32 protein-coding genes, 1 tRNA gene and 2 pseudogenes are annotated in these 42,710 nt (G+C 71.5%); 19 read left to right on the top strand and 16 right to left on the bottom strand.

Annotated features, from left to right (window positions below; all coding sequences use genetic code 11):
- Positions 1–172, top strand: a pseudogene (locus O3W51_RS38265) (acyl-CoA thioesterase domain-containing protein); the annotation flags it as partial.
- 171 nt (positions 173–343) lie between these two features.
- On the opposite strand, the gene O3W51_RS38260 reads toward O3W51_RS38265, so the two are convergent.
- The 4 genes from O3W51_RS38260 to O3W51_RS38245 form a co-directional block, all read right to left on the bottom strand.
- A complete protein-coding gene (locus tag O3W51_RS38260; protein WP_138355057.1) occupies positions 344–1,522 on the bottom strand; it encodes a sensor histidine kinase in 1,179 nt (392 codons plus the stop codon).
- Entirely contained in the window at positions 1,519–2,196 is a 678-nt protein-coding gene (locus O3W51_RS38255; RefSeq protein WP_269288593.1) for a response regulator, read from the bottom strand. The genes O3W51_RS38260 and O3W51_RS38255 overlap by 4 nt, the downstream gene beginning before the upstream one ends.
- A 104-nt stretch (positions 2,197–2,300) precedes the next feature.
- On the bottom strand, positions 2,301–3,092 hold the full coding sequence (locus O3W51_RS38250; RefSeq protein ID WP_269288591.1) for a phosphatase: 792 nt from the start codon (positions 3,090–3,092) through the stop codon (positions 2,301–2,303).
- 214 nt (positions 3,093–3,306) lie between these two features.
- Complete coding sequence (locus O3W51_RS38245) at positions 3,307–4,956, bottom strand: PucR family transcriptional regulator (protein ID WP_138355060.1); 1,650 nt, start codon at positions 4,954–4,956, stop codon at positions 3,307–3,309.
- Between the two features lie 133 nt (positions 4,957–5,089).
- Here O3W51_RS38245 and O3W51_RS38240 point away from each other — a divergent pair.
- The 5 genes and pseudogenes from O3W51_RS38240 to O3W51_RS38220 all read left to right on the top strand — a co-directional run.
- Positions 5,090–5,248: pseudogene (locus tag O3W51_RS38240) on the top strand (sodium:solute symporter); the annotation flags it as partial.
- 141 nt (positions 5,249–5,389) lie between these two features.
- Positions 5,390–6,361, top strand: coding sequence for an agmatinase (gene speB, locus O3W51_RS38235; protein ID WP_138355061.1), 972 nt, complete (start codon positions 5,390–5,392; stop codon positions 6,359–6,361).
- On the top strand, positions 6,358–7,983 hold the full coding sequence (locus O3W51_RS38230; RefSeq protein WP_269288590.1) for a thiamine pyrophosphate-binding protein: 1,626 nt from the start codon (positions 6,358–6,360) through the stop codon (positions 7,981–7,983). Before speB ends, O3W51_RS38230 begins: the two co-directional genes overlap by 4 nt.
- A 174-nt stretch (positions 7,984–8,157) precedes the next feature.
- Entirely contained in the window at positions 8,158–12,054 is a 3,897-nt protein-coding gene (locus tag O3W51_RS38225) for an ABC transporter ATP-binding protein (protein WP_138355063.1), read from the top strand.
- Between the two features lie 85 nt (positions 12,055–12,139).
- On the top strand, positions 12,140–13,564 hold the full coding sequence (locus O3W51_RS38220) for a S28 family serine protease (RefSeq protein WP_198357340.1): 1,425 nt from the start codon (positions 12,140–12,142) through the stop codon (positions 13,562–13,564).
- 62 nt (positions 13,565–13,626) lie between these two features.
- On the opposite strand, the gene O3W51_RS38215 is transcribed toward O3W51_RS38220, so the two are convergent.
- The 6 genes from O3W51_RS38215 to O3W51_RS38190 form a co-directional block, all read right to left on the bottom strand.
- Positions 13,627–14,322 (bottom strand): hypothetical protein, encoded by a 696-nt coding sequence (locus tag O3W51_RS38215; protein WP_138355065.1) that lies wholly within the window; start codon positions 14,320–14,322, stop codon positions 13,627–13,629.
- 154 nt (positions 14,323–14,476) lie between these two features.
- Positions 14,477–16,297 carry a glycoside hydrolase family 3 protein gene (locus O3W51_RS38210; RefSeq protein ID WP_138355066.1) on the bottom strand — a complete coding sequence of 607 codons (1,821 nt, stop codon included), beginning with the start codon at positions 16,295–16,297 and terminating at the stop codon, positions 14,477–14,479.
- A 78-nt stretch (positions 16,298–16,375) separates the two neighbouring features.
- Positions 16,376–17,431 carry a hypothetical protein gene (locus O3W51_RS38205; protein ID WP_269288587.1) on the bottom strand — a complete coding sequence of 352 codons (1,056 nt, stop codon included), beginning with the start codon at positions 17,429–17,431 and terminating at the stop codon, positions 16,376–16,378.
- 187 nt (positions 17,432–17,618) lie between these two features.
- Complete coding sequence (locus tag O3W51_RS38200; protein WP_138355068.1) at positions 17,619–18,416, bottom strand: sugar phosphate isomerase/epimerase family protein; 798 nt, start codon at positions 18,414–18,416, stop codon at positions 17,619–17,621.
- 76 nt (positions 18,417–18,492) lie between these two features.
- The gene (locus O3W51_RS38195) at positions 18,493–19,410 is read right to left on the bottom strand and encodes a bifunctional helix-turn-helix transcriptional regulator/GNAT family N-acetyltransferase (protein WP_138355069.1); all 918 of its coding nucleotides are present in this window, start codon (positions 19,408–19,410) and stop codon (positions 18,493–18,495) included.
- Positions 19,411–19,589: 179 nt separating this feature from the next.
- A complete protein-coding gene (locus O3W51_RS38190; protein ID WP_269288585.1) occupies positions 19,590–20,666 on the bottom strand; it encodes a LacI family DNA-binding transcriptional regulator in 1,077 nt (358 codons plus the stop codon).
- Between the two features lie 158 nt (positions 20,667–20,824).
- Here O3W51_RS38190 and O3W51_RS38185 point away from each other — a divergent pair, with 158 nt between their 5' ends.
- The 3 genes from O3W51_RS38185 to O3W51_RS38175 all read left to right on the top strand — a co-directional run bounded on the left by O3W51_RS38185 (position 20,825) and on the right by O3W51_RS38175 (position 24,095).
- On the top strand, positions 20,825–21,976 hold the full coding sequence (locus O3W51_RS38185; RefSeq protein ID WP_269288584.1) for a Gfo/Idh/MocA family protein: 1,152 nt from the start codon (positions 20,825–20,827) through the stop codon (positions 21,974–21,976).
- Positions 21,973–23,139, top strand: a complete 1,167-nt coding sequence (locus O3W51_RS38180) for a dihydrodipicolinate synthase family protein (protein ID WP_244809179.1) — start codon at positions 21,973–21,975, stop codon at positions 23,137–23,139. The genes O3W51_RS38185 and O3W51_RS38180 overlap by 4 nt, the downstream gene beginning before the upstream one ends.
- A 104-nt stretch (positions 23,140–23,243) precedes the next feature.
- Positions 23,244–24,095: a sugar phosphate isomerase/epimerase family protein gene (locus O3W51_RS38175; protein WP_138355119.1), complete on the top strand. Its 852-nt coding sequence runs from the start codon at positions 23,244–23,246 to the stop codon at positions 24,093–24,095.
- Positions 24,096–24,315: 220 nt separating this feature from the next.
- Here O3W51_RS38175 and O3W51_RS38170 read toward each other — a convergent pair whose 3' ends face one another.
- Positions 24,316–24,753, bottom strand: a complete 438-nt coding sequence (locus O3W51_RS38170; RefSeq protein ID WP_138355072.1) for a DUF937 domain-containing protein — start codon at positions 24,751–24,753, stop codon at positions 24,316–24,318.
- 84 nt (positions 24,754–24,837) lie between these two features.
- Complete coding sequence (locus O3W51_RS38165) at positions 24,838–25,086, bottom strand: class F sortase (RefSeq protein ID WP_138355073.1); 249 nt, start codon at positions 25,084–25,086, stop codon at positions 24,838–24,840.
- Between the two features lie 197 nt (positions 25,087–25,283).
- On the opposite strand from O3W51_RS38165, the gene recD2 reads away from it, so the two are divergent.
- The 4 genes from recD2 to O3W51_RS38145 all read left to right on the top strand — a co-directional run bounded on the left by recD2 (position 25,284) and on the right by O3W51_RS38145 (position 31,089).
- Positions 25,284–27,500, top strand: coding sequence for an SF1B family DNA helicase RecD2 (gene recD2, locus O3W51_RS38160; RefSeq protein WP_138355074.1), 2,217 nt, complete (start codon positions 25,284–25,286; stop codon positions 27,498–27,500).
- A gap of 124 nt (positions 27,501–27,624) precedes the next feature.
- Positions 27,625–28,914 carry a citrate synthase gene (locus O3W51_RS38155; protein WP_138355075.1) on the top strand — a complete coding sequence of 430 codons (1,290 nt, stop codon included), beginning with the start codon at positions 27,625–27,627 and terminating at the stop codon, positions 28,912–28,914.
- Between the two features lie 451 nt (positions 28,915–29,365).
- Complete coding sequence (locus O3W51_RS38150) at positions 29,366–30,115, top strand: SDR family NAD(P)-dependent oxidoreductase (RefSeq protein ID WP_138355076.1); 750 nt, start codon at positions 29,366–29,368, stop codon at positions 30,113–30,115.
- Positions 30,116–30,333: 218 nt separating this feature from the next.
- Entirely contained in the window at positions 30,334–31,089 is a 756-nt protein-coding gene (locus O3W51_RS38145) for a DedA family protein (protein WP_198357345.1), read from the top strand.
- A gap of 28 nt (positions 31,090–31,117) precedes the next feature.
- On the opposite strand, the gene O3W51_RS38140 is transcribed toward O3W51_RS38145, so the two are convergent.
- Positions 31,118–31,762 (bottom strand): TetR/AcrR family transcriptional regulator, encoded by a 645-nt coding sequence (locus tag O3W51_RS38140; RefSeq protein ID WP_269288581.1) that lies wholly within the window; start codon positions 31,760–31,762, stop codon positions 31,118–31,120.
- Positions 31,763–31,879: 117 nt separating this feature from the next.
- On the opposite strand from O3W51_RS38140, the gene O3W51_RS38135 reads away from it, so the two are divergent.
- Positions 31,880–34,111: an MMPL family transporter gene (locus tag O3W51_RS38135; protein ID WP_138355079.1), complete on the top strand. Its 2,232-nt coding sequence runs from the start codon at positions 31,880–31,882 to the stop codon at positions 34,109–34,111.
- A 68-nt stretch (positions 34,112–34,179) separates the two neighbouring features.
- Here the strand turns inward: O3W51_RS38135 and O3W51_RS38130 are convergent, their stop codons facing one another.
- Positions 34,180–34,383, bottom strand: coding sequence for a helix-turn-helix transcriptional regulator (locus O3W51_RS38130; RefSeq protein WP_138355080.1), 204 nt, complete (start codon positions 34,381–34,383; stop codon positions 34,180–34,182).
- 230 nt (positions 34,384–34,613) lie between these two features.
- Between O3W51_RS38130 and O3W51_RS38125 the strand changes: the two genes are divergently transcribed.
- From O3W51_RS38125 to O3W51_RS38110, 4 genes are all read left to right on the top strand, one after another.
- Positions 34,614–35,327 (top strand): ArsR/SmtB family transcription factor, encoded by a 714-nt coding sequence (locus O3W51_RS38125; RefSeq protein WP_138355081.1) that lies wholly within the window; start codon positions 34,614–34,616, stop codon positions 35,325–35,327.
- Positions 35,324–36,091 carry an ABC transporter ATP-binding protein gene (locus O3W51_RS38120; protein ID WP_138355082.1) on the top strand — a complete coding sequence of 256 codons (768 nt, stop codon included), beginning with the start codon at positions 35,324–35,326 and terminating at the stop codon, positions 36,089–36,091. The genes O3W51_RS38125 and O3W51_RS38120 overlap by 4 nt, the downstream gene beginning before the upstream one ends.
- Positions 36,091–38,637, top strand: coding sequence for an ABC transporter permease (locus tag O3W51_RS38115; RefSeq protein ID WP_198357346.1), 2,547 nt, complete (start codon positions 36,091–36,093; stop codon positions 38,635–38,637). The genes O3W51_RS38120 and O3W51_RS38115 overlap by 1 nt, the downstream gene beginning before the upstream one ends.
- A gap of 107 nt (positions 38,638–38,744) precedes the next feature.
- Positions 38,745–40,265: a cellulase family glycosylhydrolase gene (locus tag O3W51_RS38110; RefSeq protein WP_198357347.1), complete on the top strand. Its 1,521-nt coding sequence runs from the start codon at positions 38,745–38,747 to the stop codon at positions 40,263–40,265.
- A gap of 24 nt (positions 40,266–40,289) precedes the next feature.
- Here O3W51_RS38110 and O3W51_RS38105 read toward each other — a convergent pair whose 3' ends face one another.
- Together O3W51_RS38105 and O3W51_RS38100 are read right to left on the bottom strand one after the other, a co-directional pair.
- Positions 40,290–40,706: a CBS domain-containing protein gene (locus tag O3W51_RS38105; protein ID WP_138355085.1), complete on the bottom strand. Its 417-nt coding sequence runs from the start codon at positions 40,704–40,706 to the stop codon at positions 40,290–40,292.
- Positions 40,707–41,060: 354 nt separating this feature from the next.
- Positions 41,061–41,136, bottom strand: a tRNA-Arg gene (locus tag O3W51_RS38100).
- 318 nt (positions 41,137–41,454) lie between these two features.
- Between O3W51_RS38100 and O3W51_RS38095 the strand changes: the two genes are divergently transcribed.
- Positions 41,455–42,710: dynamin family protein (locus O3W51_RS38095; RefSeq protein WP_269288578.1), on the top strand; the 1,256-nt coding region annotated here is incomplete at its 3' end.

Below are 42,710 nucleotides of genomic sequence, written 5' to 3'. Positions count from 1 at the left end.
CCACGCCATGTGGTTCCACCGGCCCTACCGCGCCGACGACTGGCTGCTGTACGACCAGCAGAGCCCGTCGGCGTCCGGCGGCCGGGGACTGGGCACCGCCCGGATCTACACCCAGGACGGGCGCCTCGTGGTGTCCGTGATCCAGGAGGGCGTGGTCCGCGTCCCGGTCTAGGGCGTGTGTCGAAAGTAGCGCTGTTCGCCCGGAGGGCGTGGCCCACGGCGTCTGGTGCGTGCGCTCGCAAGGCGGAGGGTCGTCCTCGTACTGGTCGTACGTGGACGAGCCCGACAACGCGGCGAGGGCGCGTGCCAGGCGGGGCTTTCGAAACACGCCCTAGCTGCAGCCTTACGCGGCGGGGAGGACGGCCCGCACCAGGAAGCCGCCGTCGGGTTGCGCGCCCGCGTCGAGGGTGCCGCCCAGCTGGGCGGCACGTTCGCGCAGGCCGGCGAGGCCGTGGCCGCCGGAGGGCAGCAGCGGACCGGGCCGCTCACCTGGCGGGCCGTTGCGGACGCTGACCAGGAGCCGCCCCCCGGTCAGCCGTACGTCGACTTCCGTCTCCGCGCCCGTCGCGTGCTTGCGCACGTTGGTCAGCGACTCCTGCACGATCCGGTAGGCGGCGTGCCCGACGGGCGCCGGGCAGCCTCCCGCGTCGACCCGGCCCCGCACCGTGGGGCCCGCCGTCGCCAGCAGCGCCGGCAACTCGGCCAGTCCGGGTCCGGCCGGCGCCGCCCGGCCCGCCGTGTCCGCCGGGTCCGACGAGCCGGACGCGTTCGTCACGGGAAGCCGCAGCAGGCCGACCATGCGACGCAGTTCGTCCAGCGCGTCCCGGCTCAGCTCGCGCACCGCTCCGGCCGCGTCGCGGGCCTCCTGGCTCCGCGCGGTGACCTCCAGCGCGCCGGACTGCACCGCGATGAGGCTGATGTGGTGCGCGACCGTGTCGTGCATCTCGCGGGCGAGCCGGGCGCGCTCCTGGACGACGGCCTGCTCGGCGGCGAGCCGCGCTTCGCGTTCCCGGCTCGCGGCCAGCTCGGCGAGCCGGGCCGCCAGCTCCCGCCGGGAGGAGCTGAGCAGCCCGAGGGCCGTGGGGGCGGTGGCCAGCAGGGCGGAGAGCAGCAGCGCCAGGATCGTGGGCGCCGGCTCCCAGTCGATCGTGCCGAGCCACGGCCAGGGGACGAAGGAGACCACGGCCACGGCCGCGGCGCAGCCGCCGATGACCCACATGCGGGGCGTGACACGGGGGCGGGACCTGGTGCTGCCGTTTGCGTCCGGCGCCGTGCGGCCCGTCCCGCCGGAGGCGACCTGGTAGAGCGCGGCCATCGGCGCCAGCCACACGTACCCGAGCGAGAGCGCGGGCAGTGTCGCCGCGAAGGCGAGCAGCGGAAACCGCCGGCGCACCAGGAGAGCGGCCGTCGCGGTGCACGCGACGGCGAGCGAGAGGGAGCCGCCCATCGACCGCGTCGCCCACACCTCGGTCGCGGAGAGGGCGATCAGGGCGGCATCGAGGACGGCCGGCCGCAGTCTCACGTCCGCTCCACGGCCGGGGCGAGTCCCGCGCGGTGGGCGAGCACGGCCGCGGCGACCCGGTTGGGCGCGTCCAGCTTCCGCAGCACCGCGCGCACATGGTCCTTGACGGTGGCGACCGTGATCCCCAGCCGTGCGGCGATGTCGGAGTTCGGCAGACCCGCCGCCACGAGGACGAGGACTTCGCGCTCGCGGGTGGTGAGCAGGCCCAGGGCGACGGCGTCCGCACCGCCGGGGTTGTCGAGGCCCGTCCCGGCCCCTGCCCCGAGGTAGCCGTGCACGACCGTACGGCTGACGGTCGGCGTGAAGACCGTCCCGCCGGAGGCGAGCACCCGCACGGCGTCGATCAGCGTGCCCACGGCCGTGTCCTTGAGGAGGAAGCCGGTGGCGCCCTCCCGCATCGCGGCACTGATGTACGCGCTGGTGTCGAACGCCGTGAGCATCGCGACGGCGGGCGGCCGCGGCAGGGCGCGCAGCTCCCGCAGGACCGTGAGCCCGTCCGGTGCCGGCATCACGGCGTCCAGCAGCACGAGGTCGGGTCCGGCCGCCTCGATGGTGGCCACCGCGTCCCAGCCGTCGCAGTCGACGACCACCGCGATGTCTCCCGCGGTCTCCAGAATCCGCCGCAGGGCGACCCTGACCAGCGCCTCGTCGTCGACGATCGCTACATGGATCAACTTGCGCCTGCCTTCTGAAGCCCCTCTGCGATCGTAACCAGAGACTCCGGATCCGCAGAGTCCGGATCCGCTGCGCGGAGGTAGGCCGCGTGCCCGCGCCGGGCTCAGATCCGTGCTTCGAGGCCTGCGGCGGCCAGCAGGTAGGCGGTGAGCGGGTCGTACAGGTGGGGCGGCACGTTGTCGTCCAGGGGGACCGTCACCGTCAGGTCGCCCTCGGCCTCACCGACGAACAGCGCGGGATCGTTGCAGTCCGCGAACCCGACCGTGTCGATGCCCTGGCCGCCCGCGAAGCCCGCCCACCCGTGGTCGGCGACGACGAGATCGGGCTCCTGGCCCTCGTGCTCCATGGCGTCCAGCACCTCCCGCATGGGGTCGGGGGAGTGGGTGTGCATGAGGTTTCCGCCGCGGTGCAGGACGGACACGCCACCGATGTGCCGGATCTCGCCGTTGTCGGCGTACAGCCGGTCCGCGGGCAGCAGGATCTCGCAGCCCGCGTCGCGCAGCGCGGCGGCGAGCGCCTGGTGGACGGCGAACATGCCGGCCGGGTGACCGGTGGCGAACAGCACGCGGGCTCGGGATTCCGCCGCCTTGCGCAGCTCGACGGCCATCCGGTCCAGCGCGTCGATCGTCAGTTCCGCGTCGATGGTGTCCTGGCCCCTGCGGTGCTTCGGGTTGGCGACGACCCCGCAGCGTTCCACCATCAGCTCCAGCACGGCCCGCGGATCCGTCCAGCGCTCGCCGAGCTCCAGGCCCAACCAGTAGTAGCGGTTCCCCTCGGCGAGCTCACGGTAGTGATCCAGGTTGTTCTCGCGGCTCGTGGCCACGTCACCCGCGATGCGGGTGCGTATGAGGTGCTCGGCGAGGGACTGGCGGGACGGCGTCGTGTCATGGGGCATGTGTCTCATTGTCGCGCCTGGCCGCACGGGCGTAGGGGGCGAGGGTGATCGACACCGATGTGTGACCCTCGGAGGGATCCTGGACCGGCTTTCCGCCGGCTGTCGACGACGCTCCTCCGGGCACCGGTTCCAGCCTCGGCACGGGCCCGGCCGTGTGTCGGTCCCGGCGTGGGCCCGATGCCGCTGACAGCGTCGCCGCCGACGTCGTCGCTGCTCAGAGCCAGCGCAGGGCGAACCAGAGGTCCATGCGGGTGTCGGGGTCGTCCAGGTCCGCGTCGAGCAGCGCGGCGGTCCGCGCGATGCGCTGCCGGACCGTGTTGCGATGCACTTCCAGTGCCACGGCGCTGCGGTCCCAGCTGCCGTGCAGCGCCAGCCAGGCGCGCAGGGTCTCCACGAGGGCGGGGGAGTCCAGCAGCGGTTCCAGCAGGGCGCGGGCCTGGGCGCGCGCCTCCTCGGGCGCCACGAGCGCCGTCATGCCCGCGCCGCCGCCGCGGTGCCGGGCCAGCTCGGAGCGGTTCGCGACGGCCCGGCGCAGCGCACCCGCGGCCTGGGCGTCGGCGGCGGCGAGTTCCGCCGTGGACGCGGGGGCGCTGACCCCGAGCGTCCAGCCCGGCTGCGCGGAGATCCGGCGGTCGGCGGGCAGCAGGGCCCGGACGGCGGCGACCCCGTCCGCGTCGACCAGCGCGGTGCCGAGCGCGGCCGCCAGAGCGGCGGCGGCCAGCGGTGCCGCCTCGCCGCGGGTGGGGCCGGAGCCGCGGTGGTGCCCGTGCACCACGATCCAGCGCGGCCCGGTCGCCGCGACGGCTTCCGCCTCGCCGCCGGTCTCGGCGGCAGGCCGGGTGGGAGCGGTCAGCAGGGGCGCGACGTCCTCGGGGCGCGCGCCGAGCAGCAGCCGCACCAGGGCGGCGGAGCGGTCGGTGTCGGCCGTGCCCTGGTAAGGGCCGGTGAGCAACGAGAGCAGCACGGTGGCGACCCCGGTGAGCGCGTTGTCGGCCGGATCGCGCCGCCCCGCCGCGACCGCCAGCACCAGGCCCTCGCCGGGAGCGCTCCCGGCCAGCGCGTAGGCCGCCAGATGCGCGCCGGCGACGGTGTCGGTGGCCGAGGACGGAGCCTGGACGGTCTGCGCCCGGTCGCCCGGCAGCGGCCTGACCACCTGCGCCAGCCGGCCGAGCGCCGTGCGGACCGGCGGCCCGGGGCGGGTGCCCGCCCCGTACAGCTCCCCGCCGCCGGGGCCGAGGAGGGCCGCCCAGCCGCCCAGATGGTGGGCGAGCTGACGCAGCACGGCGGGCACCGGCTCGGGGCGGGCGGCGGCGGAGGCCAGGGACTGCTGGGCCTCGGTGACCCGGCGCAGCTCGCGATGGCGGGCCTCGGCCATCGCCTGCCAGACAGCCCGGGCGACCGCGGTGAACGGGGTTTGCGGCGGAACCTCCACCAAAGGCAGGCCGTACCGGTCGCACGCCTCCACGAGGGCGCGGGGCGTCTCCTCGTAGACGGGTGCGAGCCCGAAGCCGAGCGCCGCGGCACCTGCCTCCACGGCGCGTGCCACGTAGTGGTCGAGATAGGCGTCGTCGACACCGCCACCGGCCTGGTCGACGCCGAGGTCATCGGTGGGGCCGCCGTCGGCGTCGGCCGGGCGCGTTTCCCGTCGCCTCGTGGTGTCGCCCGCCGATGGGAAGTGCACCCCGGCGGTCAGCAGCAGCTCGCCGCCCAGCAGATACGGAACCGGGTCTTCCATCTCACTGGTGTGCACCCAGTGGACGGGGATGTCCTCGCGCGGACCCGCGACCTGCCGAAGTCCCAGGTCCGCGCGGGCCAGCAGATCGGCGAGCGGTACCGGGGGAGTGGGCGGCGCCAGACTCGGCATGTGCGGTCCATCCACTGGAGTGACGTCGAATGGAGGAAACGTACACTTCAGCGACATCTTTCAGCCACCTAGGGTCATCCCCGGAATCGCCCGCATTCAGTGAAGCGCTTCGGACGGAGGAGAGCCCATGGCTGTCGACTACGGCCTGCTGGCCTCGCTCGCCACGTACGCCGTGGTGAGCCTGGCCACGAAGCCGACCGACGCGGCCGTCCTGGCGGCCTGGCGCGAGCGGCTCGCGGGCCGCGGCGCCACCGTCCCGGCCGTCGCGGAACCGGTGCCCGCACAGGGCTGAACCGGTCCCGGCACAGGGTCGTCCCGGTCCCCGGACCGGGCCGAACCGAAGTTATCCACAGCCCCGGCCCGCTTGTCAGCGAGCCGGGGGACACTCGAATCACACCGAAGCACCACGAGTAACGCGAAAGAAGGCACCCCGATGAGCAGCAACGAACCGCGTGGACCGATCGACTCGTCCCGCATCCCGCGGTACGCCGGCCCCGCCACGTTCGCCCGGCTGCCCCGGCTGGACGAGGTCGGCACCGCGGACGTCGCCGTGGTCGGTGTGCCGTTCGACAGCGGGGTCTCGTACCGTCCCGGCGCCCGCTTCGGCGGCAACGCCATCCGTGAGGCCTCCCGGCTGCTGCGCCCGTACAACCCGGCGCAGGACGCCTCGCCGTTCGCGCTCGCCCAGGTCGCGGACGCGGGCGACATCGCCGCCAACCCGTTCAACATCAACGAGGCCGTCGAAACCATCCAGGCCGCCGCCGACGATCTGCTCGACACCGGCGCCCGCCTGATGACCCTCGGTGGCGACCACACCATCGCGCTGCCGCTGCTGCGCTCGGTCGCCCGCAAGCACGGGCCTGTCGCCCTGCTCCACTTCGACGCGCACCTGGACACGTGGGACACGTACTTCGGCGCCGAGTACACCCACGGCACCCCGTTCCGCCGCGCCGTCGAGGAGGGCATCCTCGACACCGAGGCGCTCTCCCACGTCGGCACCCGCGGCCCGCTGTACGGCAAGAAGGACCTGGACGACGACGAGAAGATGGGCTTCGGCATCGTCACCTCGGCGGACGTCATGCGCCGCGGTGTCGACGAGGTCGCGCAGCAGCTGCGCGAGCGCATCGGCGACCGGCCGCTGTACATCTCCATCGACATCGACGTCCTGGACCCGGCGCACGCCCCGGGCACCGGCACCCCGGAGGCCGGCGGCCTCACCTCCCGTGAACTGCTGGAGATCATCCGCGGGCTCTCCTCCTGCCACCTGGTCTCCGCCGACGTGGTCGAGGTCGCCCCCGCGTACGACCACGCGGAGATCACCTCCGTCGCGGCCTCCCACACGGCGTACGAGCTGACCACGATCATGTCCCGGCAGATCTCCGCGGCCCGCCAGAGCGCCAAGTGACGGCCCGCAACGGCGGCGACCTCGTCGTCGAATCCCTGGCCGCGCTCGGCGCGACCACGGTCTTCGGGCTGCCCGGGCAGCACGCCCTCGGCACCTTCGACGCGCTGCGCCGCTCGACGCTCAGCTACGTGGGGCTGCGCGTCGAGAACAACGCGGGCTTCGCCGCCGACGCGTACGCCCGGGTCACCGGCGGCGTCGCCCCACTGCTGGTCTCCACCGGCCCCGGCGCGCTGATGACGCTCGCCGCGCTCCAGGAGTCCGCCGCCGCCTCCGCGCCCGTGCTGGCCATCAGCAGCCAGGTCCCGACCGCCGGACTCGGCGGCGGACGCCACGGGTACCTGCATGAACTGCGCGACCAGAAGGCGTCGTTCCGCGACGTGGTCAAGTCCGTGCACACGGTCCGCACCGCCTCGCAGATCCCCTCGGCGCTCGCCGAGGCCTGGGAGTCCGCGCTCACCGCGCCGTACGGACCGGTGTGGGTGGAGATCCCGCAGGACGTGCTGCTCGCCGGCACCGGCGTCCCGCTCGTCACCGCGCTGCGTGCGGTGCCCCGCCCGCTGGAGCCGCGCGCCGAACTGATCACCGAGGCGGCCCGGCTGCTGTCCGGGGCACAGCGGCCGGCCATCCTGGCCGGCGGCGGCGTCGTACGGTCCGGCGCGGCCGGGGAGCTTCTCGCGCTGGCCGAGCAGCTCGACGCCCCGGTCGCCTCGACGTTCGGCGGCAAGGGCGCGTTCCCCTGGGAGCACCCGCTGTCGCTGCAGTCCTGGATCGAGGACCGGCACACCACCGACTTCCTCGAAGCTGCCGACGTGCTGCTCGTCGTCGGCTCCGGCCTCGGCGAACTCTCCTCGAACTATCACACGTTCCGCCCCCGCGGCCGGGTGATCCAGATCGAGGCGGACCTCGGGAAGCTGGAGTCCAACCACCCGGCCCTCGGCATTCACGGCGACGCCCGGCTCTCGCTGGCCGCCCTGTGCGACCTGACGGTGCCGCGCCCGGACGAGGAGGCCGCCAAGGCCGTCGCCGAAGTCCTGGCGCTCGTCGGTGACCGGATCGCCGGCCAGGACCTGGGCCTGGAGCAGCAGTTGCTGGCCGCGGTCCGCGACGCCCTGCCCGACACCTCGCCCAGCTGCTGGGACATGACGATCCTCGGTTACTGGGCCTGGTCCGCCTTCGACGCCCGGCACCCGAACACCATGCACTCGGCGCAGGGTGCCGGCGGCCTCGGCTACGGCTTTCCCGCCGCCCTCGGCGCGGCCGCCGCCGATCCCACGCGGCCGGTCCTGGCCGTCTCGGGGGACGGCGGAGCCATGTACTCCATCGCCGAGCTGGCCACCGCGCGGCAGTACGGCCTGCCCGTCACCTGGCTCATCGTGGACGACGGCGGTTACGGCATCCTGCGCGAGTACATGACCGACGCCTTCGGCCAGGCCACCGCCACCGAGCTGGCCCGCCCGGACTTCGTCGCCCTCGCCGAGTCCTTCGGGGTCCCGGCCACCGCCACCACGCCCGACACCCTCCGCGACGACCTCGCGGCGGCGCTGGCCACCCCGGGCCCCTCCGTCGTCGTCCTCCCGGCGCACCTGCGGATGTTCGCCCCCACCCATCTCATAGGGAGCTGACCGGCCGCCCGCTCCGCCGGGAGCGGGCCGCCCGGCTCCGGCAAGGCTTAGGTCCATCGCCCGAGAGGAGTGAGACCTTGGCCCCTCTTTGGCTGCGGTTTGTTGCAGCAGGATGAAATTCGCACGCCAGCGCGTTGCAGCGTCGGGTAGTCGTGGATCAGTGGGAGGACCCGGGTGACATCGGCGAAGGTTGAGCCGGAGCAGGGCTGGTTGCGGCGGTTGGTCGGCTATTGCTGGCGGTACCGCCGCAACGTACTGCTGGCGTTGGGCGCGTCACTGGGCGGGATGGCCGTCACCGCGCTCGTCCCACTGGTGCCGAAGCTGATCATCGACGACGTGGTGCTCGCGCACGACCGTCCGCTGCTGCCCTGGGCGATCGTGCTGGTGGTCGCGGCCGTCGCCGTCTACGTCCTGACGTATGTGCGGCGCTTCTACGGCGGCCGGCTCGCCCTCGATGTGCAGCACGACCTGCGCAGCGACATGTTCCGCTCGCTGACCCGGCTGGACGGCCGGCGGCAGGACGAGCTGGACACCGGCCAGGTGGTCGGCAGGGCCACCAGCGACCTGCAGCTCATCCAGGGCCTGCTCTTCATGCTGCCGATGATGATCGGCAACGTGCTGCTGTTCGTGCTGTCCCTGATCGTGATGCTCACGCTCTCCCCGCTCCTCACCCTCGTCGCGCTGGCCGTCGCCCCCGCCTTGTGGTTCATCGCCGACCGCAGCCGTAAGCGGCTCTTCCCCGCCACCTGGTACGCCCAGGGGCAGGCTGCCGCCGTCGCGGGCATCGTCGACGGGTCCGTCACCGGCGTCCGCGTGGTGAAGGGCTTCGGCCAGGAGCAGCAGGAGATGGACAAGCTGGAGGGCGTCAGCAAGAAGCTGTTCGCCGGCCGGCTCCGCACGATCCGGCTGAACGCGCGCTACAGCCCGGCCCTCCAGGCCGTGCCCTCGATCGGCCAGGTGGGCATGCTGGCGCTCGGCGGATGGATGGCGACCCGCGGGCAGATCACGCTCGGCACGTTCGTCGCGTTCTCCACGTACCTCGCGCAGCTCACCGGCCCGGTGCGGATGCTGACCATGATGCTGACCGTCGGACAGCAGGCACGGGCCGGCGTCGAGCGCGTTCTCGAACTGATCGACACGGAGCCGACGCTGGAGGAGGGCACCCGGACGCTGCCCGAGGGCGCGGCCACCGTCGAGTTCGACCACGTCACCTTCGGCTACGACCCCGAGCGGCCGGTGCTGGCCGACTTCTCGCTGCGCGTCGAGCCCGGTGAGACCGTCGCCGTCGTCGGTGCCTCGGGCTCCGGGAAGTCCACTGTCTCGCTGCTGCTGCCGCGCTTCTACGACGCCACCGGCGGCGCGGTGCGGATCGGCGGCGAGGACGTCCGCGACCTCACCTTCGACTCGCTGCGCGGCGCCATCGGCATGGTGCCCGAGGACAGCTTCCTGTTCTCCGACACCGTGCGCTCCAACATCGCCTACGGACACCCGGACGCCACCGATGAGCAGGTGCTCGCCGCGACCCGCGCGGCGCAGGCCCACGAGTTCATCGAGGCGCTCCCCGAGGGCTACGACACCGTGGTCGGCGAACAGGGGCTGACCCTGTCCGGCGGCCAGCGGCAGCGCGTCGCCCTCGCCCGCGCGATCCTGACCGACCCGCGGTTGCTGCTCCTGGACGACGCGACCTCGGCGGTCGACGCCCAGGTCGAGGCGGAGATCTTCGACGCGCTGCGCGAGGTCGTGACCGGCCGGACGACGCTGCTGATCGCCCACCGCCGCTCGACTCTGGCGCTCGCCGACCGGATCGCCGTCCTGGAGGACGGCCGGCTGGCGGACATCGGCACCCATGACGAGCTGGAGGAGCGCTCCGCGCTCTTCCGCAAGCTGTTGACCGACCCGGACGCGCTCGGCGCGGACGTCGTCACCGCCGACCCGGCCGGTGTGCTCGCCGCCGCCTGGTCGGGCGAGGGCGCCGCGACCGGACTTGCGGAGCGCACCGCCACCGCACCCGGATCCGAAGAGGCTCACGGGTCCGAGAGGCTCAACGGGTCCGACCGGTTCAACGGAACGGGCAGGATCAACGGATCCACAGTGTCCGACAGCGTGACGGCAGAGCTGTGGCCCAGGGAACCGCACCCCGCTGACGGGCCCGCTACGGGGAAGGCACGGGAGAACGGAGCCGCCCCGGCTCCCATCGTTCCGGCGGCGGGTGGACCCGCCGGCATGGCCGCCGCGATGGCCGGGATGCCGGCCTCGCCCGATCTGCTCGCGAAGGTGGCAGCGCTGCCACCCGCCACCGACACACCCGACGTGGACGAGGCGCAGGCCCGCATCGTCGACGAGGAGTTCGGGCTGCGCAGCCTGCTGCGCGGCTTCCGCACCCCGCTGCTGTTCAGCCTGCTGCTGGTGGCGGCGGACGCCATCGCCGGACTGATGCTGCCGGTGCTGATCAGGCACGGCATCGACTCCGGTGTCCGGGAGGCCGCGCTCGGCGCGGTCTGGGCGGCCTCGGCCGCCGGCCTGGTGATCGTCGTCGTGCAGTGGGCGGCGCAGTGGGGATCGGCGCGGCTGACCGGCAGGACCGGCGAGCGCGTCCTCTACACGCTGCGGGTGAAGATCTTCTCGCATCTGCACCGGCTCGGGCTCGACTACTACGAGCGTGAGCTGACCGGCCGGATCATGACGCGGATGACCACGGATGTCGACGCCCTGTCGACATTCCTGCAGACCGGACTGGTCACCGCCCTGGTCAGCGTGCTCACCTTCTTCGGCATCCTGGTCGCGCTGCTCGCCCTGGACGTCCAGCTGGCGCTGCTGGTGTTCGCGACGCTCCCGCCGCTCGTCCTGGCCACCTGGGTGTTCCGGCGCAAGTCCGTCCGGGCGTACGAACTGGCCCGTGAACGCGTCGGCGTCGTCAACGCGGACCTGCAGGAGAACGTCGCCGGGCTGCGTATCGTGCAGGCGTTCCGCCGTGAGCGCGTCGGCGCCGTCCGGTTCGCGGAGCGCAGCAGCGCGTACCGCGAAGCCCGGGTGCGCGGACAGTTCCTGATCTCGGTGTACTTCCCGTTCGTCCAGCTGCTGTCCAGCGGCGCGGCCGCGCTGGTGCTGATCGTCGGCGCCCAGCGGGTCGGCGCGGGCACCCTGACCGCGGGCGCGCTCGTCGCGTACCTGCTCTACATCGATCTGTTCTTCGCGCCGGTGCAGCAGCTGTCGCAGGTCTTCGACGGCTACCAGCAGGCGTCGGTGTCGCTCGGCCGGATCCGTGAACTGCTGCGGGTGCCGAGCACCACCCCGGCCGCGGCCCGGCCGCTGGCCGTCCCGTCGCTGCGCGGTGAGATCACCTTCAAGGACGTGCACTTCCGGTACGGGGACGGCGCCGAGGCGCTGAGCGGCGTGGACCTGCACATCCCGGCCGGGCAGACGGTCGCCTTCGTCGGCGAGACGGGCGCGGGCAAGTCCACGCTGGTCAAGCTGGTCGCCCGGTTCTACGACCCGACCGGCGGCGGTGTCCTTGTCGACGGCACCGACATCCGCGAACTGGACATGACGGCCTACCGGCAGCGGCTGGGCGTCGTACCGCAGGAGCCCTACCTGTTCGCCGGAACGGTGCGCGACTCCATCGCGTACGGACGGATGGACGCGACGGACGCGGAGGTCGAGGCCGCGGCCCGGTCGGTCGGCGCGCACGAGATGATCGCGACGCTCGACGGCGGCTATCTGCACCTGGTCAGCGAACGCGGCCGCAACCTGTCCGCAGGGCAGCGGCAGCTGATAGCGCTGGCCCGGGCCGAGCTCGTCGATCCCGACATCCTGCTGCTGGACGAGGCGACGGCCGCGCTCGACCTGGCCACGGAAGGGCTGGTCAACCAGGCCGCCGACCGGCTGGCGGTGCGGCGCACCACGCTCGTCGTCGCGCACCGGCTGACCACGGCCTCGCGCGCCGACCGTGTCGTCCTGCTCGACCACGGCCGTGTCATCGAGGACGGCACCCATGACGAACTGCTTGCCGCGGACGGGCGATACGCCCGGTTGTGGCGCACATTCGTCGGTGAAGTACGGGCCGCCGCCTGATATTTCACTGTCCCAAGGCCCTCTGGTGGTAAGACCGTTGCTCCCCTAGGTTCGCGGCAACGTCCGTGAACCCAGGGGAGGGTGCATGCGTAAGGCGCTCAGATGGCTGCTGTCACTGATGCTGCTCGTCGGCGCGACCGGTGCGGTCGGGGCCGGTGCGACGGGGACGGCCACCGCCGCGGATTCAGCGAGTGTCGATTCGGCGAGTGCGGATATCAAGGACCGCATTCTGGCGATACCCGGGATGACCCTCATCGAGGAGAAGCCGGTCACCGGCTACCGCTACTTCGTTCTCCATTACACCCAGCCGATCGACCACCTCCGCCCCTGGAAGGGCACCTTCCAGCAGCGGCTGACGGTGCTCCACAAGGCGACCGACCGCCCGACGGTCTTCTTCACCTCCGGCTACGGGCTCTCCACCAACGCGAGCCGCTCGGAGCCGACCCGGCTCATCGACGGCAACCAGGTCTCCATGGAGTACCGGTTCTTCACGCCGTCCCGCCCCGCCGAGCCGGCCGACTGGTCCAAGCTCGACATCTGGCAGGCGGCCAGCGACCAGCACCGGATCTTCCAGGCGCTGGACCGGATCTACCACCGGAACTGGATCGACACCGGCGGCAGCAAGGGCGGCATGACCGCCACCTACTTCCGCCGCTTCTACCCGAACGACATGGACGGCACGGTCGCCTATGTCGCGCCCAATGACGTGGTCAACAAGGAGGACTCGGCCTACACGGAGTTCTTCAAGACCGTCGGCAACGCCGACTGCCGTGCCGCGCTCAACGCCGTGCAGCGCGAGGCGCTGGTACGCCGGGACGAGATCGTCGCCCGCTACCAGAAGTACGCCGACGACAACGCGCTGACCTTCACCACCGTGGGCAGTGCCGACAAGGCGTACGAGAACGTCGTGCTGGACCTGGTGTGGGCGTTCTGGCAGTACCACCTGGAGTCGGAGTGCCCGACCGTCCCCAAGCCGACCGCGACCACCGATGAGCTGTACACCTTCATCGACACCATCTCCGGCTTCGACTTCTACACCGACCAGGGCCTGGAGTACTACACGCCGTACTACTACCAGGCCGGCACCCAGCTCGGCGCGCCCACCTTCGCGACCCCGCACCTCAAGGGGCTGCTGCGCTACCCGGGCATCTACCAGCCGCGCTCGTACGTGCCGCGGTCCATCCCGATGACCTTCAAGCCGTCGGCGATGCCGGATGTGGACAACTGGGTGCAGCACCACGCCCAGCGGATGCTGTTCGTTTACGGAACGAACGACCCATGGGGTGCAGAACCGTTCCGTCTCGGGAAGGGCGCGAAGGACTCCTTCGTGATGTGGGCGCCGGGCGCGAACCACGGCGCGAACATCGCCGCGCTCAAGCCCGCGGACAACGCCAAGGCGACCGCCAAGGTGCTGAAGTGGGCGGGCGTCACCCCGGCCACGACGCTCGCCCCCTCGTTCGACGCGAAGCTCGACGTACCGAACGACGTCATGGACCGCCACCCGCTGTAGCGCCGGACCCGGCCCTGGTCCCGGGTTCGGAGATCAGGGCGTGATCCGAGCAAGGACGTGGTTCACAGCCGGCGGGCGCATCCGACGCCCGCCGGCCCGACGTTCACGAACAGCGCCGTTCCCGGCGGGCATTGGGCGCGCTCAGCTGCGATCGCGTCCACCCGGTACCCGGGCTTGTTCCGGCTGGAACGGTCACAGGCCGTCTCCTTCACCTGGCCGGCACCCGCTGTGTAGACGCAGTCGCCGACGATGGTGCGCGGACCACCGCCCGCCCCCGGGTCACCGGGGTGCGGGCCGTCGCGTTTGCGCATGCAGGCGTACCCCGGCGACCGGCCGGACGACACCGACAGGACGAAGTCCGTCGTCTCCGGACAGCGGTCTCCCGCCCGCACCGTGGGGGCTGTCGAGGCGGCCTGTCCGGCGGCCGGCGATGACGCCGGTGCTGACGCATCCGGCAGCAGACCGTAGAACCGGACCGTGACCTCGGCGATGGCGTTCGGGTCCGAGCACGCCACCTCCCGGTACGAGCCCAGCGGATCGCTCTGCGCACACGCGCCTTCCGCGAGGAACGCCGTATCCGTGCCCGCGGGCTTCAGGGTGGGTGAGGGGGCGGCCGTTCCCGCCCCCGAACCGCCGCCCGCCGTCCCCCGGAACGGTGTGCAGGCCGCGAGCGCGGCGAGGAGGGCGAGTGCGAACAGGACGGCGGCCGATACCACCGCGGCGTGCAGAAACGATCCCAAATGGCCGTACCCGCGCATGAAGGCCCCCCTAGGCTTCCCCCGGGCAACATGCACCCATACGTCAGGGTAGGGGGTGGAACCGGCGGAGGGGAGGGCCCGCCGGCTCCGGGTTGGCCCGGCACCTTCCCGGACGGTCCGACACCCGACCCGATGTGTTTCCCGGGAGCCCCGACTACCGGTATTTCAGGCCGTGTCCGATCGGATAGAGCGCCTTTTCAGGATCGTCCGCGCGGGGCACCGCGACCGGCAGCCGGCCCGTCGGAGCCGCTCTGCCGGCGATGACCCGGGCCACCGCGCGCATCGACACATCGGTCCAGCCGTACACGGCGAGCCCGGCCGCGACGCCGCCGAGCCACGCGATGTCGTACGGATTGCGGAGGGCGATCTGAACGACCGGGATGCCGGTCGCCACCAGTGCCTTCACCAGGGCGATCTGGCCGGCCGCGGCCGCCGTGACGTTGTACGTGCCGATGACGACGCCGTCCTTGCCGCGGGCGGCCGCGACGGCCTCGTCGATGACGGCCTGGCCGGGCGCGGTACCGGTGGGCAGCGCCTGCGCTCGGTGGCCGAGGTCCGTGAGCGCCTTGGCGAGAACCGAGGTCGGCGGGCCACCCGTGCCGGACGGCGCGGCCGGATCCGCGCCGACCACGAGCAGATTCCGGTGGGCGCGGCGCGGCAGCGGCAGGACCCGGGAGGGGTTGGAGAGCAGGGTGACGGTACGGTCGGTGATCCGGTCGGCGGTCGCGAGGTGCGAACGGATGCCGACCGCCCGGTCGACGCCCTGATGCGTGACATAGGGATTGCGGAACAGGCCTTTGCGGGTCTTGAGTTCCAGGATCCGGACCAGGGACTCGTCGATCCGCTGCTCGGTGATCTCCCCGGACGTCAGCGCGTCGAGCACCGCCTTCCAGGCGACGTCGAGGAGCGGCGGGTTCAGCAGCTGGTCGGCGCCGGCCTTGAGGGCGAGCACCGGCACCCGGTCGTCGCCGTACTTCTGCCGCACACCGGCCATGCCGAGCGAATCGGTGATCACGACGCCGTCGTAGCCGAGTTCCTCCCGGAGGATCCCGGTGAGGATGGGGCGGGAGAGGGTGGCGGGGTCCCCCGAGTCGTCGAGCGCGGGAACCAGGATGTGGGCCGTCATGATCGAGTCGATCCCGGCGGCGATCGCGGCGCGGAACGGCGGGGCGTCGATCCGCCGCCACTCGTCCAGCGAGTGGGTGATGACCGGCAGTTCGAAATGGCTGTCGGTGCCGGTGTCGCCATGGCCGGGGAAATGCTTGGCGGTGGAGGCGATCCCGGCCCCCTGGTACCCCTTGACCTGGGCTGCCGCCAGAGCGGCGACGGCCTGCGGATCGGCGCCGAAGGACCGTACGCCGATCACGGGGTTGGCCGGATTGATGTTCACGTCGGAGACCGGGGAGAAGTTCTGGTTGACGCCCATGGCGCCGAGCTCGGTGCCCACGACATGGGCCGCGGCGCGGGCGTCGTGCGGATCACCGTCGGCGCCGAGCGCCATCCCGCCGGGGAAGAGCGTGGCGGGTGAGCCGATCCGGGCGACCGCGCCCTGCTCCTGATCGGTGGAGATCAGCAGTGGGATCGGAGTCCCATGGGCCAGCGCGGCGCGCTGGATGCCGTTGGAGAGGTCGGCGATCTGGTGCGGGTCCCGGGTGTTGTGCGCCCAGCTGAAGTAGATGATGCCGCCGAGGTGGTACTTGGCGATCAGTTCGGCGGCGTCGGAGACGCCCATCTCGCTCTGGTTGGAGGCGACGTCCGCAGGGTCGGGGGCGGTGGCGGAATGGCCGTAGACCCGCATCACGAAGAGCTGGCCGACCTTCTCCGCACGGCTCATCCGCGCGATGATCGCGCGGATGAGCCTGCGGTCCGGGGCGGCGGCCTGGGCGGACGGGACGCCGGCGGCGAAGGCGCCCGCTGTGACGGCGGTGGCGGCCGCGGTGGCGAGAACGGTGCGGCGGGATGGTTGGTGGTGCATGTCGAACTCCTTCCGGCTGGAGGAGATGAGCACGCTGAAAGTTTTCTTCAGTTGAAACGGATAGCCGGAAAGTTTTCGTCAGTCAATGGCTGTGACGCGAGTCGGCAGCACATTCACCGGGACGGCCAGCACCGCCGCGTAGATCTCGGGCCGGATACAGCGGATGTTCTCGCCTCCGGTCGGCGACGCCGATACCCGCCCCTCGGGAGTGATGAGCAGTGCGGCGCCGGTGGACCGGCAGCCGGACAGCTTGAATCCGAAGCGCCGTTCACCGCTTTTCGGCGAATGCGCGGCCAGCTGTGTGCGTACGGCCGAGGCGCCGGCGGCGGGCAGACCCGCCAGATAGGCGTTCAGCTGGGCGGGCTGGGTCACTTCCGAGCCCTTGAGCCCCTGGCCCTGGGCGGTCGCGCCATTGAGGTACGTGAACGCCACCGTCGTACCGGGGCTGGGCGCGGTGGCCGCCGCACCTCCGGTCCCGAACACCGGATGCTTCGGCATACGGTCGCGCGGCACCTCGAAGACCACCGTGACCTGATAGGCGACCAGGCACTCCGGCTTGGGCTTCGGCTGGCTGACCCCGAGCGTCAGCCGGTCGCCACTGGCGAGCAGCGCGGCCCCGGTGGCCTGGCTGCAGCCGGTGGTCTCCACCCAGCCCACCAGCACATTGCGCGAGAAGTCCGTCTTCTGGGTGCGCTGGGCGATCTCGCGGGCCGCCGCCGGATCGGACCCCGCGAACCAGCTCGGGAAGCGGGACAGCTCGAGTTCGCTGTTGATCACCGAGTGGACCGCGGGCGGCCTGCGCACCCCGGCGGAGAGGTACACGACCCGGGACTCGATCCCGTGGGCTCCGGACTGGACGGGGGTGGTCGCGGTGCCGGCGGACGACGGACTGCCCGACGGAGAACCACCGGTCGACGGTGGAACCCCCGTCGCCGAGGTACTGGGGCTGTGGCCGCCCCCGGCACTGTCGGAAGGCGGCGCACCGGTGGCGGATCGGTCCTGACCGCAGCCGGTGGACAGGGCTGTCAGTGACGCGGCCAGCACCGCGACCGACACGGCTCTACGGAGCTTTATCAGCAGCATGTGGCTTGGACGGGCGGATTCCACGACCGGTTCCGTGCGGTGGCTGAACATGGCTCCATCGTCGGGCCGGCCGAGGTCACCGGGCAGTGTGTGATGCGCCGTTTGGCCGAAAGCGCACGGACCGCCCCTGGCGTGGACCGGCCCCGCATGCGCACTTGCCGGCATGGACCGACCTCCCCAAGGACTCCCAAGGACCCCCACGGACCGCCCCGCGACCGGCGCACGGCCGGCCCCGGTGTCATGCCGAGTTGGCGAGCAGCCGGGACAGATGCTGCCGGGCCGGTGACAGCAGCTCCGGCAGGTCCGCGACCTGCGGGTACCAGCGCTTCTCGTACTCCCAGCAGAGCCAGCCGTCCCAGTCCCCCCGGCTCAGCACCTCCACGGTCTCGGCCAGCGGCAGCACACCCTCCCCGAGCGGCAGCGGGGTGGTGTCCTCGGCCGAGGCGATGTCCTTGACCTGCACGTACCCCAGGTGCGGGGCGAGTACGGGGTAGGTCTCGGACGGCTGCTCACCACCGCGCCAGGTGTGCATCACATCCCAGATCACACCCACGCTGCCGTGCCCGACCAGCCCCATGATCCGGGCCGCGTCCGCTCCGGTCGGGTGCGAGTCGTGCGTCTCGAGCAGCACCTTCACCCCGAGGCGGGCGGCGTCCGGCGCGACCGCCGCAAGGCGCCGTGCGGCGTACAGGTCCGCCTCAGCCGCCGGCAGTTCGCCACCGCCGGGGAAGACCCGCACGAACGGAGCCCCCAGATCGGCTGCGAGGGCCAGGTTGGCCCGCAGGTCCGTCAGTACCGGCTCGTCGTCACCCGGCGCGGCGACCTTGGCGTAGGCCGCCACCGTCAGGATCTCCACCCCCGACTTCTCGAACTCGGCCACGACCGCGCTCCGTTCCGCCGCCGACAGGCCGGTGTGGACGGGTTCCTCGGCGTTGGCCCGGATCTCCACACCGTGGAAACCATGCTCAGCGGCGAGGCGGACGACCTGCTCGATGGGGAGTGCGGGGACGCCGAGTGTGGAGAACGCGAGCTTCATCCGGCGGACACTAGGCACCACGCAGGGCATGGTCAACCTCCCACGGCGCTCTCGGCGCGCGCCGCCGCGATCCGGCCTAAAGCACCAGGCGCCAGTCCTGTCCCACGAGGTCCTTGCCGAAGCTGTGATGCGGCTTCTCCGCGACGAGCTCGAAGCCGGCCCGCTGGTAGATCTTCCGGGCCGCCCCCAGCACATCGTTCGTCCACAGCACCAGCTCGCGGTAGCCGGCCCCGCGGGCGAAGGATATGCACCGCTCCACCAGCCGGTCGCCTATGCGATGACCGCGCGCACCCGGCTCGACCAGCAGCAGCCGCAGCCGCGCGACGCCGGGTACCTCGTCGCGGACGCAGAACACACAGCCGGCCGGCACACCGTCCAGCTCCGCCATCCACAGCGCCTCGCGCCCGGGATCCGGATCGGCGGCGAAGTCCGCCACGATCCGTGCCACCAGTGCTTCGTACTCGCTGTTCCAACCGAACTCGGCCGCGTACACCGCCGCGTTCCGCTGGATCACCCAGCCCAGGTCGCCGGGCCGTGGTCCGCGCAGTTCGATCCGGGCCGGGGCAGGCGGGCGGTCGTCGCGCAGTATCTCCCGGACGGTGCGCATGGCCTCGGCCAGCCGCGGGCGGTCCTCCTCGGGCACATCGCTGAGCAGCGACCCGACGGCCTCCTCCGCCCGTTTCTCCAGCAGCGTGGCCGCCTCCCGGCCCCGCGGGGTCAGCTCTATGCGCTGCCGCCGGGCGTCCTGTTCGGACGGCGCACGGGTGACCAGCTGGTCCTGTTCGAACTTCGACAGCATGCGGCTCAAGTGCCCGGCGTCGAGCGAGAGTTCCACCCGGAGGTCGGCGGCGTCTGTCCGCCGGGAGTGCGCCAGCTCGTACAGCACCCGCGCTTCGGTCAGCGTGTAGGGAGTATGCAGATGGCGGCTGTAGTCCAGCGCGCCGATGAGGTTGGTGTAGAAGCGGTTGAACGCGCGGATCTCTTGCACGGCCATGGGGGCACCTCGGCATTCACCGTCGAAATTCCTTTGCCTGAGTCAAAGGTAAGCCCGCGACGGCACCGTGAAAAGGCCTGTGGATAACTTCCGGGCGCCCCTGCGGACACCCCGTGACGCCCTGGTGGACGGCCTCCCGGACGGCCTCCCGGGCGTCCCGTGAACCCCTCGGCCTCGTTTCAGGCGGACCCGGCCCGCGGCGGTGCCGTGGACGCCCGCACCATCAGCTCGGTGCGGATCGTCGCGAGGCCGCCGGGCGGCGCGGTCTGCCGCCCCATGACGAGGCGGCCGGCCCGGGCGCCCGCCTCCTGCAGCGGGATGCGGACCGTTGTCAGGGCCGGCGCGGTGTCCACGCTGAACGGGAGATCGTCGAAGCCCGCCACCGAGACGTCGTCCGGAATGCTCAACCCCTGGTCGCGCAGGGCCGCGCAGACGCCGAGCGCGACGGTGTCGTTGGCGGCGATGACGGCGGTCAGCGTGGGTTCCCTGCGCAGGAGTTCCAGCGCCGCGTCGTAGCCGGAGGAGCGGTCGTACGAGCCGTGCACCGTGAGTCGGTCGACGGCGGGACCGGTGGCCGGCAGGCCGTGGTCCGCCAGTGCCGCCCGGTGGCCCTCCAGCCGGTGCCGGGTGGTGGTGCGGTCGGCGGGACCCGCGACGTACCCGATCCGGCGGTGGCCGAGGGAGAGCAGGTGCTCGGTGAGCCGCCGCGCGCCGCCCCAGTTGTCGAACGCGACGGTCGCGACGGGGATCTGCGTGGCCGGCTGTTCCAGCGGAGGCCGTCCGCACAGCACGATCCGCGTGCCGGACTCCGCGAGCCGGGCGAGCCGGGCGGCGACCGCCGCACTGTGCTCCGCGCCCTCGACCGCGCCGCCGGTGATCACCACTCCGGCCGCACGCTGGCGTTCCAGCAAGGTGAGATAGGTGAGTTCGGCCTCGGGGGAGCCGCCGGTGTTGCAGACCACCGCGAGCTTGCCGCCGCCGGGTGCGGATGCGTCGCTGATCTCGGCCTGGACGGCGCTCGCGATCAGTCCGAAGAACGGGTCCGCGACGTCGTTGACGAGTACTCCGACCAGGTCGGAGGTGGCGGCCGCGAGGCCTCTGGCCTGCCCGTTGACCACATAGTCCAGGTCTTCGACGGCCCGCTGGACGCGGTCGCGCGTGCTGCCCGCGACCGGGTAGTTGCCATTGAGGACGCGCGAGACGGTCGCGGACGACACCCCGGCGCGCGCCGCGACATCGGCGAGGGTCACTGCCATCTGCGTCCGTACCTCCTGCTGGCCGTCCCGGGACCGCACCGCCCGTTGCCGGACATGTTCTCACCTTGTCGGATCGGCCCGCTTCCGGCTAGCGTGCCAGAGAAGAAAGCGCTTGCTATCGCTTGACCGGCGGTAGCGGCCGAAGGGGAGGACCCAACGTGACACGCAGGACAGTGCGGATCGCCATGAACGGCGTCACGGGCCGCATGGGCTACCGCCAGCACCTCGTCCGCTCGATCCTGAGCCTGCGCGAGCAGGGCGGACTCGACCTCGGGGACGGCACGACGCTGTGGCCCGAGCCGGTCCTCGTCGGCCGTCGGGAGCACGCGCTGCGCGCGATGGCGGACCGGCACGGGCTGGAGCACATCTCCACCGACCTCGACGCCGTCCTGGCCGACCCGACGGTCGAGATCTACTTCGACGCGCAGGTCACCTCGGCCCGCGAGGAGTCGGTGCGCAAGGCCATCGCCGCCGGAAAGCACATCTACTGCGAGAAGCCCACCGCCACGTCCCTGGACAGCGCCCTGGAGCTGGCCAGGCTCGCCACCGCCGCCGGCGTCAAGCACGGCGTGGTCCAGGACAAGCTCTTCCTCCCCGGCCTGCTGAAGCTCAAGCGGCTCATCGACGGCGGCTTCTTCGGGCAGATCCTCTCCATCCGCGGCGAGTTCGGCTACTGGGTCTTCGAGGGCGACTGGCAGAGCGCCCAGCGGCCCTCCTGGAACTACCGTTCACAGGACGGCGGCGGCATCGTCGTCGACATGTTCCCGCACTGGGAGTACGTGCTCCACGAGCTGTTCGGGCAGGTCCGCACCGTCCAGGCGCTGACCGCCACCCACATCCCGCGGCGCTGGGACGAGCACGGCAAGCCGTACGACGCGACCGCCGACGACGCCGCGTACGGCATCTTCCAGCTCGACGGCGGCGCCATCGCCCAGATCAACTCCTCCTGGACGGTGCGCGTCAACCGCGACGAACTGGTGGAGTTCCAGGTCGACGGCACGCACGGCTCGGCCGTCGCGGGCCTGCGGGACTGCCGGGTGCAGCACCGCTCCGCCACCCCCAAGCCGGTCTGGAACCCGGACCTCCCGGTCACCGAGCCCTTCCGCGACCAGTGGCAGTCGGTCCCCGACAACGGTGAGTTCACCAACGGATTCAAGAGCCAGTGGGAGCTGTTCCTCCGGCATGTCGTCCTCGACGAGCCCTGGCAGTGGGACCTGCTGGCCGGCGCGCGCGGAGTCCAGCTCGCCGAACTGGGCCTGAAGTCGTCCGCCGAGGGCCGGTGCCTCGACGTCCCGGAGCTGTCCCTGTGAGCGGCCGGGCGGCCATCGAGCTCCCCAGCGCCACCGGTGAACTACGTTCCTATGTGCCGCGTACCGAGCCCGTTGTCCATGCCCTGGGCGGTGAACTGCGCAGCCGGGTCGTCTACTCGGCCGCGCACGTCGTCGCCGACCCCTGGCGCAGCGCCGCCGACGAACCGGCGGCCATCGACTGGGACGCCACTCTCGCCTTCCGCCGCCACCTGTGGTCACAGGGTCTGGGTGTCGCCGAGGCGATGGACACTGCCCAGCGCGGCATGGGTCTGGACTGGGCGGCCGCGGCCGAGCTGATCCGCCGCTCCTCCGCCGAGGCACGGGCCACCGGAGGCCGCATCGCCTGCGGCGTCGGCACGGACCAACTCGTCGCGCCGGCCCGGACACTCACCGAGGTGACCGCTGCCTACGAGGAGCAGCTCGCGGTCGTGGAGGAGTCCGGATCGCAGGCCGTCCTCATGGCGTCCCGCGCGCTGGCGGCCCTGGCCAGCAGCCCTGACGACTACGTCGAGGTCTACAGCCACCTGCTGCGCCAGTCCGCGGAACCGGTCGTTCTGCACTGGCTCGGTCCGATGTTCGACCCCGCGCTGGCCGGCTACTGGGGCAGCGAGGATCTCGACGCGGCCACGGAGACGTTCCTGGACGTCATTGCCGCCCACCCCGACAAGGTCGACGGGATCAAGGTGTCGCTGCTCGACGCCCGGCGCGAGGTGGAACTGCGCCGCAGGCTGCCCAAGGGCGTGCGCTGCTACACCGGCGACGACTTCAACTATCCCGAGCTGATCGAGGGTGACGAGCAGGGCTTCAGCCATGCGCTGCTCGGCATCTTCGACCCACTGGCGCCGCTCGCCGCCGCCGCCGTCCGCACCCTGGACACCGGGGACGCGGCCGGCTTCCGGGCACTTCTCGACCCGACCGTCGAGTTGTCCCGGCACCTGTTCGGCGCTCCGACGCGCTACTACAAGACCGGTGTGGTGTTCCTGGCCTGGCTGGCGGGCCACCAGTCGCACTTCACGATGGTGGGCGGTCTGCAGTCGGCACGCTCCCTCCCGCATCTCGCCCGTGCCTACGAGCTGGCCGACGGTCTCGGCCTGTTCCCCGACCCGGCGCTGGCCGAGGCGCGGATGCGGCAGCTGCTCGTCATCCACGGGGTGACCGCATGAGCGCGGACCGTAAGACCGCCGACAGCGGGAGCCCCGACAGCGGACGCCCCGACAGCGGACGCCCCGACCGTACGACCGCCGGCCCCGTGCCCGCTGCCGGCCCCATGAGCTCTGTCCGCGCGACGGCCGGCGATCTGGCGCGGCTGAGTATCAACCAGGAGACCGTCAAGCAGTGGTCGCTGCCCGAGCTGGCGGCGGGTTGCGCCGGGCTCGGAGTGCCTGGTGTGGGCCTCTGGCGTGCGCCGGTGCAGGAGTACGGCGTCGAGCGGGCCGCCCGTCTGATGCGGGAAACCGGCCTCCAGGTGACGTCCTTGTGCCGCGGCGGCTTCTTCACCGCGAGCGATCCGGCCGCCCGGCGCGCGGCGATGGACGACAACCGGGCCGCGATCGACGAGGCGGCCGTCCTGGAAACCGGCACCTTGGTGCTGGTTTCGGGCGGACTGCCATCAGGAGAGCGCGATATCGGGGCCGCACGGGAGCGGGTCGCCGACGCGCTGGCCGAGCTGGCTCCGTACGCCGCCGAACGGTCGGTGCGCCTGGCGATCGAGCCGCTGCACCCGATGTACGCGTCGGACCGCTGCGTCGTCTCCACGCTCGGCCAGGCACTGGACATCGCCGAGCGCTTTCCCGCCGAGCGGGTCGGGGTCGTCGTGGACACCTACCACCTGTGGTGGGACGACCGGGTGCCGGCGCAGATCGCCCGCGCCGGCGCGGGCGGCCGGATCGCGGCCTTCCAGCTCGCGGACTGGGTCACCCCGCTGCCCGAGGGCGTGCTGCTGGGGCGGGGCCAGCTCGGTGACGGCTGCGTTGACCTGCGCGGATTCCGTGAGCAGGTCGATGCGGCCGGGTATTCCGGCGCCGTGGAGGTGGAGATCTTCAACCCCGCCCTGTGGGCGCGGGACGGCGCCGAAGTGGTCGCGGAGATCGCCCGCCGGTACCGCGAACACGTCCTCTGAAGAATCTTCAAATTATTTCTGTCCGGCGTACAACCCTTCTGGGGGGTGGTCGGTCTTATAGGCATCAAGGTTCCCGGGAGGGGTTCGGGGAACTGAGGTAGTGATATGCGCCCGAGGGGGGCTTCGGGGGTACTGGGGGGAAACGCAAAGGGGTCCGGCTCACGCCGGACCCCTTTCGTCTGTCCCGGGACGGGTCGCCGCCCCCAGGTGCCCCCAGGGCTCATCTCTTGGAGCGGGCCCGCTTGGCGAGCACGGTCGCCACCACGGGGATGACGAGTTCGAGCGCTCCGGCGACGGCTGTGACCGGCAGACCCGTCTTCTTCGCTACCGCTCGGGCGGTCGGCGCCGTCACCTTGCGGAGTACGGCGACCAGCATGCCGCCGCCCGCCACCGAAGCCGGTCCGCCGAGTCCGGCGAAGCCGACGGCCCCGGCCGGCGGCTCGGGTTCCGTGGCGGCCTGCTCCAGCGCCTGGCTGAGTTCCGCGGTGCCGCCCGGGGTGACCGCGTCGTCGGTGAGGACGCCGGTCAGCGAGGTGACCGAGGTCCCCACGAGCTTCCGGGCCGATTCCGGATCGGTGCCCAGCACTCCGGCGATCTCCTGGATCTGGTCGTCGCCGAGCTCGGACAGCACTTCGTTCTGCAGCGGTTGGTCGCTCATACTCCGGACGCTACGCGCGAAGGCGGTCCGGGGCCCGTGGTGGTCGGCCGAACGCGTCAGGCCAGGTCCGGGCGCTGCGCGGGCCTATCGCAGGGACGCGTAGACGATGAGGTTGTCCACGGGGTGCACTGCGGCGTCCAGGGCGCCGTCACAGGTCACCGGCCGCAGTACGGGGTCGGGGTCCGGGCCGTAGACCTTTTCGGTCGGGACGGTGTTCTTGTTCACCGTCTGGGTGCCGGTCACCGTGTAGTGCACGTTCTTCCCGGCGGGGTCGCGGACGGCGATGTCCGCGCCCTTCTTCACCTTTGTTCGGGGCCTCGGGAGAACGGCCATGAGCCCATCGGCCGAAAAGACGAGAAGTGCCGTGGCGGGGTCAGCCCAGCGGCGTACGCGGCGGTGCGCCGCGGTTGTCCACAGGCGTACCCGGAGTGTCGGGGGCAGGCGGTACCTTCGGACCAGATCGCCGACGAGCAGCAGTCGGGCAGCCGCTGGACCGTCGCGGAGGCCGCTGGGGGACGGGAGGCAGGGCCATGGGGGACGCGCGACTCGCCGTGCTCGAAGCCGTCCTGGAGCGGATCACCTACGCCAACGAGGACAACGGCTACACGGTCGCGCGGGTCGACACGGGCCGCGGCGCCGGCGATCTGCTGACCGTGGTCGGCGCCCTGTTGGGCGCGCAGCCGGGCGAATCGCTGCGCATGGAGGGCCGTTGGGGCTCCCATCCGCAGTACGGCAAGCAGTTCACCGTGGAGAACTACACCACCGTCCTGCCCGCGACGATCCAGGGCATCCGCCGATACCTCGGTTCGGGGCTGATCAAGGGGATCGGGCCCAAGATCGCCGACCGGATCGTGGAGCACTTCGGCACCGACACCCTGGATGTCATCGAAGGGGCGCCGAAACGGCTGATCGAAGTGCCGGGGCTCGGGCCGAAGCGGACCAGGATGATCGCCGTCGCCTGGGAGGAGCAGAAAGCGATCAAGGAGGTGATGGTCTTCCTCCAGGGAGTGGGGGTGTCCACGTCCATCGCGGTGCGCATCTACAAGAACTACGGCGACGCGTCGATCTCCGTGGTGAAGAACCAGCCCTACCGGCTGGCCGCCGATGTGTGGGGCATCGGATTCCTGACCGCCGACCGGATCGCCCAGGCGGTGGGGATACCCCACGACAGCCCGGAGCGGGTCAAGGCGGGGCTCCAGTACGCGCTGTCGCAGGCCACCGACAGCGGGAACTGCTTCCTGCCCGAGGAACAGCTGCTCTCCGACTCCGTCAAGCTGCTGCAGGTGGACGCCGGACTGGTGATCGACTGCCTCGCGGAGCTGGTGGGCGAGGAGGGCGTGGTCCGGGAGTCGGTACCGGATCCGGAGGGCGGCGATCCGGTGCGGGCCGTGTACCTGGTGCCGTTCCACCGGGCGGAGATCTCGCTGGCCGGCCAACTGCTCAGACTGCTGCGCGGGCCGGAGGACCGGCTGCCGCTGTTCCAGGACGTCCAGTGGGACAAAGCCCTGTCCTGGCTGGCCGGCCGCACCGGAGCGGATCTGGCGCCCGAGCAGCAGCAGGCGGTGCGGTTGGCGCTGACCGAAAGGGTCGCGGTGCTCACCGGTGGCCCCGGCTGCGGCAAGTCGTTCACGGTGCGTTCGGTGGTGACTCTGGCGCAGGCGAAGAAGGCCAAGGTGGTGCTGGCCGCGCCGACCGGCCGCGCCGCCAAACGGCTGGCCGAGCTGACCGGCATGGAGGCGTCGACCGTGCACCGGCTGCTGGAGCTCAAGCCGGGCGGGGACGCGGCCTACGACAAGGACCGGCCGCTGGACGCGGACCTGGTGGTCGTGGACGAGGCCTCGATGCTGGACTTGCTGCTCGCGAACAAGCTGGCCAAGGCGGTGCCGCCGGGCGCGCACCTGTTGTTCGTCGGGGATGTGGACCAGCTGCCGAGCGTCGGCGCGGGCGAGGTGCTGCGGGATCTGCTGGCCCCGGGCAGCCCGGTCCCGGCGGTGCGGCTCACCCGGATCTTCCGCCAGGCCCAGCAGTCGGGCGTGGTGACCAACGCCCACCGGATCAATTCGGGAGTCCCGCCGATCACCCAGGGGCTCCCCGACTTCTTCCTCTTCCCCGAGGAGGACACCGAGGAGGCGGGTCGGCTGACGGTGGAGGTGGCGGCCCGGCGGATCCCTGCCAAGTTCGGCCTCGACCCGCGCCGCGACATCCAGGTGCTCGCGCCCATGCACCGGGGCCCGGCAGGCGCCGGCGCGCTGAACGGCCTCCTTCAGCAGGCCATCACCCCGGCCCGGCCGGATCTCCCGGAGCGCAGGTTCGGCGGCCGCACGTTCCGTGTCGGCGACAAGGTCACCCAGATCCGCAACAACTACGAGAAGGGGGAGAGCGGCGTCTTCAACGGCACGGTCGGGGTGGTCACCGCGCTCGACACCGTCGAACAGAAGCTCACCGTGCTCACGGATGAGGACGAAGAGATTCCGTACGACTTCGACGAGCTGGACGAGCTGGCCCACGCGTACGCCGTGACGATCCACCGCTCCCAGGGCAGCGAGTACCCGGCCGTGGTGATCCCGGTCACCACGGGGGCATGGATGATGTTGCAGCGGAATCTGTTGTATACGGCTGTTACCAGGGCGAAACGCCTGGTGGTTCTGGTCGGGTCGCGCAGGGCGATAGCCCAGGCGGTACGCACCGTCTCGGCCGGTCGGCGCTTCACCGCCCTCGATCACCGGCTCGCTCAGGGCGCGAAATAGGCACTCCGTGCCATGTTTCGGCCCTATGGCCGACCCCGAGTGCACGCGCCAGTGCCAAATGGGGGACAGTGGACCTAGTCAGGGCACCTCGAAGAAGAGGCAAAACCGTCGGTGAGGGAATGACGTGAGCGACAACTCTGTAGTACTGCGGTACGGGGACAGCGAGCACAGCTACCCGGTGGTCGACAGCACTGTCGGCGACAAGGGCTTCGACATCGGCAAGCTGCGCGCCGACACCGGTCTGGTCACCCTGGACAGCGGATACGGCAACACCGCGGCCTACAAGTCCGCGATCACTTTCCTTGACGGTGAAGAGGGCATCCTTCGCTACCGCGGTTACCCCATCGAACAGCTCGCCGAACGTGGCAGCTTTATCGAGACCGCGTATCTGTTGATCAACGGTGAGCTCCCGACCGTCGATGAACTTTCCACCTTCAAGGGTGAAATTACTCAGCACACGCTGCTGCACGAGGACGTCAAACGGTTCTACGACGGCTTCCCGCGCGACGCCCACCCGATGGCGATGCTGTCGTCCGTGGTCAGCGCGCTGTCGACGTTCTACCAGGACAGCCACAACCCGTTCGACCCGGAGCAGCGCCACCTGTCCACGATCCGGCTGCTCGCCAAGCTGCCGACCATCGCGGCCTACGCGTTCAAGAAGTCGGTCGGCCAGCCGGTCGTCTACCCGCGCAACGATCTCGGCTACGTCGAGAACTTCCTGCGCATGACCTTCTCGGTTCCGGCCGAGGAGTACGAGCTCAACCCGGTCGTGGTGGGTGCGCTCGACAAGCTCCTGATCCTGCACGCGGACCACGAGCAGAACTGTTCGACCTCGACGGTCCGGCTGGTCGGCTCCTCGCAGGCGAACCAGTTCGCCTCGATCTCGGCCGGCATCAGCGCCCTGTGGGGCCCGCTGCACGGCGGCGCCAACCAGTCGGTGCTGGAGATGCTCGAGGGCATCAAGAACGACGGCGGCGACGTCGACGCCTTCATCCGCAAGGTGAAGAACAAGGAAGACGGCGTGAAGCTCATGGGCTTCGGGCACCGCGTCTACAAGAACTTCGACCCCCGGGCGAAGATCATCAAGGCCGCGGCGCACGACGTCCTCTCCGCTCTCGGCAAGTCCGACGAGCTGCTGGACATCGCGCTCAAGCTCGAGGAGCACGCGCTCAGCGACGACTACTTCGTCTCGCGCAAGCTCTACCCGAACGTGGACTTCTACACGGGCCTGATCTACCGGGCCATGGGCTTCCCGACCACCATGTTCACGGTGCTCTTCGCGCTCGGCCGGCTTCCCGGCTGGATCGCGCAGTGGCACGAGATGATCAAGGAGCCCGGATCCCGTATCGGCCGCCCGCGCCAGATCTACACGGGCATCGAGCTGCGGGACTACCTTCCGGTCGAGTCCCGCTGACCGAAGGCCGCCGACCGCGCGGCAGGCGGCGGTGCACGCCGCCGCCGACGCCGCGGCGCACAACCCGCGGAGCATGAAGAAGCGCCCCGCGCTAGATCCCCCCACGGGTCCGGCGCGGGGCGCTCCCGTCCCCCGGATCGGATCCCCCCACGGGTCCGTACCGGGTGCTGGGTGACGCGCTATGCCGGGACGAGAAAGTCCGAGAGGGCCGCTCAAGCTCTCCGGGCACTTTCGCCCCGGCGACGCGATTGGGCCGTCCCCCAAGACGACCCGCTCTTTCATCCCACCACGCTCCCCGGGAGCGTGGTGTTCCCCTCCATAGACCCACGAGTGGCGGTAATGGTTACGTTCCATTCGGTGTGATCTACGTCTCTTTACGGACGCCCGCCCCACTCGCAGACCGAAACGGTCCATCCCGTAGCGTGCTGTCACTTCTCGAGGGGCGGAGCGCATGGCACAGAACGAGGCAGTGGGCCGGAACATCGTCGTGACCGGTGGCGGTACGGGCATCGGCCGGGCCATCGCGACCCGGCTCGCCGGGTCGGGGGACCGGGTCACGATCGTCGGCCGCCGCCGGGACGTGCTCAGGGCCACCGCCGAGGAGCTGCGCGGCGAACACGGTCTCGACGTCACCCCTGTCGACTGCGACCTCGCCGACCCCGACGAGGTCGAGACGGCGCTCACCCGGCTTCCGGACCGGGTCGACGTGCTGGTGAACAACGCCGGCAGCCGGGAGCCGGCGACCGGGCCGGGGCCGCACGGGGTGCGGGCCCGATGGCGCGGAGACTTCGAGCGCAATGTGCTCACCGCGGTGCTGCTGACCGAATCGCTGCGCGACCGGCTCACCACGGACGGCGGCCGGGTGATCACCGTGACCTCGGTCGCGGCGTTGCGCGGCGGCGGCTCGTACGGCGCGTCCAAGGCCGCCCTGCACGCCTGGAACCACTCGCTGGCGGCCCAGCTGGGCCCGCAGGGCGTCACCTGCAACATCGTCGCCCCGGGCACCGTCGCCGGCACCGAGTTCTTCGGCGCCCGGCTCGATGACGCGGAGCTGACGCGCCGGGCCGGCCGTACCCTCGTCGGCCGGGTGGGCAGGGCCGCCGATGTGGCGGCCGCCGTGGTGTTCCTGGCCTCGCCCGAAGCGGGCTTCATCACGGGCGAGATCCTGCAGTGCAACGGTGGCGAGCTGCTCGGCCGGTAGCGGGCGCATGGCCGGTGGGCAAGGCCCGCACGGTGCCCTGCGGTACCCCGGGCCCCCTGCTCCCCGGGTCTGCGACCACAGGTGGAGCCGGACCGGTCCCTGAGGATGACCTGTTCCTGGCAATCCCCTGGGAATCCCCCTATCAGGACGAAACTCTCTTGCAGCGCTCCGGTCGCCCCTGCCAGCTTGGGGATACGGGAGGGAAGAGGGGCAGCCACATGGACGTTGGACACTTCGTGTCGTCACTCGACTTCACCGCGGGTCTCGTCGAGCACCTGCGGGGTGGAAACGTTGTGTGGGCGTACGCGCTGCTGGCCGCGACCACGCTGCCGCCGCTCGTGCCCAATGCGGTGCTGCTCGTCACCGGCGGAGTACTGGCCGCCCAGGGCCGGCTGGACCTCACCCTCGTGCTCATGGTCGTCGCGCTGAGCGCGCTGGCCGGGGACATGCTGATCCACCGCACCGGACGGGCCGTGAGCGGCCGCGTCGTATCCCGTATCCACCGCAGGCCGCGGCAAGCAGCCCTGTTGCGATGGGCCGCGCTGCGCATACAGCGGCATGGGGTGCCCTTCGTCATCGCGGTGCGTTTCCTGCCGAGCGGACGCCTGATCGGCGGTCTCGCCGCGGGCGTGGTCCGCTATCCGGCACGCCGTTACCTGGCCGGAGCGGGGGTGGCCGAGGCGGTGTGGGCCACGTACTCCGTCGGCGTCGGCTACTTCAGCGGCCGCGCGGCCTCCAACTCCCTGTACGCCGTCGGCCTCGGCCTCGGCGTCTCCCTGCTGGTGGCGGCCGTGGGAGTACTGGCCCAATGGGCGTCCAGGACCCGGGAACGCCGCCAGGTTCCGATGGCAGTTCCCACGGCACTTCCGGCCGGTTTCCCGGCCCCGGCCCCGGCGCTCGTTCCGGCTTCGGCTGTCAGGCCCGAGAGCGTCCTGGACAAGGACTTCTGCGAGTCCGCCGGGCGGGGCCTCTAACCGTGCGGGCGGCCGTACCCGTTGCGGCTCAGTGGTGGCCGAGCGGGGGGCGGGACTCGGTGCCGACGTACGGGGCCAGATAGCGGTACAGCAGGCCCTTCAACTCCTTGATGTACGCGGCCTGTTCCGCGCCCTCCTGGGCGAGGACGAGCTCCAGGCCCGTCTTGAACATGGCGAACGCGATCTCGGCGATGCGGGCGCGGTCCGCGGCCGAGAGCAACGGGGCGCGCAGCTCGATCAGCCGGTCGACGCGTTCCAGTAGCGAGGCGTGCAGCTGATCGTGCTCGTCGGTGACCTTGCCCGGCGTGTCGGGGCCCTTGATCAGGGCGAGGAAGGCCGGATTGGCGCAGTTGAAGTCGATGAACGGATCGACGATCCGGTCGATCATCTCGGAGAGCGGGAGTGCGGCGTTCTCCGGAGTGAAGACCAGGCCGTGGGCCTGCTGCATCTGCTGGATGAGCCGGCCGCCGAGTTCGACCGCGATGGCTTCCTTGTTGGGGAAGAACTGGTAGAGCGTGCCCGGGGAGACGCCGGCTTCGCGGGCGATGGCGTTCGTGCTCGCCGCCCGGTAGCCGGACGTGCAGAACACGCTCGCGGCCGCTTCCAGCAGCTGCGTCACCCTGCGCTCTCCGCGCGCCTGGCGACGGCGCGGCTTCTCCTCCACCTCGGACACGTGTAGGCCCCAATCATGATTGACAAATACGAGTGGTCGCTCGCATTCTTGAAAACGCGAGTGGCTACTCGTGTTTTTCATTCTATGCTCGTTCTACGGGGAGGGGACACCTCAGTGATGCCCGATGTCAACCGCGAGCACGCCGTCGGGGGCTGGACCCGGGCGGTCACCGCCCGGCCCAGGCTCACGCTGCTGCTCGCGCTGCTCTTCACCGCCCTCGCCGTGGTCGCCGGCAGCGGTGTGGCGGACCGGCTGAGCGGCGGCGGGTGGGAGGCCCCGGACTCGGAGTCGTCCTATGCCACCAAGGCCCTGGAGGAGCACTTCCCCGCCTCGCAGCCCAATCTCGTCCTGCTGGTGGACAGTCGCGGAGCGGGCGTCGACAGCCCGCAGGTGGCCGCCGCCGGACGTGACCTGGCCCGCAGGCTCGCCGCCGACCCGTCGATCGCCGGCGTCACGTCGTACTGGGCCACCGGAGCACCCGAGTTGCGGGCGAAGGACCGCGGCGAAGCCATGATCGCGGCCCGGATCGTGGGCGGCGACGATGCGGTGGGCGCCGCCGTCGAGCGCATAGCGCCCGCCTGCCGGGGCGCTCAGGGGGTGGTGGACGTGCGGATCGGCGGATTGGCCGCGGTCCGGCACGAGCTGCAGAGCACCATCGAGGAGGACCTGCTGCGCGCCGAGATGATCGCGCTGCCGGTCACGCTCGTGCTGCTCGTGATGGTCTTCGGCAGCGCGGTGGCCGCCCTGCTTCCCCTCGGCGTGGGCATCATCGCGATCCTGGGGACCAACGCGGTGCTACGCCTCATCACGTCCTTCACCGATGTCTCCCTCTTCGCCCAGAGCCTGACCACCGTGCTCGGGCTGGGGCTGGGGATCGACTACGCGCTGTTCATCGTGCGCCGCTTCCGTGAGGAACTGGCGGACCGGGACGACCCCTTGAAGGCGGTGGGCGCGACGCTGCGCACCGCCGGCCGTACGGTGCTGTTCTCGGCGCTCACGGTCGCCGCCGCGCTCGCGGCGATGCTGGTCTTCCCGCAGTACTTCCTGCGCTCCTTCGCCTACGCCGGTATCGCGGTCGTGCTGCTGGCGGCCGGTGCCGCACTGATCGTGCTGCCCGCCGCCCTGGTGCTGCTCGGGCACCGGGTCAACGCCCTGGACCTGCGCAGGCTGTGGCGGCGACGGGTTCCCGCCGCGGAGCCGCGCGAGCCCGGAGCCGGCTACGCGGCGCTCGCCCGGCTGGTGATGCGGCGTGCTCCGCTCTTCGCCATAGGTGCCACCGCGGGCCTGCTCCTGCTCGGACTGCCCTTCCTGCAGATCCAGTTCGGCACGGCCGACGATCGCCAGCTCCCGGCAGGCGCCGAGTCGCACGCCGTCCAACAGCACATACGCGAGGCGTTCCCCGGCAATCCGGGCGGCGGAATCACGGTGCTCGCCGAGGGGAACCCCGGTCGGGACGCGCTCGCTGGATACAAGGGAAAGCTGGCCGCGCTGCCCGGAGTCGTCACGGTCGAAGGCCCGTTCGCCGCTCCTTCCGGCGGCCCGGCGTACCTCACCGTGCTGCCCCGGACCGAGGCCGTGGACGCGGCCACCCAGGACCTGGTGGGGGAGATCCGAGCGGTGGACGCCCCGTTCGGGACCGCGGCCACCGGCCAGGCCGCCGTGCTGGTCGATGCGCAGAAGGCCATCGCCGACCGCTTGCCCTGGGCGATCGGAATGATCGCCGTCGTCACTCTCCTTCTGGTGTTCCTGTTGACCGGCAGCGTGGTGATACCGCTCCAGGCGGTGCTGCTCAACGCGCTGAGCCTGACCGCGATGTTCGGGGCGGTGGTCTGGGTGTTCCAGGACGGACATCTGTCCGGGCTCCTGGGATTCACGGCGACCGGCAGCATCGAGACCACCCTCCCGGTGCTGATGTTCTGCCTGGCCTTCGGCCTGTCCATGGACTACGGGGTCTTCCTGCTGTCACGTATCAAGGAGGAGTACGACCGCAGCGGTGACCATCAGGGAGCGATCGTCTTCGGTGTGCGGCGTACCGGCGGACTCATCACCGCGGCCGCAGTGATCCTCGCCGTCGTCATGGTGGCCATCGGTACCTCACGGGTGGCCAACACCAAGATGCTCGGCCTCGGCATCGCCCTGGCCGTCCTGATGGACGCCATGGTGGTCCGTACCCTGCTTGTCCCGGCCGTCATGCGACTGACCGGTAAGGCCACGTGGTGGGCGCCGCCCGCGCTGCGCCGGTTCCATGACCGGTTCGGCATAAGCGAGGGCGGCGGCGGGGGAGTGGCGCCGGAGGCGGCTCGTGCCCCGCAGCGTGATCAGGAGCGGGACCCCGAGCCGGTCCGGTAGCTGTTCGCCGGTCAGGAGCCGGTCGTTGTGGGGTGTCGGTCAGAGTCCCGGCGGCCCGGGCATGGGTGTCAGTCGGGATCCCGGCGGCCCCGATTACCGGGCCGCCGGGCACTCCAAGCTCGAATGGTGTCGGCATACCAGAAGGGTTTGCCGCTCTCCACGACGTCCGGAGCGGGCAGGTGCCCGTGCTTGCGATACGAGCGCACGGTATCGACCTGGACCCGGATATGTGCGGCGATCTCTGCGTACGACCACAGGGTTCGGTCGGTCATGTCACGCACCTCCCTACAGTGGGGTGGCTGTTGATCAGTAACCCTTGTCCTGTGAACGACATGTACTGACAGCCGCATGGGCCTGTAGATCGTTTGTGACACGGAACCCGCGTAACAGTGACAAACGTGGCAGATAGGTGACGATCAGCACCAGGGTGAGGCTAACCCCCGTAGTGACTAGCGGGGCGCCGCCAGTGCACAAGTGAGTGTGCACAAACCATTGTGTACACATGCCGAAGCAACGACGCATCAAGGAGATCGGCGATCTCGGGGCGCTCAAGGCGCTCGCGCACCCACGCCGTCAGCAGATCCTCGACCATCTGGCGCTGCACGGGCCGGCCACCTCGGCGACCCTCGCCCGTGCCCTGGACCTGAACACCGGAGCCACCAGCTACCACCTGCGGGAGCTGGACCGGCACGGCTTCGTCGAGGAGGCCGAAGGGACGGGACGGGGGCGCGAGCGCTGGTGGCGAGCCGCCCCGGCGGACCTGCGCTTCCCGCAGCGCTCCGAGCAGAGCGACGAGATGCGGCCGGTCGTCGACGAGATGAACCGTCTCGCGTTCGCCGCCGACCTCGCGCTCTTCGAGCGGTCCCAGCGCGAGATCGAGGGCGTATGGGCGGACAGCCAGCCCTACTCCCGGGGCTCCATCCAGGTGACCCTCCCCGAACTGCGCGATTTCTTCGAGGAGTACATCGCCCTGGTCAACCGGTACAAGCGCGCCGACGACGAACTGCCGGAGGGCGCACGAAACGTGCTCACGCGATTCCTCGCCTTCCCGGCACCGGCCGACGCCCCGGAGGTCCAGTCGGCAGCAGGTTCGGCCGCCGATGAGCCGACCGATCCCCTGCCCGCCGAAGCGAAGACCCAGAACCTGCCCGATGAGCAGACCGAGGACCTGGCCGAAGCGAAGTACGACGACACCACGAACGGGGCCCCTTCATGAACACGTTCGCCATGGACACCGACCGCATCGCGCTCGCGCCGGCCGTACGACTGGCGGCCGTCACCAAGATCTACGGCCGGGGTCCCCGCGCGGTACGCGCCCTGGACGAGGTCAGCGCCAGTATTCCGCGCGGCTCCTTCACCGCGGTGATGGGGCCGTCCGGCTCCGGCAAATCGACCTTCCTGCACTGCGCGGCCGGGCTGGACACGCCCACCAGCGGAACGTCCCACCTCGGGGACACCGAGCTGACCGGGATGAACGAGACCCGGCTCACCCAACTGCGGCGCAGCCGGGTCGGCTTCGTCTTCCAGGCGTTCAACCTCGTCCCCGCACTGACCGCCCGTCAGAACATCGCGCTTCCGCTCAGACTCGCGAAACAACGGCTCGACCCGGCCAGGCTGGCGGAGATCCTGCGGCGCGTCGGACTGGCCGGCCGTGCGGACCACCGCCCCGCGGAACTGTCCGGGGGACAGCAGCAGAGGGTGGCCATCGCCCGTGCGCTGATCACCCGCCCTGACGTGGTCTTCGGCGATGAACCGACCGGCGCCCTGGACACGGTCACCGCCAAGGAGATCCTCGGCCTCCTGCGCGGCTGCGTGGACGACACCGGCCAGACCGTCGTCATGGTCACCCACGATCCCGTCGCCGCTTCGTACGCCGACACCGTGCTCTACCTCGCCGACGGCCGCATCGCGGGCCGTGACGACGAGCCCACCGCCGACCGGGTGGCCGAGCGCATGACGCACCTGGGGGCGTGGTCCTGATGCTGCGCTACGCACTGCAGACCCTGCGGGCCCGCAAGGGCGGCTTCGCGGGAGCCTTTCTCGCCCTGTTCTGTGCCGCGGCGCTCGTCACCGCGTGCGGGGTGCTGCTGGAGACCGGTCTCCGGGGCGAGATCGCGACCGAGCGGTACGCGGCCGCACCGATCGTCGTCGGAGCCGACCAGAACGTGCACCAGACCACCGTCAAGGAGAAGAAGGGCAAGACCAAGGTCAAGAACAAGGCCAAACCGCTCGCGGAGCGGGTCTGGCTGCCGGACACCACCGTGCGGACCGTCCGCCAGGTGCCAGGAGTACGGGCCGCCGTCCCCGAAGTCACCTTCCCCGCCTATGCGGTGGGCCGGGGTGCGGACCGGAGCGGCCCGCTGAGCGGAAAGCCGTCCTTCGGCCACGACTGGGCCTCCGCCGTACTCACGCCCTTCACCCTCACCGAGGGCCGCGCCCCGCAGACGGACGGCGATCTCGTCATCGATCGCGAACTCGCCGGGCGGATGGGCCTGAAGCCCGGCAGCAGCGTCACCGTCCAGTCCACCCGGGCCCCGCGCAGCTATCGCGTCACCGGCATCGCCGCCGCCCAGGACGGTGATCTGCGGCAGCAGACCTCGCTGTTCTTCACCACCGCCGAGGCCGGACGGCTGGCCGGCCACCCCGGGCAGATCACCGCGATAGGAGTCCTGCCGGAGCCCGGCGCGGACACCGGCGCCCTCGCCACGAACCTCGCCACCGCGCTGCAGGGCACGAAGGTCCAGGTGCACACCGGAGCCGACCGCGGACCGGTGGAGTTCCCCGACGCGGCCAAGGCCCGGATCAAACTCGTCAGCATGGGTGGCGCGATCGGCGGCACCTCACTCCTCGTCGCGGTCCTCGTGGTCGTCGGCACCTTCGCTCTGACCATCCAGCAGCGCTACCGGGAGATAGCCCTGCTGCGCGCCATCGCCGCCACCCCGAGGCAGATCCGCCGGCTGATCGGCAGGGAGGCGCTGCTGGTAGGCCTGGCGGCGGGCGCTCTCGGTTCCGTCGCGGGCCTGCCGGTCGCGTACTGGCTGCACGCCGAGTTCGTCGGTTTCGGCGCCGTGCCGGACACGCTGCGGATCGCGTGGAGCCCCTTCCCGATGTTCGCGGCCGTGGGTGCCGCGCTGCTCGGCGGCTGGTCCGCGGCCCGGATATCCGCCCGCAGGGCGTCCAGGATCCGGCCTGCCGAGGCGCTCTCGGAAGCCGCCATGGAGACCCGTACGTCCCCCTGGGGGCGGCTGCTCGCCGGCGGCCTGTTCCTCGCGGGTGGCATCGTCCTGCTCGTCGTGCTCAGCGGTCTGCGGACCGAACCCGCGTCCACGCCGGTCACCTTCCTGACCGTGGTGGTCCTCGCCGTCGCGGTGTCCCTGCTCGGGCCGCTGCTGGCCCGGATCGCCGCCGCGGTACTGGCCGTTCCGCTCCGCGCCTCCCGCATCGGCGGCCACCTCGCCGCCGCCAACGTCCGTACCAACTCCAAGCGCCTCTCGGCGGCGGTCACTCCGCTCGCGCTGCTCGTCGGGATGACCTGCACCGTGATCTTCGTGCAGACGACGATGGGTCACGCCGCTCAACAGCAGGCCTCGGCGGGCAACCGCGCCCAGTGGGTACTCGGCGCCGCCGCGCCCGGTGTGCCCGGCGAAGCCGCCGCGGCGGTGCGCCAGGTACCCGGCGTCACCGCGGTCACCGAGGTCGTACGGACCAGCGTCCGGGTCGGCCTCTCGAAGTACACGGCGCAGGGCGTGACCCCCGCAGGACTGACGACGACCTGGGATCCCGACGTCACCCGGGGCACGCTCCGGGGGTTCGGCGACGGTGACATCGCGCTCAGCGAGGTCGCCGCCGACGGGCTGGGAGTCCGGCCGGGCAGCACCGTACGGCTCACCCTCGGCGACGGAACTCCCGCCGCTCTCAAGGTGGCCGCCGTCTACGCTCGCGGTCTCGGATTCGGCGACCTGACGATGTCCCACGACCTGGTCGCACGACATGTCGACAATCCGCTGGCATCGGCCGTCCTCGTCGCCACCGACGGCCGCGCGGACCGTGCGGCGCTCGGCGCGGCGGTCAAGGACTTCCCGGGTGTCGCCGTTCTCGACCACGATCAGGCGGGAGCGGTCCAGGCCGAGGTCCAGCAGTCCAACGCCGAGGTCAACTACCTCGCGATGGGCCTGGTGCTCGCCTTCACCGCGATCGCGGTCGTCAACACCCTCGCGATGTCCACCGCCGACCGGTCCAGAGAGTTCGCGCTGCTGCGGCTCGTGGGCACCACCCGCCGGCAGGTGCTGCGGATGCTGCGGCTGGAGGCGCTGGCGGTCGTGCTCGTCGGGGCGGTGCTCGGCACCGCGATAGCCCTGGCCACCCTGACCGCGTTCAGCCTCGGGATGACGGGAGCGGCGGCCCCGCGGCTCGACCCCGCCGGATACCTGCTGATCGTGGCCCTGGCGGCGGGTCTCGCCCTGCTCGCCACCGCACTCCCGGCCCGGCTCGCGCTGCGGGTCCGGCCCGCCGAGGCGATCGGCTGACCGCGAAGAAGTCCAGGAAGAAGTCCGGTTCGAACACTTGCCCCTGTGATTGCTACCGGACAGTATCGGCAGCCATCCGTACGGAGCCCGAGCCTGAGAGGTGGGCCATGCGCCTGCGCCGTACCGCTACCGCACTCGCCGTCAGCGCTGCCCTCCTGGGCGCCGGAAGCCTCCCCGCCGCCGCTCAGGCCGGCCAGAACGCTCCGGCCCAGGCCGCCCGGAGCCACCAGGCAGCCCCGGTTGCCGCCGCCCCCCACCGGGCGGCGGCACCGGTGGCGGCCGGCACCGTCACCACCCCCGACGGCCGGACCTATCTCGCCGACCGCCAGGGCCGCGCCCTCCAGTTGCACGGCCTCAACCTCGGCAAGACCGACACGGTCACCGAGGCGGGGATCGCCGAGCTCGCCACGAGCGGCTTCAACCTTGTCCGGCTCAACATCCAGTGGCAGAAGGTCGAACCGCGGCGCGGCCACTACGACACCGCCTATCTGCGCTACCTCGGCCGGGTCATGGACTGGGCGGACCGGTACGGCGTCCTGGTCCTCGTCGACTGGCACCAGGACGTCTTCGGGCCGGCCTTCGGCTTCAACGGCATCCCCGCCTGGGCCACCCGCACCGACGGCATCCCTTACGAACCGCTGCCCGGCGACGACTGGTTCGCCAACTACTTCCAGCCCGCGGTCGGTGCGGCCTTCCGGCACCTCTACGACGACGCGGATCTGCGGGCCGCCCAGGCCGCCGCGTACACCAAGGTCGCCGCGACGCTGCGCGGCCACCGGTCCCTCCTGGGCTACGACCTGTTCAACGAGCCGTTCGGCCCGTTCACCGGTGACCCCACCGACCCGGCCACCCAGATCGAGAACTCCGCCGCGATGGAACGGGGCCGGCTCGCCGGCCTCTACCGGCGGCTGATCGCCGCCGTCCGCACGGCCGATCAGGACGCCTGGCTGTTCGTCGAGCCCACCGTCCTCATCGGCCAGGGCGTCCCCACTCAACTGCCCGGCTTCAACGACCCCCGGCACGGCTCCGACCGCATCGGCTACGCCCCGCACTACTACGACACCGCCGTGGAGAACGGCGCCGACTGGGATCCCGCCGACGGGTTCATCGAAGCTTACGAAGCCGTCATCCGCGCCTATCCGGCCGCTCACAGGATGCCGGTCCTGGTGGGCGAATGGGGGCCCGCGAAGGCCACCGGCAGCGGCAACGCCGAGCTGATACGCCGCCAGACAGCGTCCATGCGCGGCTTCGCCACCGGCTGGGCCCTGTGGTACGACTGCCACGCCGCCGAAGGCGGTGGCTACTGCGCCTACGACGCCGACGGCCGACCCGCGCCCGGCAAGGAGCCGGTGTTCGCCGCCTACGCGCCGGCGATCGCCGGGACACCCGGTGCGGAGTTCTACGACCCCGCGACCCACACGTACACCCTCGCCCTGACCACCACCGCGGTCTCGCGGCGCGCCTGGACGGAACTGCGGCTGCCCGCCACGGCGTTCCCGCACGGCGCCAGGGTGTCCGTCACCGGCGCCCGCGGTGCCCTCGTCCACCAGGTCGCGGGAGAGGCGCGGATCCTGCTTCCGGCGACCCCGCCGGGCAGGCACGTGACGCTGACGGTCACGGCCCGCTAGAGCCCTGCGGCCCCCGGAAGGCTCCTAGTCGGCGCGGATCGCCGCCGCCAGCGCTCCGGCCTTGGCCGCACCCAGCTTGCGGGCGACATCGGCCTCGCTGATCATGCCGACGAGCGAGTCGCCGTCCAGCACGGGGATCCGGCGGACGCGCTTGGCGGCCATCGCGGCGACGACGCTGTCCGTGTCGTCGTCGGCCTTGGCCGTCAGGGGCTTCCCGTTCATCAGCTCTGCGGCCCGTATGGCCGACGGGTCGTGCCCGATGGCCACACACCGCAGAACGATGTCCCGGTCGGTGAGCACGCCCCGCAGTCCGCCGTCCGAATCGGTGATGGCCAGCGCGCCGATGCCCGCATCCCGCATCCGCTTGGCCGCCACGTCCAGCGTCTCGTGTTCGGAGATGCTCTCCACACCCTTGTGCATGATGTCGCGTGCAGTCGCCACGGAAACTCCGTCCATCGCAGGTAAGCCCCCGCATCGACGCTAGGCGAGCCCGCCCCGCCCTGCATCCGGAGCCGCCCCCTGCTCGCCCACCAGGCTGGCGAACCGGTCACCCACCCCGAAAGTCTCTTCGGCCCGCCGCTCGCCAATCACTGGGCCGAACGGGTGCCGAACGGACACCGGCCGTGTTCCTGCCAGAAATGTCGACACGGATGAGGTACACCCGCCGGGAACGAGCCGGCGACGCCGTACGCACTCGGGGGCAGCGACTCACGTGAGTCGCTGCCCCCGAGTGCATGAGCAGGGCGCCGTACCGGCACGACCTGCGGAAAGGTTTCCCCGGAACGGGTGAAGCGGTGGTGCCCCCAGCAGGACTCGAACCTGCGGCCAAGTGCTTAGAAGGCACCTGCTCTATCCACTGAGCTATGGGGGCCGGACAGTGGCCGCGGCTGTCTCCGCCCCTGGGTGGTTCCGTGACCTGGCCGGGGTCAAGGATAGGGCGCGGTGGACCTTCTACCGGTTGCTTCACCTCCGTGACACGTTGTGGAGGTTCAGTGAAGCGGTCCGATAATCGCAGGCGGGTACGAATGCTGCACCGCTTTTTCCGCCTCAGTCGGTGGCCGTTGTGCACTCGTTATGCCCGGGTCTCGTCCGGCTCGCTTACCGCCGTATCGGGTGCGTGCGGGCCAAAAAGGCGTGAACTGGGCGGTATACGCTTCAAAAATGCGCCAAAATGGGGCATTCTGCCACTGTGGCGATCTTGGACGTACGGCCCGATCTGCTAGACGCGCTGTCCGCGCTGCGCGACCGCGTCGACGTCGCGCGCTTTCCGTTCCCACTTCCTGGAGCCGCGCGGGCCCGCCGTACCCGCCAGGAGCTGATCGCGCAGCTCGACGACTATCTGGTGCCCCGGCTGCGGACCCCCGAAGCGCCGCTGCTGGCGGTGGTCGGTGGATCGACGGGGGCCGGGAAGTCCACGCTGGTCAACTCGCTGGTGGGGCGGCGGGTCAGCGAGGCGGGGGTGCTGCGTCCCACGACGCGGACGCCGGTGCTGGTGTGCCACCCCGCGGACCGGGCCTGGTTCTCCGATCCGCGGATCCTGCCGGGTCTGGCACGGGCCTGGTCCGCGCGGCCCGGGACGCAGGACGAGGACGGGGCCGCGGAGGGCGAACTGCTGCGGCTGGAGATCGATGACGCGCTGCCCAGGGGGCTCGCGCTGCTCGACGCCCCGGACATCGACTCGCTGGTCGCGCGCAACCGTGAGCTGGCCGCGGAGCTGATCTGCGCGGCGGACATCTGGATCCTGGTCACCACCGCGTCGCGGTACGCCGACGCGCTGCCCTGGCATCTGCTGCGCACCGCCAAGGAGTACAACGTCACGCTGGCCACCGTGCTGGACCGGGTGCCGCACCAGATCGCCGAGGACGTCGCCCGGCACTACGCGGCGCTGCTGACGAAGGCCGGGCTCGGGGACGTACCGCGCTTCACCGTTCCGGAGCTGCCCGAATCCGCGGGCGGCGGCGGGCTGCTGCCGCAGACCGCGGTCGCCGCCCTCCGCCAGTGGCTGGCGCACAACGCCGAGGACCCGGCCGCCCGCCAGCAGGCGGCGCAGCGCACCGTGGTCGGCGTCCTGGACTCGATGCGCGCCAGGATGCCGGCGCTGGCCTCGGCCTCGGCCGTCCAGCACGCGGCGGCGGTACGGCTGGCCCGTGGCGCGGAGGACGCGTACGCGGAGGCCGCCGAACGGATCGACGGCGCGGTGACGGCCGGGGTGCCGTTGGCCGGCGAAGCCCTGGCGCGCTGGCTGGAGTACCCGCACTGCGGGCGGGAGGCGCTGCAGTCCGCGCTCGCCGAAGGGCTCGCGACGCTGCTGCGCTCCGAGGTCGACGCGGCCGACGAACGTATTGCCGCCGGATGGCAGCGGGACCGCGCGGGGGCCGCGCTGCTCGCGGAGCCGGACGGGCGCCCGGACCGGGCGGCCGCCGCGGACCGGATCGACGCCGGGGT

The sequence above is a fragment of the Streptomyces sp. H39-C1 genome (genome assembly GCF_027158125.1).
Classification (GTDB): Bacteria; Actinomycetota; Actinomycetes; order Streptomycetales; family Streptomycetaceae; genus Actinacidiphila; species Actinacidiphila fildesensis.
This window is presented reverse-complemented; position numbering and strand designations above follow the sequence as displayed.

Coding starts and splice junctions, on each gene's coding strand:
- O3W51_RS38145 (WP_198357345.1), top strand. CDS start 30,334: ATGGACGTTGGACACTTCGTGTCGTCACTCGACTTCACCGCGGGTCTC.
- O3W51_RS38205 (WP_269288587.1), bottom strand. CDS start 17,431: ATGTTCAGCCACCGCACGGAACCGGTCGTGGAATCCGCCCGTCCAAGC.
- O3W51_RS38220 (WP_198357340.1), top strand. CDS start 12,140: ATGCGTAAGGCGCTCAGATGGCTGCTGTCACTGATGCTGCTCGTCGGC.
- O3W51_RS38250 (WP_269288591.1), bottom strand. CDS start 3,092: ATGCCCCATGACACGACGCCGTCCCGCCAGTCCCTCGCCGAGCACCTC.
- O3W51_RS38190 (WP_269288585.1), bottom strand. CDS start 20,666: ATGGCAGTGACCCTCGCCGATGTCGCGGCGCGCGCCGGGGTGTCGTCC.
- O3W51_RS38135 (WP_138355079.1), top strand. CDS start 31,880: ATGCCCGATGTCAACCGCGAGCACGCCGTCGGGGGCTGGACCCGGGCG.
- recD2 (WP_138355074.1), top strand. CDS start 25,284: ATGGGGGACGCGCGACTCGCCGTGCTCGAAGCCGTCCTGGAGCGGATC.
- O3W51_RS38170 (WP_138355072.1), bottom strand. CDS start 24,753: ATGAGCGACCAACCGCTGCAGAACGAAGTGCTGTCCGAGCTCGGCGAC.
- O3W51_RS38165 (WP_138355073.1), bottom strand. CDS start 25,086: ATGGCCGTTCTCCCGAGGCCCCGAACAAAGGTGAAGAAGGGCGCGGAC.
- O3W51_RS38125 (WP_138355081.1), top strand. CDS start 34,614: ATGCCGAAGCAACGACGCATCAAGGAGATCGGCGATCTCGGGGCGCTC.
- speB (WP_138355061.1), top strand. CDS start 5,390: ATGAGCAGCAACGAACCGCGTGGACCGATCGACTCGTCCCGCATCCCG.
- O3W51_RS38215 (WP_138355065.1), bottom strand. CDS start 14,322: ATGCGCGGGTACGGCCATTTGGGATCGTTTCTGCACGCCGCGGTGGTA.
- O3W51_RS38195 (WP_138355069.1), bottom strand. CDS start 19,410: ATGGCCGTGCAAGAGATCCGCGCGTTCAACCGCTTCTACACCAACCTC.
- O3W51_RS38110 (WP_198357347.1), top strand. CDS start 38,745: ATGCGCCTGCGCCGTACCGCTACCGCACTCGCCGTCAGCGCTGCCCTC.
- O3W51_RS38175 (WP_138355119.1), top strand. CDS start 23,244: ATGAGCTCTGTCCGCGCGACGGCCGGCGATCTGGCGCGGCTGAGTATC.
- O3W51_RS38210 (WP_138355066.1), bottom strand. CDS start 16,297: ATGCACCACCAACCATCCCGCCGCACCGTTCTCGCCACCGCGGCCGCC.
- O3W51_RS38130 (WP_138355080.1), bottom strand. CDS start 34,383: ATGACCGACCGAACCCTGTGGTCGTACGCAGAGATCGCCGCACATATC.
- O3W51_RS38200 (WP_138355068.1), bottom strand. CDS start 18,416: ATGAAGCTCGCGTTCTCCACACTCGGCGTCCCCGCACTCCCCATCGAG.
- O3W51_RS38245 (WP_138355060.1), bottom strand. CDS start 4,956: ATGCCGAGTCTGGCGCCGCCCACTCCCCCGGTACCGCTCGCCGATCTG.
- O3W51_RS38120 (WP_138355082.1), top strand. CDS start 35,324: ATGAACACGTTCGCCATGGACACCGACCGCATCGCGCTCGCGCCGGCC.
- O3W51_RS38115 (WP_198357346.1), top strand. CDS start 36,091: ATGCTGCGCTACGCACTGCAGACCCTGCGGGCCCGCAAGGGCGGCTTC.
- O3W51_RS38150 (WP_138355076.1), top strand. CDS start 29,366: ATGGCACAGAACGAGGCAGTGGGCCGGAACATCGTCGTGACCGGTGGC.